The 42,528-nt window shown below is 59.4% G+C and carries 37 protein-coding genes and 1 tRNA gene; 27 read left to right on the top strand and 11 right to left on the bottom strand.

What is annotated here, in order from left to right; genetic code table 11:
- Positions 1–1,055, top strand: a 1,055-nt coding sequence (locus tag H0V78_02330; protein ID MBA2350649.1) for a class I SAM-dependent methyltransferase, incomplete at its 5' end; no start/stop codon positions are given.
- Between the two features lie 70 nt (positions 1,056–1,125).
- Here H0V78_02330 and H0V78_02325 read toward each other — a convergent pair.
- The 4 genes from H0V78_02325 to rplU all read right to left on the bottom strand — a co-directional run bounded on the left by H0V78_02325 (position 1,126) and on the right by rplU (position 4,041).
- A complete protein-coding gene (locus H0V78_02325) occupies positions 1,126–2,280 on the bottom strand; it encodes a glutamate 5-kinase (GenBank protein ID MBA2350648.1) in 1,155 nt (384 codons plus the stop codon).
- On the bottom strand, positions 2,277–3,353 hold the full coding sequence (gene obgE, locus H0V78_02320; GenBank protein MBA2350647.1) for a GTPase ObgE: 1,077 nt from the start codon (positions 3,351–3,353) through the stop codon (positions 2,277–2,279). Before obgE ends, H0V78_02325 begins: the two co-directional genes overlap by 4 nt.
- A gap of 106 nt (positions 3,354–3,459) precedes the next feature.
- Positions 3,460–3,717, bottom strand: coding sequence for a 50S ribosomal protein L27 (gene rpmA / locus H0V78_02315; protein MBA2350646.1), 258 nt, complete (start codon positions 3,715–3,717; stop codon positions 3,460–3,462).
- Positions 3,718–3,720: 3 nt separating this feature from the next.
- Positions 3,721–4,041: a 50S ribosomal protein L21 gene (gene rplU / locus H0V78_02310; GenBank protein MBA2350645.1), complete on the bottom strand. Its 321-nt coding sequence runs from the start codon at positions 4,039–4,041 to the stop codon at positions 3,721–3,723.
- A gap of 134 nt (positions 4,042–4,175) precedes the next feature.
- Between rplU and H0V78_02305 the strand changes: the two genes are divergently transcribed.
- From H0V78_02305 to H0V78_02265, 9 genes are all read left to right on the top strand, one after another.
- Positions 4,176–5,210 carry a polyprenyl synthetase family protein gene (locus tag H0V78_02305; GenBank protein MBA2350644.1) on the top strand — a complete coding sequence of 345 codons (1,035 nt, stop codon included), beginning with the start codon at positions 4,176–4,178 and terminating at the stop codon, positions 5,208–5,210.
- A 130-nt stretch (positions 5,211–5,340) separates the two neighbouring features.
- A tRNA-Pro gene (locus H0V78_02300) sits at positions 5,341–5,417 on the top strand.
- A gap of 65 nt (positions 5,418–5,482) precedes the next feature.
- Positions 5,483–5,704 carry a preprotein translocase subunit YajC gene (locus H0V78_02295; protein MBA2350643.1) on the top strand — a complete coding sequence of 74 codons (222 nt, stop codon included), beginning with the start codon at positions 5,483–5,485 and terminating at the stop codon, positions 5,702–5,704.
- Between the two features lie 55 nt (positions 5,705–5,759).
- Positions 5,760–7,382 (top strand): two-component sensor histidine kinase, encoded by a 1,623-nt coding sequence (locus H0V78_02290; GenBank protein ID MBA2350642.1) that lies wholly within the window; start codon positions 5,760–5,762, stop codon positions 7,380–7,382.
- A gap of 41 nt (positions 7,383–7,423) precedes the next feature.
- Entirely contained in the window at positions 7,424–8,755 is a 1,332-nt protein-coding gene (locus tag H0V78_02285) for a sigma-54-dependent Fis family transcriptional regulator (protein ID MBA2350641.1), read from the top strand.
- Between the two features lie 87 nt (positions 8,756–8,842).
- Positions 8,843–9,397, top strand: a complete 555-nt coding sequence (gene ampD, locus H0V78_02280) for a 1,6-anhydro-N-acetylmuramyl-L-alanine amidase AmpD (GenBank protein ID MBA2350640.1) — start codon at positions 8,843–8,845, stop codon at positions 9,395–9,397.
- Between the two features lie 279 nt (positions 9,398–9,676).
- Entirely contained in the window at positions 9,677–12,553 is a 2,877-nt protein-coding gene (locus tag H0V78_02275; protein MBA2350639.1) for a ribonucleoside-diphosphate reductase subunit alpha, read from the top strand.
- Between the two features lie 320 nt (positions 12,554–12,873).
- Positions 12,874–14,043, top strand: coding sequence for a ribonucleotide-diphosphate reductase subunit beta (locus H0V78_02270; GenBank protein MBA2350638.1), 1,170 nt, complete (start codon positions 12,874–12,876; stop codon positions 14,041–14,043).
- 374 nt (positions 14,044–14,417) lie between these two features.
- Positions 14,418–14,978, top strand: a complete 561-nt coding sequence (locus H0V78_02265; protein ID MBA2350637.1) for a histone H1-like repetitive region-containing protein — start codon at positions 14,418–14,420, stop codon at positions 14,976–14,978.
- Positions 14,979–15,252: 274 nt separating this feature from the next.
- Here the strand turns inward: H0V78_02265 and H0V78_02260 are convergent, their stop codons facing one another.
- From H0V78_02260 to H0V78_02250, 3 genes are all read right to left on the bottom strand, one after another.
- Complete coding sequence (locus H0V78_02260; protein ID MBA2350636.1) at positions 15,253–17,454, bottom strand: EAL domain-containing protein; 2,202 nt, start codon at positions 17,452–17,454, stop codon at positions 15,253–15,255.
- 77 nt (positions 17,455–17,531) lie between these two features.
- Entirely contained in the window at positions 17,532–19,697 is a 2,166-nt protein-coding gene (locus H0V78_02255; protein MBA2350635.1) for an HDOD domain-containing protein, read from the bottom strand.
- 334 nt (positions 19,698–20,031) lie between these two features.
- Positions 20,032–20,565 (bottom strand): Slp family lipoprotein, encoded by a 534-nt coding sequence (locus H0V78_02250; GenBank protein MBA2350634.1) that lies wholly within the window; start codon positions 20,563–20,565, stop codon positions 20,032–20,034.
- 145 nt (positions 20,566–20,710) lie between these two features.
- On the opposite strand from H0V78_02250, the gene H0V78_02245 reads away from it, so the two are divergent.
- The 4 genes from H0V78_02245 to H0V78_02230 all read left to right on the top strand — a co-directional run bounded on the left by H0V78_02245 (position 20,711) and on the right by H0V78_02230 (position 24,512).
- Positions 20,711–21,247 (top strand): DUF4864 domain-containing protein, encoded by a 537-nt coding sequence (locus H0V78_02245; GenBank protein MBA2350633.1) that lies wholly within the window; start codon positions 20,711–20,713, stop codon positions 21,245–21,247.
- A gap of 4 nt (positions 21,248–21,251) precedes the next feature.
- Positions 21,252–21,518 (top strand): hypothetical protein, encoded by a 267-nt coding sequence (locus H0V78_02240; protein MBA2350632.1) that lies wholly within the window; start codon positions 21,252–21,254, stop codon positions 21,516–21,518.
- Between the two features lie 397 nt (positions 21,519–21,915).
- Positions 21,916–23,256, top strand: a complete 1,341-nt coding sequence (gene pmbA, locus H0V78_02235) for a metalloprotease PmbA (protein MBA2350631.1) — start codon at positions 21,916–21,918, stop codon at positions 23,254–23,256.
- A gap of 173 nt (positions 23,257–23,429) precedes the next feature.
- Positions 23,430–24,512: a TRAP transporter substrate-binding protein gene (locus tag H0V78_02230; protein ID MBA2350630.1), complete on the top strand. Its 1,083-nt coding sequence runs from the start codon at positions 23,430–23,432 to the stop codon at positions 24,510–24,512.
- A 48-nt stretch (positions 24,513–24,560) separates the two neighbouring features.
- On the opposite strand, the gene H0V78_02225 is transcribed toward H0V78_02230, so the two are convergent.
- Positions 24,561–25,886, bottom strand: coding sequence for a TRAP transporter large permease subunit (locus H0V78_02225; protein MBA2350629.1), 1,326 nt, complete (start codon positions 25,884–25,886; stop codon positions 24,561–24,563).
- Positions 25,886–26,401 carry a TRAP transporter small permease subunit gene (locus H0V78_02220; GenBank protein MBA2350628.1) on the bottom strand — a complete coding sequence of 172 codons (516 nt, stop codon included), beginning with the start codon at positions 26,399–26,401 and terminating at the stop codon, positions 25,886–25,888. The genes H0V78_02225 and H0V78_02220 overlap by 1 nt, the downstream gene beginning before the upstream one ends.
- 290 nt (positions 26,402–26,691) lie before the next feature.
- Here H0V78_02220 and nrdR point away from each other — a divergent pair, with 290 nt between their 5' ends.
- From nrdR to alaS, 13 genes are all read left to right on the top strand, one after another.
- Positions 26,692–27,162 (top strand): transcriptional repressor NrdR, encoded by a 471-nt coding sequence (gene nrdR / locus H0V78_02215; GenBank protein MBA2350627.1) that lies wholly within the window; start codon positions 26,692–26,694, stop codon positions 27,160–27,162.
- A 117-nt stretch (positions 27,163–27,279) separates the two neighbouring features.
- Complete coding sequence (gene ribD, locus H0V78_02210) at positions 27,280–28,377, top strand: bifunctional diaminohydroxyphosphoribosylaminopyrimidine deaminase/5-amino-6-(5-phosphoribosylamino)uracil reductase RibD (GenBank protein ID MBA2350626.1); 1,098 nt, start codon at positions 27,280–27,282, stop codon at positions 28,375–28,377.
- Between the two features lie 26 nt (positions 28,378–28,403).
- Positions 28,404–29,150 (top strand): class I SAM-dependent methyltransferase, encoded by a 747-nt coding sequence (locus H0V78_02205; protein MBA2350625.1) that lies wholly within the window; start codon positions 28,404–28,406, stop codon positions 29,148–29,150.
- A gap of 75 nt (positions 29,151–29,225) precedes the next feature.
- Positions 29,226–29,834: a riboflavin synthase gene (locus H0V78_02200; protein MBA2350624.1), complete on the top strand. Its 609-nt coding sequence runs from the start codon at positions 29,226–29,228 to the stop codon at positions 29,832–29,834.
- 6 nt (positions 29,835–29,840) lie between these two features.
- Positions 29,841–30,935: a 3,4-dihydroxy-2-butanone-4-phosphate synthase gene (gene ribB / locus H0V78_02195; GenBank protein MBA2350623.1), complete on the top strand. Its 1,095-nt coding sequence runs from the start codon at positions 29,841–29,843 to the stop codon at positions 30,933–30,935.
- A gap of 52 nt (positions 30,936–30,987) precedes the next feature.
- On the top strand, positions 30,988–31,446 hold the full coding sequence (locus H0V78_02190) for a 6,7-dimethyl-8-ribityllumazine synthase (GenBank protein MBA2350622.1): 459 nt from the start codon (positions 30,988–30,990) through the stop codon (positions 31,444–31,446).
- Complete coding sequence (gene nusB, locus H0V78_02185; GenBank protein ID MBA2350621.1) at positions 31,436–31,885, top strand: transcription antitermination factor NusB; 450 nt, start codon at positions 31,436–31,438, stop codon at positions 31,883–31,885. The genes H0V78_02190 and nusB overlap by 11 nt, the downstream gene beginning before the upstream one ends.
- Before the next feature lie 81 nt (positions 31,886–31,966).
- Entirely contained in the window at positions 31,967–32,923 is a 957-nt protein-coding gene (gene thiL, locus H0V78_02180) for a thiamine-phosphate kinase (GenBank protein MBA2350620.1), read from the top strand.
- A 139-nt stretch (positions 32,924–33,062) separates the two neighbouring features.
- Complete coding sequence (locus tag H0V78_02175) at positions 33,063–33,557, top strand: nicotinamide-nucleotide amidohydrolase family protein (GenBank protein MBA2350619.1); 495 nt, start codon at positions 33,063–33,065, stop codon at positions 33,555–33,557.
- 143 nt (positions 33,558–33,700) lie between these two features.
- Positions 33,701–34,717 (top strand): recombinase RecA, encoded by a 1,017-nt coding sequence (gene recA, locus H0V78_02170; protein ID MBA2350618.1) that lies wholly within the window; start codon positions 33,701–33,703, stop codon positions 34,715–34,717.
- Between the two features lie 9 nt (positions 34,718–34,726).
- The gene (gene recX, locus H0V78_02165) at positions 34,727–35,176 is read left to right on the top strand and encodes a recombination regulator RecX (protein MBA2350617.1); all 450 of its coding nucleotides are present in this window, start codon (positions 34,727–34,729) and stop codon (positions 35,174–35,176) included.
- Positions 35,177–35,228: 52 nt separating this feature from the next.
- Positions 35,229–35,555, top strand: coding sequence for a hypothetical protein (locus H0V78_02160; GenBank protein MBA2350616.1), 327 nt, complete (start codon positions 35,229–35,231; stop codon positions 35,553–35,555).
- A 120-nt stretch (positions 35,556–35,675) separates the two neighbouring features.
- Entirely contained in the window at positions 35,676–38,291 is a 2,616-nt protein-coding gene (gene alaS / locus H0V78_02155; protein ID MBA2350615.1) for an alanine--tRNA ligase, read from the top strand.
- A gap of 158 nt (positions 38,292–38,449) precedes the next feature.
- Here alaS and H0V78_02150 read toward each other — a convergent pair whose 3' ends face one another.
- Positions 38,450–39,319, bottom strand: coding sequence for a hypothetical protein (locus H0V78_02150; GenBank protein MBA2350614.1), 870 nt, complete (start codon positions 39,317–39,319; stop codon positions 38,450–38,452).
- A 1,206-nt stretch (positions 39,320–40,525) separates the two neighbouring features.
- Positions 40,526–42,478: a hypothetical protein gene (locus tag H0V78_02145; protein ID MBA2350613.1), complete on the bottom strand. Its 1,953-nt coding sequence runs from the start codon at positions 42,476–42,478 to the stop codon at positions 40,526–40,528.
- Positions 42,479–42,528 lie beyond the last annotated feature (50 nt).

Below are 42,528 nucleotides of genomic sequence, written 5' to 3'. Positions count from 1 at the left end.
ATTTCACGCGCGGCAGGGTCAACGCGGCATGGTGGCGCCATTCGCGCCCCGGCGATCGCGAGGCGATCCAGTATCATTACGATGTCGCCGACGAATTTTACGCGCTATGGCTCGATCGCCAGCGCGTGTATTCGTGCGCTTATTTTCGCCATCCCGACGACAGCCTCGATCAGGCGCAGGCGCAAAAGCTGGCTCATAATTGCAACAAGCTGAATCTGCGGGCGGGCGAACGATTCCTCGATATCGGCTGCGGCTGGGGCGCATTGATCCTGTGGGCTGCGCGGCACTACGGCGTGAAAGCGACCGGCATCACGCTGAGCGAAAACCAGTGTCGCTACGTTCAGCAGCAAATCGCCGAACTCGGCCTGTCAGGGTTGTGCGAAGTGCGGCTGCTCGATTATCGCGATCTGTCTGAGCACGAACGCTTCGACAAGATTGCCAGCGTCGGCATGTTCGAGCACGTCGGGGAAAAGAATCTGCCGCTTTATTTCGGCAAGATTTATCGTCTGCTCGAACCTGGCGGTTTGATCCTGAATCACGGCATCACGCTCAGCTCGACCGATAACGACCGGCTCGGCAGCGGCATTGGCGAATTCATCGACGAATATGTTTTTCCGGGCGGCGAACTCGTCCATGTGTCGAAAGCGATGGCGGCCATGTCGGAGCAGCGGCTGGAATGCTGGGACGTCGAATGCCTGCAGCAGCATTACGCGAAAACCTTGTGGCATTGGGTCGATCGGCTGGAAGCCGGCAAACGCGAGGCGATCGCGCTGGTCGGGGAAAAGAAATTCCGTATCTGGCGCATTTACATGGCGGGTTCGGCGCACGCGTTCGAGCGCGGCTGGATGTCGATCTATCAGGTCCTGGGCGGCAAACCGCTGCCGGATGGCCGCTTCAATTTCCCTCTGACGCGCGAGTATTTATACGAACGTTCACCAGGGACGAGGGATACGGGAGTAGCGTCGGGCGCGGTTTGGATGCCCGCTAATCGATTCGCTTGCCGGCGTGAGCCTCCGGTGTCGTTCCCGCGCAAGCGAGAATCCAGAAGCTATTAGAAACAGATAGTTAAGGGAAACCCTGGATTCCCGCCTGCGCGGGAATGACAACTGATTTTTTTAAGACCTGCTAAAGCAAAACCAGATTGTCCCGATGAATCAACTCCGAATCGTCGATATAACCTAAACGCGCTTCGATTTCCTGGCTCGGGCAGCGCAATATCTGCTTCGTCTCGGCTGAACTGTAGTTGACGAGTCCGCGCGCGATCTCGCTGCCGTCGGCCGCCATGCAGCTGACGGCAGCGCCGCGATCGAATTCTCCATCGCAGGCGATCACGCCGATCGGCAGCAGGCTTTTTCCGTCGGCGCGCAATGCGCGCACCGCGCCGTCGTCGAGCACCAGCTTGCCCCGCACTTGCAGATGATCGGCCAGCCACTGCTTACGCGCGGCCAGGGTCAGGGTCGGCGCCGTCAGCAAGGTCCCGGCGCTCTCGCCACGCATGATGCGCAGTAACACGCCTGGTTCGCGGCCCGAGGCGATGACGGTGTGAGCGCCGCTGCGGGCGGCGCGCTTGGCTGCCAGTATTTTTGTAAGCATGCCGCCGCTGCCGATCGCGCTGCCGACCCCGCCAGCCATTTGTTCGAGTTCGCGGCCGCCGGCCTGGGCCTGGATCACCAGTTTTGCCTGCGGGTTTTTACGCGGATCGCTGTCGTAGAGTCCGCTCTGGTCGGTCAGGATCACGAGGAGATCGGCTTCGATCAGATTCGTCACCAGCGCCGCCAGAGTATCGTTGTCGCCAAAGCGGATTTCATTGGTGACCACCGTGTCGTTCTCGTTGATCACAGGAATCACGTTCAGTTTGAGCAAGGTGCGCAATGTTGACCGCGCATTCAGGTAGCGCTTGCGATTCGCCAGGTCGTCGTGGGTCAGCAAGATCTGCGCGGCGTGCAGCCCATGCTGCCGGAAGCAGGATTCGTAGGCTTGCACCAGACCCATCTGTCCGACCGCTGCTGCCGCCTGGAGATCGTGCACCGCGACCGGCCGCTTTTTCCACTGCAGCCGTTGCATGCCCTCGGCGATCGCGCCGCTCGAAACCAGAATGACTTCCCTTCCCAGGTGTTTCAGCGCGGCGATCTGTTCCGCCCAGCGTGCAATCGCGGCGAGGTCGAGGCCGCGGCCCTCATCGGTGACGAGGCTGCTGCCGACTTTTACGACCAGGCGCCGTACACCGCCCAGAGCCCGGTTGGCGCCGGATTCGGTTGTTGCAATGGAAACGTCGCTCATGGAAGGCTCATCGGGGTCGAGATGGATGCTGCCGCTTCGATGCTGCCCTGGCTTTCGCCCGCGTTTTTCTGCTGCTCGAGATGTTCCATGATAGCGAAAACCAGCTCGCGGCAACCTTCGCCGGTCAATGCGGAAATAATGAAGCTTTTCTGCGCCGAGCCATAGCGCTCGAGGAAATCGTCGACGCGGCGCTGGCGTTCGTCCGCCGCGATAAGATCGACCTTGTTCAGCAGCAGCCAGCGCGCTTTTCGATACAGGGCCTCGTCATACTTACGCAACTCTTCGACGACCGTGTGCGCATCGGCGACCGGGTCCGATTCGTCGAACGGCGCGATATCGACCAGATGCAGCAAGAGCCGCGTGCGGGCGAGATGGCGCAGAAACTGGTGGCCGAGCCCGGCGCCCTCGGCGGCGCCCTCGATCAAACCGGGGATATCGGCAATCACGAAGCTTTTGTCGTAATCGACGCGGACCACGCCGAGGTTTGGATGCAGGGTTGTGAATGGGTAGTCGGCTACCTTGGGACGCGCCGCAGAAACCGCCCTGATAAAGGTCGATTTGCCGGCGTTGGGCAGGCCGAGCAGGCCGACATCGGCCAGTACCTTGAGCTCGAGGCGAAGCATACGCGTTTCGCCGGCCTGCCCGGGCGTGGTTTGGCGCGGCGCGCGATTCGTGCTGGATTTGAAATGCAGATTGCCGAGCCCCTTGGCGCCGCCTTTAGCCAGCAGGGCCTGCTCGCCGTGCTGCGCCAGATCGGCGATCGGTTCGCCGCTGGTGTGATCGGTGATGACCGTGCCGACAGGAAAGCGCAGGACAATGTCATCGCCACTCTTGCCGTAGCAGTCGGCGCCGCGCCCGCGCTCGCCGTTTTTGGCCCGGTGGATTCGCGCGTAACGGTATTCGACCAAGGTATTGATATTGCGATCCGCAATGGCGTAGACGCTGCCGCCCTGGCCGCCATCGCCGCCATCGGGTCCGCCTCTGGGGATATATTTCTCGCGCCTGAAACTCGCCGAGCCATCGCCGCCTTTGCCGGCGATAACTTCGATTACGGCTTCGTCGATAAACTTCATTCAATTACGCCTTGACTGACGCCAACCGAACGCCAGGCAAAAGTGCCGCTACAAACAAAAAAGCCCTGTCGCCGGCGACAGGGCTTGTCGGTGCGGCGACCGGATTTCAGGCCGGCACGATGCTCACGACCTTGCGCTTTTGCCCGCCTTTGACCGAGAACTCGACTTTGCCATCGATTTTCGCGAATAGCGTATGGTCCTTGCCCATGCCAACATTGCCGCCCGCGTGAACCTTGGTCCCGCGCTGGCGAATGATGATGCTGCCTGCGGGGATCAACTCGCCGCCGTAGGCCTTGACGCCGAGCATCTTCGGATTGGAATCGCGGCCGTTGCGCGAACTTCCACCGGCTTTCTTGTGTGCCATGGTTTATCCTTGCTCGGCCGAAATGCTGTCGATCTGGATTTCGGTGTAATTCTGGCGATGCCCTTGCGTCTTGCGATAGTGCTTGCGCCGGCGCATTTTAAAGATTTTTATCTTCTCGCCGCGGCCGTGCGATATAACCGTCGCCTTGATGGTTGCGCCGGAAACCAGCGGATTGCCGAAAGACAGCTTGTCGCCGTCGGCGACCATCAGAATCTGATCGAGCACGATCGCAGCACCGACTTCCTGCGAGATTGTTTCGACCTTCAGTTTTTCACCGGAAACGACGCGGTATTGCTTGCCACCGCTTTTTATCACCGCGTACATGACGACCCCGATCGGACATTTGCAAACCGGGCATTTTATAGGATAAGAATTTTTGCGTCAAAATCGTTGTATCCCGTCGTTATCCCTGTCGAGCATCGACAGGCGTTTCCGTTCGTCGCGACCGGCTGGGTATAATGGTTGCTCTCCCCGGCTCTCGTCGTCCCGTGCCCGAAAACGCCGCAGTTGACATCTTCAGGATAGATTCCCTGCAAGCGATTCGCCGCTTCATAGCGGACGATATGACGGCGGTCGACCGTGTCATCCGGGCGCGCCTGTACTCGGAAGTCGCGCTGATTCGCGAGGTAGCCGAGCACATCGTGGGCAGCGGCGGCAAGCGCCTGCGTCCCGCGCTCGTCATTCTTGCCGCGGGCGCGTTCGGTTATCGGGGCAAATTCCACCACGAACTCGCGGCCGTCGTCGAATTCATACATACCGCGACCTTGCTGCACGACGATGTCGTCGATGCGTCCGAACTCCGCCGCGGCCAGCTTACCGCCAATTCCCTGTTCGGCAATCCGGCCAGCGTGCTGGTCGGCGACTTCCTGTATTCGCGCGCGTTCCAGATGATGCTGGCGGTCGACAATCCGCGCGTCATGCGGGAATTGGCCGATGCGACCAACATCATCGCCGAAGGCGAGGTATTGCAGTTGTTGAATTGCCGGAATGCCTCGATCGACGAGCAAAGCTACCTTCAGGTCATCCGTTTCAAGACCGCGAAGCTGTTCGAAGCCGCGATGCGCCTGGGCGCGATCCTCGGCGCTGCGACACGCGCCGATGAAGATCGCGTGGCGCTGTACGGCATGCATCTCGGCACCGCCTTCCAGTTGATCGACGACGTGCTCGATTACTCGGGCGATCACGTTGAGACGGGCAAAAATCTCGGAGATGATCTCGCCGAGGGTAAGCCTACGCTGCCCTTGATTTACGCGATGCAGAACGGCACGCCGGCGCAGGCCGAATTCGTGCGGCACGCGATAGAAAGCAGCGGGCGCAATGATTTCCAGCAGGTGCTCGAGGCGATTTACGAGACACGGGCGCTCGATTATGCGCGCGCCCAGGCGCTTGTCGAATCGCACATGGCAGCGGCCGCGATCGCCACCCTGCCGCATTCTAATTACAAGGATTGTTTGCTACACTTGGCGGACTTTGCAGTCACGCGGACGCATTGATTCGGAAGCATTTGATTCGAATCGCCCATCCTTTTGAAAGATCCGCTTCATGTCATCCCGCTTTATGTGATTCACTGCATGGGCGGTGCATGTTTCGCCGGCGGCCGGGCTGTCAGTGCGGTTGTTGAAACGGGGTGTAGCTCAGCCTGGTAGAGTACTGCGTTCGGGACGCAGGAGTCGGAGGTTCGAATCCTCTCACCCCGACCAGAGCGATCACTTGTTTCGGTTTTTTCTTTCTTTTCTTCTCATGTTGGCGGAGCAAGCGTAGCGTGATGAAGCTTCTGTTGCTGGTCGCTGGTTTTCTGCTGGTTTACTGGGTGTTGAAAGCCTACGGCAGGGGATTGCGGAAGCCCGATCCGTCGCAATCCGCGCAACAGGTCAGCGGCGAAGACATGGTGCGTTGCAGCCACTGCGGCGTTCACCTTCCGAGAAGCGAAAGCATATCGGCGCAGGGGCAGTCGTTTTGCTCCGAAGAGCACCGGCGCCTGCATTAACGGCTGTTAGCGCAAGCCATTGTCCGATAGCGATCGTTCTTCCCGTAGCGCGCTGATGGCGAAGTCGTCGACGCTGCATCCGCTGGACCTGGCCGCTCCGGCCATTCCGCAAATCGATCCGCAGACCGATTCGTACTGGCGATCGCTCAGTTATTTCAATACCTATCGTCTGCTCGTCGCGGCGCTGTTGTTTCTTGGCGCGGTGATGTTCGACGACGTCGTTTCGTTCGGATCCCGCAACTCGGCGCTGTTTCTATCCGCCAGCATCACTTATCTGATGCTGGGCGTCGCCAGCCTGATCGCGTGCCGCGTGCGCCAACCGCGGCTCGATTTTCAGCTCAGCGTGCTGATCAGCGCCGATATCGCCATCATCGTCACAATGATGTTCGCAAGCGGCGGCATCACCAGCGGGCTGGGACTTTTGCTGCTCGCGTCGCTGGCCGCTGCCGGCTTGATCAGCCGCGGCCGGCTCGCGTTATTTCACGCCGCGCTCGCCAGCCTTGTCGTGCTGTTCGAACATACCTACGAGGTGTGGTTTCTGGACGGCAGCAGTTCCCTTTATATCCAGGCCGGGCTCCTCAGCACCGGCTACTTCGCGACCGCCTGGCTGGCTTACAATCTGGCCAAATACGCGGTTGCCAGCGAGGAGTTGGCGGAACAGCGCGGCATCGATCTGGCGAACATGGCGCAGGTCAATCAACTGGTTATCCAGGACATGCACGACGGCGTGCTGGTTGTCGATGAGCTCGGCGTGATCCGGCAGTTCAACGTTCAGGCTGAACGCTTGCTCGGTTCGGTTGCGAATTTGCGCGGCGCTGCGATGCTCGAAGACTATTCGCCGGCGCTCGCCGAGCGCCTGCAACTCTGGCGCGAAAAGCCCGAGGCCCGGCCTCAGCCCATGCGCACCATGCTGTCGCAAGCGCCGATTTCGGCACGCTTCATTCCGATTGGAAAAAGCCGCCACCAGGGCGCGGTTATTTTTATGGAAGACTTGAGTCGCGTGCAAAGCCAGGCGCAGCAATTGAAGCTGGCGGCGCTCGGACGGCTCACCGCCAATATCGCGCACGAGATTCGTAATCCGCTCAGCGCCATCAATCATGCGACCGAACTGCTGCAGGAGGAGCCGGGCGCCTCGCCCACCCAGGCGCGCTTGCTCTGCATCATTCACGACAACGTGCAGCGGCTCGAGCGCATGGTGCACGAAGTGCTTAAACTGAACTGGCGCGACCGCGCGCACCGCGAAAATTTTCTGGTCGGCGACTACCTGCGCACCTTTGTCGAACAGTTTTGCCAGATCGAAAAAATTGCCGATACGATTTTCAAGCTCGAGCTGGAGACGGGGCTGGTCGTCAACTTCGACCGCAGTCACTTGAATCAGGTGATGTGGAATCTCTGCCGCAACGCGCTGCGTTATTGCGGGCGTCACGACGCCAGCATACGTTTGATCACCCACGCCGCGCGGCGTGATGCGGTAAAATTACACGTTATCGACGACGGCCCCGGGGTTGACGAAGCCTTGCGACACCAGTTGTTCGAACCGTTCTTCACCACTGCCGCAAGCGGCACCGGCCTCGGGCTGTCGATTGCGCGCGAAGTGTGTGAAGCCAACAATGCGACACTCGATTACGTGCCTTCGGACGTCGGCGCGCATTTCATGATTTCTTGCGAGGGAGCGTGATGCAAAAGCGCAAAGAGCGCGGCGGCCGGACCGCAAGCGCTATGACCACCGTGCTGATAGTCGACGACGAAGCCGACATTCTCGAGCTGCTCGAGTTGACGCTGCTGCGCATGGGTCTGGAAGTCGAACGCGCGATGACGCTGCGTGAAGCGATGCAGCTCGTGCAAACGCGGCATTTCGATCTTTGCCTGACCGATATCCGGCTTCCCGATGGCGATGGTCTCGAACTCGTCAAGCACATCGGCGCCCATTGCGCCGATTTGCCGGTCGCCTGCATTACGGCGCACGGCAGCGCCGAAAACGCCGTTGCCGCGCTCAAGGCCGGCGCCTTCGATTATCTCGCCAAGCCGGTCTCGCTCGAACATCTGCGCACGCTGGTCAAATCCGCGTTGAGTCTGCCGCAGGCCAATGTCGCTATCGTCAGTACGGAAAATGCCTTGCTCGGCGAATCGCCGGCGATGAATCAGGTGCGGCAACTGATCGAAAAGCTGTCGCGCAGCGAAGCGCCGGTTTACATCACCGGCGAATCGGGCAGCGGCAAGGAGCGTGCGGCGCGTTTGATCCACCAGAAAAGCGCGCGCCGCGACAAGTCTTTCGTGCCGGTCAATTGCGGCGCGATTCCGGAAAACCTGATGGAGAGCGAATTTTTCGGCTACCGGCGCGGCGCGTTTACCGGCGCCGAGGCCGATCGCGATGGGTTTTTTCAGGCCGCCAGCGGCGGGACGCTGTTCCTCGACGAAGTCGCCGACTTGCCGATCCTGATGCAGGTCAAGCTGTTGCGCGCAATCCAGGAAAAGAAGGTGCGCAAGGTCGGCGCGACGCAGGAAGACAAGGTCGACGTGCGCATCATCAGCGCGACGCACCAGTCGCTGAGCGAATGCGTGGAGACCGGAAAATTCCGCCAGGATCTGTACTACCGGCTGAACGTGATCGAGCTCAAAATGCCTGCGCTGCGCGATATGCGCGAGGACATTTCCCTGATCACGCGTTCAGTTCTGGCACGCATGTCGCGCGCGATCGGCGGCACGCCGTGTGAACTCGACAAGGAAGCGTTGCGCGCGCTGACGCAATACGATTTTCCGGGCAATGTGCGCGAGCTCGAAAATATCCTGGAGCGCGCGCTGGCGCTGTGCTCGGATTCGCGGATCATGACCTGCGACCTGCAGCTTTCGCCGCCGGAATCGATCGTTCAGCAGAGCGCCGCGCCGAATGGCGGCAAGCTGCCGCTACAAGAGTATCTCGATGGCATGGAAAAGCAGGCCATACTCGAGGCGCTCGACAAGACCCGCTTCAACCGCACGGCGGCGGCGAAGCTGCTGGGAATCACGTTCCGGGCGCTGCGCTATCGGATGGAAAGATTGGGGATACAGTAGGTTACGGCTGCGCGATGCCGCGCATCGCCCAGTCGACGAAAACCTTCGAAAAATCCGCAAATATCCGGAAGTTTCCGCGCCGTAGTCGTGAATCAATCGTCGTCCATCGATGTAAATGGCCTTCTTTCCGCAGCCAGTTTCATCGCCTCGCCGAATTTTGATGAGCGTCCAGCGCATTCCAGCGTTCAATTACTCGTCATTCACAACATCAGCCTGCCGCCGGGCGAATTCGGCGGCGACGGCATTATCGAATTATTTACCAACCGTCTCGATCCTGCAGCGCATCCCTATTACCGGTCGATCGCGCATGTGCGCGTATCGGCGCATTTCCTGATTCGCCGCAACGGCGAAATCATCCAGTTCGTCTCCTGCGACAAGCGCGCCTGGCACGCAGGGATTTCCAGTTGGTGCGGGCATGAGCGCTGCAACGATTTTTCCATCGGCGTCGAGCTTGAAGGTTGCGACAGCATACCGTTCACCGATTGCCAATACGAAGGCCTGGCGACACTCACCAGGACGCTGCGCGCGACCTACCCGATTTCCGATATAAAAGGCCATTCCGATATCGCCCCGGGCCGCAAAACCGATCCGGGACCTTGCTTCGACTGGCAGCGTTACCGAGCCGCGCTCGCGGTCTCATAAAAACTTCAGGCGCCGCTTTTTTTGCGCAGGCGGGTTTGCGTGAGGGCCGACCCGCTGTCCATTCCCTTTTCAAATCGGCAGTTCAAGAGGTCCTCCGGGGCGGCAGATTTTTTCTTCGAAAGTTGTTGACTCTGTTGCTGAGAGTACTAGAATTAGTAGCGTCATCACGTAAAACCACAATAGGTTGTGTATGACTCGTTGGATAAGCTGTGTATAAGGTGTAGATATTTTGACTGCGCGGCGTGCGAAAAGCGTCGCCATCTAAAACAGGAGACAGGCATGCAGCTTGCAACACCCGCGATTTCCCCGACCCAGATAACCCGGTTCTCGCTGGACGAACGGTCCGCATCCGATGCGCGCTACGCGCAGTACAAGATCATTCGCCGCAATGGCGCGGTGGTCGGTTTCGAGCCGGCAAAAATTTCGATCGCGCTGACCAAGGCATTCCTCGCCGTCAACGGAGGCCAGGGCGCGGCATCGGCGCGCGTGCGCGAACTCGTCGTAACCCTGACCGAAAACGCGGTCAACGCGCTGATGCGGCGCCAGCCGAACGGCGGCACTTTCCATATCGAAGATATCCAGGATCAGGTCGAGCTGGCGTTGATGCGTTCCGGCGAGCACGACGTCGCGCGCTCGTACGTGCTGTATCGCGAAGAGCGCGCGAAAAGTCGGGCCAAAGAGCGCGAGGCCAAGGCTGGATTGACGCCGCCTGCGATCAATGTAATGGAAGCGGGCCGGCTGGCGCCCCTCGATATTTCGCGTTTGCGAGACCTGCTCGCCGATTGCTCCGCCGGGCTCGGCGATGCGGTCAGGTCCGAGCCTATTCTGCAAGCCACACTGAAAGATATTTATGAAGGCGTGCCGATCGAGGAAGTCCGCAAATCGGCGATATTGTCGGCGCGCTCGCTGATCGAGAAAGAGCCGGCTTATGGCTTCGTCACGGCGCGCCTGCTGCTCAACTCCATACGCCTCGAGGTTCTCGGCCGAGAAACGCCGCAGGCCGAAATGGCCGCGCGTTATCCCGAATATTTCCCCGCCTTCATTCAGCGCGGCATCGACGCCGAGTTGCTCGATCGGCGCTTGCTGAAATTCGATCTGGCGGGCCTGGCCACGGCGCTGAACCCCGAGCGCGATCTGAAATTCGGCTATCTAGGCCTGCAAACCCTGTACGACCGCTATTTCCTGCATGTCGATGACAAACGCATCGAGCTGCCGCAAGCGTTTTTCATGCGCGTCGCCATGGGCCTGGCCTTGAACGAAAAGAATCGCGAGGTGCGCGCGATCGAGTTCTACAACCTGCTGTCGAGCTTCGACTTCATGAGTTCGACGCCGACGCTGTTCAATTCCGGCACGCGGCGCTCGCAGTTGTCGAGTTGCTATCTGACGACGGTCGGCGATGACCTTGACGATATCTACGAAGCGATCAAGGAAAACGCGCTGCTGTCGAAATTCGCCGGCGGGCTCGGCAATGACTGGACGCAAGTCAGGGCAATGGGCTCGCATATCAAGGGCACCAATGGCAAATCGCAAGGGGTCGTGCCGTTCCTGAAAGTCGTCAACGATACGGCGGTTGCCGTCAATCAGGGCGGTAAGCGGAAAGGCGCGGTGTGCGCCTATCTCGAATCCTGGCACATGGATATCGAGGAATTTCTCGAACTGCGCAAGAACACCGGCGACGATCGCCGCCGCACGCACGACATGAATACCGCGAACTGGGTGCCCGATCTGTTCATGAAGCGCGTCATGGAAAATGGCGAGTGGACGCTGTTTTCGCCTTCCGATGTCCTCGATCTGCACGATAAGACCGGCAGCGCATTCGAATCGGCTTACACGGCTTATGAGAAAAAAGCTGCGCAAGGAAAAATCAGGCTGTTCAAGAAAGTTCCGGCGCAGCAGCTATGGCGCAAGATGCTGACCATGCTTTTCGAAACTGGTCATCCGTGGATCACCTTCAAGGATCCGTGCAACATCCGCTCGCCGCAAAGCCATACCGGCGTCGTGCACAGCTCGAACCTGTGCACCGAGATCACGCTGAACACCAACGAGGACGAAATCGCGGTATGCAACCTCGGTTCACTGAATCTGCCGGCGCATTTGAAGCCCGTCCTGAGCGGAGTCGAAGGGGACTTTGAACTCGACCGCGAAAAGCTGCAACGCACCGTGACCACCGCGATGCGCATGCTGGATAACGTGATCGACATCAACTTTTACGCGGTGGCGAAAGCGCGCAACGCCAATCTCAAGCACCGGCCGGTCGGTCTCGGCATCATGGGTTTTCAGGATTGCCTGCACGAGCTGCGCATTCCTTATGCATCGGACGCCGCCGTCGAATTCGCCGATCGCTCGATGGAGGCCGTCTCCTATGCCGCCTGCTGGGCATCGACCGAACTGGCCGAGGAGCGCGGCCGCTATGCAACTTATGAGGGTTCGCTCTGGTCGCGCGGCGTCCTGCCGCAGGATTCGCTGAAACTGCTGGGCGATGAACGCGGCGGCCCCACGACCGGGCTCGGGACAAGGTATCTAGAAGTCGACCAATCGAGCACGCTAGATTGGGATGCGCTGCGCGCCCGCATCGCCAGGCATGGCATGCGCAACTCGAACTGCCTCGCTATCGCGCCGACCGCGACCATCGCCAACATCATCGGCGTTTCGGCCAGCATAGAACCGACGTATCAGAACCTGTACGTGAAATCGAATCTGTCGGGCGAATTCACCGTGACCAACCAGTATCTGGTCAACGATCTCAAAAAGCTCGATATGTGGGACGAGGTGATGATCGCCGATCTCAAATATTTCGACGGCAGCCTGGCGAAAATCGACCGCGTTCCAGCCGAAATCCGCAAGCTGTATGCGACCGCGTTCGAGGTCGAGCCGACGTGGCTGATCGAAGCCGGCTCGCGTCGCCAGAAATGGATCGACCAGGCGCAGTCGCTGAACATCTATATGTCAGGCGCCTCAGGCAAGAAGCTCGACGAGACTTACAAACTGGCGTGGCTGCGGGGGTTGAAGACGACGTATTACTTGCGCACGCTAGGCGCGAGTCACGCCGAGAAATCGACCGGCAAGGGCGGCGAGCTGAATGCGGTGTCGTCCGGGCAGGCGCGGGGCGAACAGTTTTGTTCGATATCGAGTCCGGAGTGCGAGGTTTGTCAGTAAATTTACAACTCCCGCTCGGTCTGTGTCTGCCAAACCTCAGCGGCGCAGAAGGCGTTTGGCGTATAGCGCCAAAGACAAATTGGAAGCCGGTTTTTTTGGACAAACGGCGAGGGACTTGAATTGAAACGAGCATTGCGATTTGTGAATCGATATGACGGACTTTCGCGGATTCATCTGGCGTATATCAGGAGCCAGTACAAAGAGCAGGCGAGCCCGATAGCGGCGTCTGCCAAACCAACTTCCGACTGCTGGAAGTCAGAACACCTTTGGGCCGGGAACAAAATGTCCCGCCAACGAAAAATACCAGGAGAGAGAAAATCATGTTGAGCTTTGAAAGCGGGCACGGCGGCGAAAACGAAGCGCAAGGTTTTGCCGGCAGTCAGACGCGCGCGGTATTGAGCGAGCAGAAAATCGTCGAGCCAGCGGCAGACCGGCGAGCAAGCGACGAGCGCTACACCGCGGGCAACGCGACGCGCCGCGTGACAGTCGAGGACAAGCAGATCATCAACTGCCGCGCCGACGTAAATCAGCTCGTCCCTTTCAAATACAAATGGGCATGGGACAAATACCTGGCCGGCTGCGCGAATCACTGGATGCCGCAGGAAATCAACATGAGCCGCGACATCGCGACGTGGAAAGATCCGAACGGCCTGACCGACGACGAGCGGCTGATCGTCAAGCGCAACCTCGGTTTTTTCGTGACTGCCGATTCGCTCGCCGCCAACAACATTGTGCTTGGCACATATCGCCACATCACCAATCCCGAATGCCGCCAGTATTTGCTGCGGCAGGCGTTTGAGGAGGCGATCCATACGCACGCCTATCAGTACATCGTCGAATCTCTCGGCCTCGATCAGGGAGAGGTGTTCAACATGTATCACGAGGTCGGCAGTATTCGCGACAAGGATGAATTTCTGCTCCCGTTCATCGAAACGCTGACCAATCCCGAATTCAGAACCGGCACACCGGAAACCGATCAGCAGTTGCTGAAAAGCCTGATCGTATTCGCGTGCATCATGGAAGGAATGTTCTTTTATGTTGGATTTACGCAAATACTTGCGCTCGGAAGGCAAAATAAAATGACTGGATCGGCAGAACAGTATCAATACATCTTGCGCGATGAATCGATGCATTGTAATTTCGGCATTGACGTGATCAACCAGATAAAAATGGAAAACCCGCATCTGTGGACGAGCGAATTCCGCGAAGAAATTCGCGGCTTGATTCAGCGCGGTGTTGAACTCGAGTATCGCTACGCGGAAGATACGATGCCGCGCGGCGTGCTCGGTTTGAATGCGCCGATGTTCAAGGAATATCTGCGCTTCATCGCGAATCGCCGCTGCCAGCAGATCGGACTTGATGTCCTGTTCGTCGGCGCTACCAATCCGTTTCCGTGGATGTCGGAAATGGTCGATCTGAAGAAGGAGAAGAATTTCTTCGAAACGCGCGTTACCGAATATCAGACGGGAGGCGCACTGAATTGGGATTGACCTTCGCTGCCCGTCGCGGATCACTGTCATAAACGGGACCCGCCGAAATCAACCTTAACGTCTACGGAAGCATTCCTCGCCGACCAGGAGCCAGGGTTGCCGGATGTTTCGAAACGGACGAGCAGATCAACAAGCGAGGATAAAGGAACGCGGACTGGAAACGGGGCACTGTTAAATCGCACTTTTTCGAGAGAAGCTTTTGGCGAGCGCAGGGCTTTGGCGACCATTCTGCTTCGTGGATCATCGCTGTTGTAGCAGTAATAGCCAATGCAAGAAGGCTGGACGCGTGCGTCCAGCCTTTGCCATATGCACGCGGCTATTGGTAGCGTTGCGGTTGAAACGGACGTTCCTATAACTTGAACAGGAGGTTGGACATGGCAACAAAACCGAAAGCAAGTGCAGCGAAAAAGCCGGCGGCCAAGAAATCGGCGGCCAAGAAACCTGCTAAGAAAGCGGCGGCGAAGAAGCCGGCTGCTAAAAAAACGGCAGCGAAAAAGCCCGCAGCCAAAGCGAAACCTGCCGCTAAAAAGGTAGCGGCCAAGAAAACCGCTGCGAATAAACCTGCCGCTAAAAAGGTAGCGGCGAAGAAACCAGCGGCCAGGAAACCTGCCGCTAAAAAGGCAGCGGCCAAAAAGCCATCCGCGAGCAAGACGGCGGCGAAGAAACCCGCCGCTAAAAAAGCCGCCACCAAAGCTGCTAAACCTGCCGCTGCGAAAAAACCGGTCGCCAGAAAGGTTGCGCCGAAAACAGCAGCGCCCAGAAAAGCGGCGGCAATACCAGCTGCGAGAAAGCCGGCCGCAATGCCGGCAGCCAAACCAGTGGTCAAGCCAACCGGATCGGTAACCTCAACGCCGAGCGAAGCATCGGAATCGGAAAAACCAGCTCCTGTTCCAGGCGCCTGGCCTTTTCCGATGTCTGGCAATCGGCCAAACTAAAGGCTGCAGGAAGGCCAGCGGCAGCACCGATACTTTCGTCGCGCTGCCGTCTGGTCTACAGATGTCCAAGCGGTTATGTCGGCCGCTTTTGTCAAGCCGGTTTCCGCGCGGTGGGCGCCAGCCTTCATGTTCCGCTATCCGTAAACCACCCGATAACCCTTTGCAAATTTGTCGATGGTCTTAAAGCCGGTAAATTCTGGACGCACAGCGCCGTCCGCCTAGCATTTCGTCCCGCGAGAACAAAGCGCGGGCATGATTTAGGTGTGAATAGGCCCTAATGTTCGGAAACGTCGTTCCGATGATTGAGAGGCAGAAAGAGTTCTTGCTGATTGGCAAGTATTCTTGTCGCGTCCGCGGGCGACAATGGGGCGCTGAACAGAAAGCCCTGCATTTCAACGCAGTGCAGCGCACGTATCACTTCGAGCTGGCGCAATGTTTCCACGCCTTCCGCAATCAAATTCAGCCTAAAGCCTTTCGCGATGGCCACGATGGCGGTAATGATCGGCGCATCACTCGCGTCGGAGGTGATGTCCTGCACGAACGATTGATCGATCTTAATGGTGTGGATTGGAAACTTCTTCAGGTAGTTGAGCGACGCATAGTGGATACCGAAGTCGTCGATCGCAATCTTCACACCGAGCGCGCCTAGCCGGCTCAATTTGGTCATTGTGTTTTCGATGTCGCGCATCATGACGTTCTCGGTGATTTCGATTTCAAGCGCGTTGGCTTCGAAATAATTGTCCTGCAGCACACCCAGCACTTTCTCGACGAAGCGCGACTGCTCGATATCCTGGGGTGAGAGATTGACCGCGACGCGTACTGGCGGCAAGCCGGCTTCGCGCCACGACCGCAACTGCGCACATGCGTGTCGCAAAACCCAGTCGCTGATCCTTGGCATCAGGCCTGTTTCTACGGCAAGTGGCATAAATTCAGCCGGACTGACCAGCCCGCGGGTCGGATGCTGCCAGCGGATCAAGGCCTCCATGCCGATTATTTTGCGGCTTACGATATTGACTTGCGGCTGGTAGTGGAGCACGAACTCGTCGCGATCGAGCGCCTTGCGCAATTCGCTTTCGCCCGCCAGCCGCTGCTGGAACACGACGTTCATGGCTTTGCTATAGAACTGATAGTTGTTCTTGCCTTCCCATTTGCCGTGGTACATCGCCATGTCGGCATTCTTGATCAGATCGTCGATGCCGTCGCCATCGTCCGGGAATACGGCGATGCCGATGCTGACCGTCGAGAAAATGTCCTGCTCCTCGATCAGGAATGGACGCCGCAGCTCATCGAGTACTTTCTGGGCGATCAAAGCCGCATCGTCCCGGCTGTTAATTTCCGGCAGCAGCAACGTGAATTCGTCGCCGCCGACGCGCGCCAGCGTGTCGCCCTTGCGCAAGGTATTTTTGAGACGCTGCGCGACAGCTTGCAGTAATTCGTCGCCCTTCACGTGACCCAGGGTGTCGTTCACCAGCTTGAAGCGATCAAGGTCGAGAAACATCATCGCGAGCAGGTGGCCGCTGCGCTGGGCGTGGGTTATCGCGAGGCCGAGTCTGTCTTTGAACAATGCCCGATTCGGCAAGTCAGTCAGCATGTCGTGGTAAGCCTGATAGCTGATCGTATCTTCGGCCTTCTTGCGCTCGCTGATGTCGCGCGCGACGCCATGCGTGCCGGCGAACAGCATCGGCTGGACGCCGCCGCCGTTTTTGTATACGCCCATTGCATTCAGCACGACGGTGATGTAATTCGTCGCAAACAGACGATATCGCTCGGAACCCTGTTTGCATTTGAGCCGCAGTTCGACGTTGCGTGCGCCGCGCTCGCCGGTTCGGCGCTCGTTGAACACGTAGGCCGCGCGATCGCAATCCTCATCATGAATAATCGCCGTGTAGTGCTTGCCCAGCAGTTCATCCCTGGCGAAGCCGAGCAGGCTCTCGATGCGGTCATTGAGGAAGCTGAAGTTGCCCTGCTGATTCAGCGTGTAGATGATATCGGGTGAACTGTCGACCAGATAGCGATAGGAGCGCTCTGAATGTTCGAGCTTGACGCTGATGCGGCGATTTATTTTTTCGAGGTAACGTTTGCGCAGCGCATTATCGATCGCTTTCAGGAGCTCTTCAGGCTCGTACGGTTTGCGGATGAAATCGTAGGCGCCGCGGCGCAAGGTCCCGATTGCGGAATTGATGGACGTATCGCCACTGACGACGATCACCGTGGTATCCAGTCGTTTACCGCTGATGAATTCCATGACGTCGAGCCCGGTCATGTCGGGCAACACAAGATCGAGCAAAATTAGATCGAAGCGGGCGCGTTGCAGATTGGCAATCGCTTCGCTGCCGCTGCCGCACAGGTCCAGCGCGTAGCCGTGCGGAGCGATCAGCCGTCTGAGACTGGTGCGCAGCCGCGGTTCGTCGTCAACAATCAGTATTTTTGAAGAGGACGCCCGGTACTCGGGGACCGGGTATTCGATAGCGCTGATTCTCTTCTCCCTGTCGTCGCCTGAACCGTCAAAACGTTTTGAGCGAGTTTAGGCGCGCTAATTTCGAATGTAAATTATCAGGCGATCGATCCAGAGGGTTTTTTTGGCAGCAGTATTTCGAATGAAACCCCTCTTTGTGTGTTTCGGCACGTAATGAAGCCTCGCAATTCCTTGACGATGTTTTTGGCGATGGCCAGACCCAATCCGGCGTGGCCATTGCCTTTGCTGCTGTTGCCCGGCTCGAACAGATGGGACATAACATAAGGCGGGATACCCGGGCCGGTGTCGCTGATGGTTATTGCCACGTAGTCTTCGCCGTCGCGGTTGACGCTGTCTGCCGTCGAAAGAGACAGCGTGCCACCGTCAACCATCGCTTCCGCTGCATTTTTCACCAGATTTAGCAAAATCTGTTTGACGCCGTTCTTGTTGGTAGCAACGGTCTCCATCGATTGATCAAGATCGAGTTTCAGGCTTATCCGGTTCGGTGCAAACAGCGATTTCCGGCACAGCTCGACGACTTCCGAGACGATCAGGTTGGGATCGGCCTCCGCGGTCATATCGACAGCAGGCGTGTGCGGATCGGACAAGCTGCGAATGATGCCGACGATGCGATCGATCTCCTCGTTCAGCACCTCGAGATCTTGCCGGCTGGGATCGTCAGGGCCAAGCTTCATACCTAATATGCTGATGTAGTTTTTTATGATCGACAGCGGATTGCTGACCTCGTGCACGATCTTGCGCAAGTGACCCGCGGTTTCAGCTTCCCGATTGGCTTCGATGAGCCTCTCGTAAGCCTCACGGCTTCTGAACGCGTCCAGACTGCTCGCGGCAAGATTCGCGAATGCCCTGATGAAATGCATGTTCTCGCTCAGCGCTGCCGCGGTTTCGGCGTTGACGCCGAACACAATCGCCCCCAGCGTCTTCTCGCCGATGATCAGCGGCAGGCACAAAATCCCCGCGCTTTGGGTCGCGCGGATCACCTGTTGGTCGATGATGGCAAGCTCGGCGTTGCGGCTGAATGAGTTGAGCGGCGCATCGCCGCGCACGGCTTGCGCGATCAAGCTATCTCCCGAATCGTATGGAATGACGATCTGGTCGCTGATCTGGTCGTTTGATGCCGCATCGCCGGACGCGCGTCTGACGAGCAGCAGGTTACTGCCCGGTTCATAGATGAAGAAAGTCGCATCGACGCCAAACAGGATTTGTGCGCTTTTCCGGATCGCGGCGAGCACCGCCGGTTCTCCGGCAGCCGCGGCAATCGCCTGCCGGACCCCGTTCAACAGCATGATGCTGCGGATTTCTTCGGCGAGCTCTGCATCAATCGGATTGTCATCATCGCTCAACTCGATTTCGACCGGCTTTCTGCGCTTCGCGGTGTCTTGTGCTATCGACTCGACGCCTTTTTCGATATTCAGCGCGAGATAGTCAGCGTCCTGCCGCACCTCTTTGCGGGCGTGTTCGACGACGGCAAGAATTTCGTTCGCGGGCAACTTGAATAGCCGCTCGGCCAGTTCGATTCCGCCCGCAACCTGTGCGGCGATGTCTGACGATAACGCGTGCGCCGCACTGACGATCCTGACCAATAAGTGCGCGTCGACTATCCGTTCTGTGGGCTCGTGATGATAGAGGACCGCGTCGCCGATGATGGAACGCAGTTGGTAGTGGCCCATCAACCAAAAGCCCACTTGCGCGTGATCGGCGCCGAATTGCTGGCGCTCGATATCGATTTGCCGAAGTTCATCCGGCTCTGCCAGGACTTGCGCGTACTGCTCCGGAAACGCGGCGGCCAGCACGAGCTGGCCGACGTCGTGCAGCAGGCCGGCCAGATGCGCTTCTTCGGGATGCATGTACTGCGTGAGCTCAGCCAGCCTTTTTGCGATGGCAGCCGCGTGCGCGGCATGCCGCCACAGACGTTTCGCTTCGGCTCGCCGAATTGGCGATTGCGGTTTGAATACCTCGGCGATCGCGGCGCTGATTGCAATCGTCCGGACGGTGTCGAGCCCAAGTGCCACGATGCTCTGTTCGAGCGAAACGATTTGAGCAGGCTTCTGGTTGCTCAAGGGGTTGGCCAGTGCAACGATTCTGTTGCGCAGCGCAACGTCGAGATTGATCAAACGGCTCAGGTCAGCGATATTAACCCGCTCGCTATTGAAAGTCCGCAGCACCTTCAACAAGACGTGCGGGAGCGACGGCAGTGTTGTGCCTGCTATCCGTTCCCGTAGTTTCTGTGGAAGCTCGCTCATCTTTTCTTGTTGAATGGGGCGAGACGGCAAACGCATCGACGTGAAGCGGCCGATGGGTCATTTGCTTTGCTGCTGCTGAGTCTGCCGATCGAGATCTTCGGTTGCGCGACCCCTCGGCTTTCGTCTCCCTATGACCGTACTGTCAGCAACTCACATGCCATGCCAGGAAAAGTCCTTTACATCGCATTGAAAATTTATTCGAATCAGGTACCTTCCCCGTACCTGCGGTTGCTGGTGTTGCGCGCGCCTGGCCAACTGATTCTAACAGTCTTGATGACTTCCCGGCACCTCAAGCCGAGACTCCATGTTTAGCTCGGGTTTTCGAGCATAAGCCCTAATGCCAGCCTCTGCCGAAGAAGAAATGGGTAGAAAACCCCGGGTTATGCGGGTACCCATACGGGTAGCCATAAGGATGCGCGTAAAACGGCGCGTAGAACGGATCGTAATAAGGGCTGCCATGATAGCGGGCCGGATAATCCGCAGCAGATTCCCGTTTCAGGATCGAGCCAGCGATAATCGGCTGCTCCCAGACTTCTGCCCCGATGCGCCGCGGAACCGCCTCGCCGAGATTGCCGGTGACCCGCAAAATCTGGCCCGGCGCGAAGCGGTCCTGATCGAACGGACCGGGATTGCAAGCGATAAAGCGGGCGACCTCGCGCGGGCCTCGCGACCGGTACGGGTCAGCCAGGCGCTCGAGCAGGAAACAGGTATCCCCGTCATCCTCGATGCGGGCGACGATCGCACCTTGCCACTCGACGCGCGGTCCCTGGAAATCGCGATCGAGCGTGCGTTCGCGGTCACGCACCGCTTCGGCGGTAAACGAATTCAGCGTCAGGCAAGCGAATAGCGCTGGATGGATAATTTTCATTGGGTTTGTCCTGTTACCTTGGGTATGACCGCAGCGCTTTACCGAGGTTTACGGGCGATGCCGGGTCGTTCCTTGAAATGCAGATGAGCAGCCGCAAGCCGGATGACCTGGGTTCCGGGTGATCGATCGGAGTACCATATCGACCATGAAGTTGACCAAGAAGCGGCTCCTGTTCCTGTGGATGACCTGCTTTGGCTTGACCGCCGGCCTGCCAGCCGCGGCTCAGCAATCGGCGATGAGCGAGGATGACTGGATCGCGATCCGCGCCGTCATTAACGCGCAAATCGACGCACTTCTGGAGGATGATGCGGAAACCGCGTTTTCGTACGCGTCGCCGGCATTGCGGAAACTGTTTCAGACGCCGCGCCAATTCATCTCTATGATCAGGCAGAATTACGCAGCCGTTTATCGGCCGCGCGCGTTCACCTTTCTGCCGCCCTCAATCGTCGATGACGTACCGGTGCAGCCCGGGCAGGTGCTTGCGCCGGACGGCAATGTTGTGGTCGCGCTTTATTCGATGCAGCGCGAGGGAGCGGCCGGTAGCGCCGAATGGAAGATAAACGGCTGCCAGCTTGTCCCGCTCAATGCGTTTTATGCGGCTCTTCGGGTCGGGCGCGACGATCCGGTCGCCGGCCCAGTTCAAAGCCCGATTGCGGGCGCCTTTCATTTCGATAGAGGATAAGACCATGGCTGAATCGTCCGCTCCCGGCGATATGTTCGAGTTCATGCAAAAGATGTGGAACCCGATGTCGTTACCGTTCCCCGGCATGCTGACGCCTACCATCAACCCCGATGAGCTCGAGAAAAAGATTTCGGAGTTGAAGTCCGTCGAAAACTGGCTGGCGATGAATCTCGGCTTGCTGCAAATGACGATCAAGACCATGGAGATGCAGAAAGCCGCCTTGGTCGCCTTGATGCCCGACCCCGACCCCAAATCCAGGCCCAAGCCTTAGCCTGTTAGAGCTTGTCCGTGAATAATTCAGCCCTGCGTTGGCGCCCCAAAGCGATGGATGCAAGTCGCGAGTCGCAGCCCGAATGTCATGCATTGGGCAAGGCTCGCAACGCGGCAGACGCGCTTTCGGGCGCCAACCCTTCGGGCCGGGATCAATGTGAGCGCATCCCTTTGTCGCAAGGAGGCCTGCGACCCGTTACCGCAAAACGGCCGTTTGCGGGAGCAGGCCTCGCGGGCGCTACCCGCAAACGGGCGGGGTCGCCGCCAACGTGTCCGCGCCCGCCTGGTTGTGGCCGACACAACGGCGCGTCTTGCTTCGCGGCCTGCGCTCAAATTGATCCCGGCGCAGGACTGAATTATTTACGGACAAGCTCTTAGTCTATCCCGCACGCCACTTCATGTCCGACCATCGTTTTTATCACAGCGCCGATACCTTCAAACAAATGGTGCGCGATCTGCTGGCGCGCGCGCTCGAACGCGGCGCCAGCGATTGCGAAGCCGAAGTGCACGAAAGCTTCGGCCAGAACGTCACTGTGCGGCGGAATGAAGTCGAGACCATCGAGTATAACCGCGACAAAGCGATCGGCGTCACCGTTTATGCCGGCCACAAGCGCGGCCATGCGACGAGCTCGGTTTTCACGCCGCAGGCCTTGCGCGATACCGTCGATGCCGCTTTATCGATCGCCCGCTTTACGGGGTCGGACGATTGCGCCGGGCTCGCCGATAAAGAAAACCTCGCGACCGAATTCCCCGACCTCGATTTATATCATCCCTGGCATCTGCCGATCGAGGACGCCATCGAACTCGCGAAATCGTGCGAGGCCGCCGCTTTCAGCATCGACGAGCGCATCAACAATTCCGAAGGCGCGTCAGTCGGCGTCCATGAATCGCAGTTCATCTACGGCAATTCACGCGGTTTCCTGGGCGGTTACCCGACGTCCCGCCACAGCATTGGTTGTGCGGTCATTGCCGGCCATGATGACGGCATGCAGCGCGACGATTGGTACACGACGGCGCGGGCCGAGCAGGATCTGGAGGCGGCTGCGCGCGTCGGCGCGATCGCCGGCAAGCGCACGGTCCGGCGCCTCGATTCGCGCCAGATAAAAACCGGACGATCGCCCGTACTGTTCGAAGCGCCGGTCGCAGCAACCCTGATCGGCCATCTCGTCGCTGGGGCAAGCGGCGGCAGCCTTTACCGCAAATCGTCGTTCTTGCTGGATGCGCTGGGCACCCGGATTTTTTCGCCGATCGTGCAGATCAGCGATCTGCCGTTTTTGAAGCGCGGCCTCGCGAGCAGCGCTTTCGATGACGAAGGGGTTGCCACGAGATCGCGGGATATCGTCAAGGACGGCGTGCTGTGCGGTTATTTTCTTGGCAGCTACTCGGCGCGCAAGCTCGGCATGCAAACGACGGGCAACGCCGGCGGCAATCATAATCTGGTGATCGCAAAAGGGGCGCTCGATCTCGACGGCTTGATGAAGAAAATGGATCGCGGTCTGCTTGTCACGGAAGTCCTCGGCCAGGGCGTGAATCTCGTGACCGGTGATTATTCGCGCGGCGTCGCCGGTTTCTGGATCGAGCACGGCGAGGTTGTGCACGCAGTCGATGAAATCACCATCGCCGGCAATCTGAAGGACATGTTTCGCAGCATTACCGAGATCGGTTCAGACGTACTGGCACGCGGCTCCAAACATTGCCCGTCGATCCTGATCGACAATATGACGATCGCCGGCAATTGACCATCGCGCAGGCGCCACTGCAGTCTGCCGTTTCTCGCCTGAGCATTCGCGTCGATGGCAGCAGTTCTGGCCGCATCGCGTCCGTCCAATGAACTTCCAAAAACTGGCCGCAAAGTCCGGACGCCAAAGATGCGTCACAACCTGAGAGATCAGGTTAACCAGGAGGAATAAAGATGCAAAGACGCTCGTTCCTGAAACGTTTGAGCGCAGGGGCCGCGGTCGGCGCACTTGCGGCGCCCGCCATCGCGCACGATCTGCCCGCAATTCGCTGGCGCATGGCGACGAGCTGGCCGAAAAGCCTCGATACCTTGTTTGGCGGCTGCGAAATGGTTGCGCGGCGCGTTGCCATGCTCACCGATGGCAAATTTCAGATCAGGGCGTTCGCCGCCGGCGAATTGGTGCCCGGCCTGCAGGTGCTCGATGCTGTGCAGCAGGGCACCGTCGAATGCGGCCATACCGCGGCTTACTACTACATCGGCAAAAATCTCGCGCTTGCATTCGACACGACGCTGCCCTTCGGATTGACGGCGCGCCAGCAGAATTCGTGGTTCTACTACGGCGGCGGCCTGCAGCTGATGCGCGAATTGTTCGCGCAGTACAACACTGTCAACTTTCCGTGCGGCAACACCGGCGCCCAGATGGGGGGGTGGTTTCGGCGGCCAGTGACATCGCTTGCCGACTTCCGGGGTTTAAAGATGCGGATTCCGGGTTTGGGCGGACGCATCCTGGCGGCGCTCGGCGCGGTGCCGCAGACGATTGCCGGCGCCGATGTGTATCCCTCGCTGGAGCGCGGCGCGATCGACGCCACCGAATGGGTCGGCCCTTACGACGACGAAAAGCTCGGCTTTTACAAGATCGCGAAAAACTACTACGCGCCGGGTTGGTGGGAACCGGGCGCCACCGTGAGCCTGATCGTCAATGCCGAGCAGTGGAAAAAACTTCCGCCGCCCTACCAGGAAGTCCTCGCGACGGTGTGCAAGGAAGTCAATCTCGACATGACTGCCGGGTACGACGCCAAAAACACGGCGGCTCTGCAGCGCCTGATCAAATCCGGTGTCGCGCTGCAAAGCTTTCCCGACGATCTCATGAAAGCCGCCCAGAAAACCGCGTTCGAAATCTACGCCGAAGAAGCCGGCAAGAATCCGGCATTCAAAAAAATCTACGACAACTGGAAGAAATTCCGCGACGAGCAGTATCAGTGGTTCGCTGCGAATGAGGCTGCGTTCGAGCGGTTTGTGTACGCCAATAAGGTTTAGCCAAGGTTCCGGATTTCCGCGCCTGCCCGCGATGGGAAATACACGGACTTATCGCGAGACGAAGCTCGTTACCATTGCCGGAAACGCGATGACCAGCGCTACCATGATGATCTGAATGATCACAAACGGGACCGCGCCCCAATAGATATCGCTGGTCTTGATCGACGCCGGCGCGACGCTGCGCAGATAGAAAAGCGCGAAGCCGAACGGCGGGTGCAGGAATGACGTCTGCATATTGATGCCGAGCAGCACGCCGAACCAGACCAGGTCGATGCCGAGCTTTTGCGCGATCGGCGCGAACAGCGGCACCAGGATGAAGGCGATCTCGAAGAATTCCAGAAAAAACGCGAGCAGGAAAACGACGACGTTGGCGAAGATCAGAAAACCGAGCGCGCCGCCCGGCAGCGCGGTCATCAGGCTTTCTATCCATAGATCACCGTCGACGCCGCGAAATACCAGCGTGAAAATCGTCGATCCGATCAGCACGAAAATCACGAAGCTGGTGAGGCGCGCGGTCTGGTCCATCGCTTCGCGCAGCAGCTTCCAGTTGAGCTTGCGCCTGGCGAGCGCCATTGCCAGCGTCGCCGCGGCGCCCATGGCGGCGCCTTCGGTTGGCGTTGCCAGACCGAGAAAAATTGTGATCAGCACGAGAAAAATCAGCGCGAGCGGCGGCAGCATAGTGGATACCACGCGCCGCGCCAGCGCGCTCCCTCGCAAAACGCGCGCTTCGGCGGGCAGCGGCGGCGCGGCTTTCGGATTGATCAGCGTGACGAGGAAGACGTAGCCGAAATAGAGTCCGCTCAACACCAGACTTGGAACCAGCGCGCCGGCGTACAAATCGCCGACCGAAACCGCCATCTGATCAGCCAGCACGACCAGCACGATGCTGGGCGGGATGATCTGCGCCAAGGTGCCGGACGCGGCGATGGTTCCGGTCGCGAGCCGAACGTCGTAGCCATAGCGCAGCATGATCGGCAGCGAAATCAATCCCATGGCGATCACCACCGCGGCCACCACGCCGGCGGGCCCGCCGAGGAGGGCCCCGACAAAAATCACCGAGTAGGCGAGGCCGCCGGGCAAGCGGCCGAACAACTGACCCATGGTGTCGAGCAGATCTTCGGCCAGACCGCTGCGTTCCAGCAGCACGCCCATGAACGTGAAAAACGGAATCGCGAGCAAGGTCTGATTCGACATAATGCCGAATATGCGATCGGGCAAGGCCTGCAGCAGGCTGACCTGAAACAAATCGAGCTTGATGCCGATCGCCGCGAACAGCAGCCCGACCGCGGCAAGCGAGAAAGCGATCGGATAGCCGAGCAGCAGAAAAACGACGAGCCCGACGAACATCAACGGCCCCATCAGCTCGAAGATCATTACGGCGCTGAGCCCGTGGCCGTAATGGTGGCGGCTTTCTTGATGATCTCGGCGATCGCCTGCAGCGTGAGCAGGGCGAAACCAAGTGGAATCATCAGCTTGACAGGCCAGCGCAAAAGACCGCCCGGATCGGGCGAACCCTCATTGATTTGAAACGACGACGCGGCCATCGGCCACGACAACCAGAGGATGGCGATCGCCATCGGCAACAGAAACAGCAATCCACCGAAAATGTCGATCCATGCCCGTGTCCGTTTCGAGCATCGGCTGTAGAAGACATCGACGCGCACGTGGCCATCGTGTCGGTGCGTATAGCCGGCAGCGAGCAGAAAGATCGCGGCGAACAGATACCACTGAATCTCGAGAAACGCATTTGAGCTCATGCCGAACGTGTAGCGCGAAACCGCGTTGCCGCTTGAAACGAGAACGGCAATCAGCACCAGCCAGGCGCACGCGCGGCCGATGCGCTCGTTCAGCGCATCGATGAAGGCGGCTATGCGGAGAAGGAAGTACAAGACGGCAAATGTTCGAGGTTTTTTGGTACGCGCAGGGTTTTGCGCAGGTTTTGACTCCGCGTCATTGTAACGCCAGGGATATCACGTGGTTTCGATCAAGAGATCCGAATCTGGACGGCAATGCGCTTTAAAGCCCGCCATCGATGAACTCGATTCAGAGACATGGCGGCCGCTAAATGATCTGCTGGAGTCTTGCCGCCATCAAGTAACGCGTCGCGCCGGGAAATGAGTTGCGTCGAACAGATGCCAGCCGTTTACGGTAAAATTCGCGGCTCGCCAAACGGATTGCCATGAAATGTCCTTTTTGTAACGCTGCCGACACGCAGGTCGTCGATTCCCGCGTCAACGAGGAGGGCGACAGCATACGCCGACGCCGCCGCTGCGCGATTTGCGAAAAGCGTTTTACGACGTACGAAACAGTCGAATTGCGCATGCCGCAGGTCGTGAAGCAGGACGGCACGCGCACCGAATTCGACGCCGAACGGTTACGTACCGGCTTTTCGCGGGCGTTGCACAAGCGGCCGGTCGCAGCCGAAACCGTGGATAAAGCAATGCACGGCATCACGCAGAAACTGCTGGCGCTTGGCGAGCGTGAAGTGGCATCACGTCAAATAGGCGAGATGGTGATGCAGGAACTTTACAAGCTCGATAAAGTTGCCTATATACGCTTCGCCTCGGTGTATAAAAGCTTCCAGGACGTCGGTGACTTTCACGACGCCATCAAGGAAGTGCAAAATCCGCCAAAAAGGAGGCGCCGCTAGCACGGGGGAACCAGCACGAATGCCAAGGACGCCCGGCCCGTTCGTCTGCTTTTATTCAGAAATCGCAACCGACAATACGACGACCCACTTATGCCGCAGCCTGATGACTACGCCATGATGGCGCGCGCCCTGCAACTCGCGGAGCGCGGCCTGTACACCGCAAGCCCGAATCCGCGCGTCGGCTGCGTGATCGCACGCGACGGCCGCATCGTCGGCGAGGGCTTTCATGAAAAAGCCGGCGAAGCGCATGCCGAAGTCGCCGCGCTCAAAGCGGCTGGCGCCCAGGCCGCAGGCACGACCGTGTATACGACTCTGGAGCCGTGCAGTCACCAGGGGCGCACGCCGCCGTGCATCGATGCCTTGATCGAAGCAAAGGTCAGGCGCGTGGTCGCAGCCATGCAGGATCCGAATCCGAAAGTCGCGGGCAGCGGTTTCGAACGATTGAAGAGAGCCGGGATCGAGGTCGAGTCGGGCGTGCTCGAGCACGAAGCGCGCGAGATGAACATCGGTTTCGTTTCGCGCATGACGCGCGGCCGCCCGTGGATCCGGCTGAAAATCGCCGCCAGCCTCGACGGCAAGACGGCTCTCAACAACGGCGCAAGCCGCTGGATCACCGACGCCAGCGCCCGGCGCGATGGCCACCACTGGCGCGCGCGTTCGTGCGCTGTGCTGACCGGCATGGGCACCGTGCGCAAGGACGATCCGGAATTGAACGTGCGCGAAGTCGAAACGACGCGCCAGCCGCTGCGCGTGATCATCGACAGCAAGTTGCAAATTCCGCTGACTTCGCGGGTGCTGAAAGGCGGCGGCGTGCTGGTCGCGTCGGCTCTACATTTTCCTGGGCTCGTCAAACGCCTGGAAAAAACCGGCGCGCAGGTTGCGTTGGTGCCCGGCGATTCCGGCAAGGTAGGACTGCCGCAACTGATGCAGGAACTCGCGCAGCGCGAGATCAACGAAGTGCTGGTCGAAGCCGGCATGGAGCTTAACGGTGCGCTGCTGAAAGCCGGGCTCGTCGACGAACTCCTGCTGTATTTCGCGCCGCAATTGTTCGGCGATACCGCGCGCGGCATGTTCGATTTGCCCGAGCTCACCGATCTGTCGGGCAGACGGGAGCTCAATATCACCGACCTGCGCAAAGTCGGCGGCGCTATCCGCATCGTCGCACGCCTGATCGAGCAATCGGCAGATGGCGCTCCCGCCCTGGCTGGTCGCTGACAGCTCTGGTCTCTCGCGCCTCGCGCATGGCATTCAAGGATCATTTTTCCGGGCACGCCGGCGAGTACGCCAGATATCGCCCGCGTTACCCAGCCGAGCTGTTCACGAAGCTTGTCGAAAGCGCGCCGGCGCGCGAGTTGGCGTGGGATTGCGCGACTGGCAGTGGCCAGGCCGCGGTCGCCCTCGCAAAATTGTTTGCGCGCGTGATTGCCAGCGACGCCAGTGCGGAGCAAATCGGGAACGCGGCGCGGCTCCCGAATATAGAATATAAAGTCGAAACAGCCGAGCAATCTTCGCAAGGCTCCGCAAGTGTCGATCTGATCACAGTCGGCCAGGCTTTGCACTGGTTCGATCTGGTAAAGTTTTACGCCGAGGCGCGGCGCGTGCTGAAGCCGAATGGCATCATCGCCGCGTGGTGTTACGGGGAGCGCATGATTGCGCCGGACATCGACCGCGTATTCACTCGCTATTATCGCGATGTCGTCGGCCCTTACTGGCCGCCGGAACGCGCGCTGGTCGAGGACGGTTATCGCAGCCTGCCGTTTCCGTTCGAGCGCATCGGCATTGGCGAATTCGAGATGACAGTCGAATGGGATTTGGCTGAGCTGCTCGGCTACCTCGGTACATGGTCTGCGAGCCGGCGTTACCTCGCTGCAACCGGCCGCGATCCGCGCACCGAAATCGACAGCGAACTGCGCGCCGCGTGGGGGCCGGAAACCATGAAGCGCGTGATTGCGTGGCCGCTGCATCTGCTGGCTGGCACAAAGAATTGAGCTAGGCGCCCGTTTCCGTCTGCAATTTGCCACGAGGCGCATTCAGCGGCCGACAGAATCCATCGAGGTTCGCAATTGTTTACCGGCATCATCGAAACCACAGGAAAAATCGCGGCCATAGCGCCTTGCCGGGCCGGTTATCGCGCCGCCATCGCGTCACCGCTGGATTTGCGAGACAGCAAGGTGGGCGACAGCATTGCCGTCAATGGCGTCTGTCTGACTGTGGTTGCGATCGAGCAGAATGTTTTCAGTGTCGATGTGTCGGCGGAAACCATAAGCTGCACGAGTGGGTTTCGGCAGGACGATAGCGTCAACCTGGAAAAGGCGTTGCGCGCGTCCGATCGGCTCGGCGGACACTGGGTCAGCGGCCACGTCGATGGCGTCGGCGATGTCGCGGAATTCGAACCGGCTGGCGACAATGCGTTGCTGCGGATCGCCGCGCCGCACGCGCTGATGAAATACATCGCGCGCAAAGGATCGATCACCGTGAACGGCGTCAGCTTGACGGTGAACGCGGTCAATGCAGACAGCTTCAGCATCAACCTGATTCCGCAAACCTTGCAGGCCACGAATCTGCACGCACTGCGGCGCGGCAGCAAGGTCAATCTTGAAATCGATATGCTCGCGCGCTATGTGGAACGGCTCGCGCAATTCGGCGCGGTATCGATATCGACCGCGCAATGAGAAACGATGGCGCTTAACTCGACGGCTGAAATCCTCGCCGAAATCAAAGCCGGCAAAATGACGATCCTCGTTGACGACGAAGAGCGCGAGAACGAAGGCGACCTCGTACTCGGCGCCGAATTCGCGACCGCCGGCCACATCAATTTCATGGCCACGCACGGCCGCGGTCTGATTTGTCTGACCTTGACTGAAACGCACTGCCGGCAACTGAATCTGCCGCTGATGGTGGCGCGCAATCGCTCGTCGCCGGGAACCAATTTCACGGTATCGATCGAAGCTTCGCGCGGCGTGACGACAGGCATCTCGGCCGCCGATCGCGCGCGCACGATTCAAGCCGCGGTTGCGTGCGATGCGACGCCTGACGACATCGTGCAGCCAGGCCATATTTTTCCGCTGATGGCGCAAAAAGGCGGCGTCCTGTCGCGCGCCGGGCACACCGAAGCCGGCTGCGATCTGGCCCAGCTCGCTGGATTGACGGCAGCGGCCGTGATCTGCGAAATCATGAACGACAATGGTGAGATGGCGCGCCTGCCCGATCTCGTTGAATTCGCCGAGCGCCACGATTTGAAAATCGGTTCGATCGCCGATCTGATCCATTACCGCAGCCAGACCGAATCGCTGGTTACGCGCGTCGCCGAGCGGCCGATACAGACGCTGCACGGCGAATTTACGCTGGTCGTCTATAACGATCAGACCACGCAGGCGACGCATCTGGCTCTGGTCAAAGGCGAAATTGCCGCGGCCGAGGAAACGCTGGTGCGCGTGCATGAGCCCTTATCGGTGATGGATTTGCTCGATGCCGGCGACCGCCGCCACTCTTGGAATCTGAACGATACGCTGCAGACGATCGCGCATGCGAAACGCGGCGTCATCGTGTTGTTGCACAAGCCGGAAACCGCCGCCGAACTGCTCGATCGTGCGCGCGGTACAGCGCCAGTCAACACCGATCAATCGCGCATCGATCTGCGCAATTACGGCATCGGCGCACAAATTCTGCGCGACCTGAATGTGCGCAAAATGCGGCTCTTGGCTGCGCCGCGCAAAATGCCGAGCATGGCCGGCTTCGGGCTCGAAGTGACCGGCCACGAGCTGCCCGATTAATTTCGGGGTTCAACGAGCCGATCGCCGGAACGGCAAACAAGCGACAGCGACCATGAAAGAGATCGAGAACACTTTAAACGGAGCCGGACTGCGCGTCGGCATCGTGATGAGCCGATTCAATCAGGCCATCGGCGAAATTTTGCTGGGCGCCTGTCATGCGGCGCTGAAGGAGCGCGGCGTCGCCGAAAACGATATCACGCTGGTCACGGTCCCCGGCGCGCTCGAAGTGCCGCTGGCCTTACAGAGGCTGGCGACGCGCGGCGATTTCGATGCACTCATCGCGCTCGGTGCGGTCATCCGCGGCGACACTTATCATTTCGAAATTGTCGCCAATGAATCGGCGAGCGGCTTGATGGCTGTCCAACTCGACAACGGACTACCGATCGCTAACGGCATACTGACGACTGACACCGAGGATCAGGCACTGCACCGCGCGCGCGAAAAGGGCGCCGACGCCGCCGCAGCTGCGATCGAAATGGCGCGGCTGCTGGAACGGCTTGATGACGAATGACAAGAGCGATCGAGCCGGCGGCGGCAAAACCAGCCGGCGGCGCTCACGCGAATTCGCCGCGCAGGGCCTCTATCAATGGCTGCTCTCGGCCGAAACGCCCGATCGCATCATCGCCCATCTTGCCGAGCGCGAAGATTTTGCGCGCGCCGATGCCGAGCACTGTTCGGCGCTGATCAGGGGCGTCATCCGCGAGGACGAAACCTTGCGTACCGCCTTGGCGCCGCATCTCGATCGCCCGATCAACGCGCTGAGCCCAGTCGAGCACGCGATTCTGCTGTTGGCGACGTATGAGTTGACGCATTATCTCGAAATTCCACGCCGCGTCGTAATCAACGAAGCCATCGAAATCGCCAAACGCTACGGCGGCACTGACGGTCACAAATATGTGAACGGCGTTCTGGATCATGTTGCGAAAATCGCGCGCACAGGCGAACAATAGCCATCGCAAAGCCATTGCGCCGTAGCTGGCGGCAGCTGGCTTCGCCCGTTTGTGCGACGACGGGATGGCGTAAAATCCGGCATGCTTTCCGAATTCGACATCATTGCGCGCTATTTCACGCAGCCGTGCCGGCGAACGCTGCTCGGCGTCGGCGACGACGCGGCGCTTGTACAGCCGGCACCCGGAATGACGCTCGCCGCGGCGACCGATATGCTGGTCGCGGGCAGGCATTTTTTTGCCGATGCCAATCCGCGTCAGCTCGGACACAAAGCCTTGGCAGTGAATCTGTCCGATATGGCGGCGATGGGCGCAACGCCTCGCTGGGCGATGCTGGCACTGGCGCTTCCCGAAATCAACGAGGGCTGGCTCGCCGAATTTGCTGACGGTTTCATGGCGCTTGCCCGCCGCCATGAGGTCGACCTGGTTGGCGGCGATACGACGCAGGGTCCGTTGAATCTGTGCGTGCACATCATCGGCGAGGTTCCGGTCGGCTGCGCATTGCGCCGTGATGGCGCAAAACCCGGCGATCAGATCTGGATATCCGGGCGACTCGGCGATGCGGCACTCGCGCTCGCGCATCTGCAGCATCGCATCACGCTTGAGATCGAAGCGCTCGATGCTTTTCTGCAGGCGCTGCATATGCCGAAACCGCGGATCGCGCTAGGCCAGGCTTTGCGCGGCATTGCGTCGGCGGCGATCGATATCTCCGACGGTCTGGTGGCCGACCTCGGCCATATTCTCGAACGCTCGGGAGTCGGCGCGTCTATCGATTTTGCCGCGATCCCGAAAACGGCGATCCTCGGTCGTCACGCTGCCAACCCGGTTGCGCGTGAAGCAGCGCTGGCCGGGGGCGACGATTACGAATTGTGTTTTACCGCCCCGCTGAGCGAAAAAGCCCGCATAGGGCGAATCGCGCAGGAACTCGAATTGCCGCTGACCCGGATCGGTCACATCGACGCCGGCGACAAACTGGTCGTGCGCGATGAAACCGGGAAAGCCATGAACATCGAACGCCGGGGGTACGACCATTTCGCCTGAAGCATCGCTAGCGGCAGCCTCGCCGCGCGGCACGTGGAATTTCGTCAAAGCAGCCGCCCACCTGCTCGCATGCGGTTTCGGCGTCGGCAACGCTGCTTTTGCCCGGCATTGATCAAAGTCATCTGAACGCAAAAGCCGTATGACGGACGATCGCCTTTTCGTACTTGCGCAAGGACTGGGCGCGGCGCTTTGCAGCAGAAAATGGATGCTGGCGACGGCCGAATCCTGTACCGGCGGCTGGGTCGCGCAGGAAATCACCGCCGTTGCCGGAAGCTCGCAATGGTTCGAGCGCGGTTTCGTCACTTACAGCAACGCGGCGAAATACGAAATGCTGTCAGTCGATCTTCGAACGCTCGAACAACACGGCGCCGTATCCCAACAGACCGCGATCGAAATGGCGAGCGGCGCGCTGGCTCATAGCCGGGCGGATGTAGCGCTCGCTGTCAGCGGCATCGCAGGCCCGGATGGCGGCACGCCGCAGAAGCCGGTTGGCACTGTTTGTCTTGCCTGGGCTGTTAAAGGCCGAAATCCGGTCAGCGAAACGCAGCGCTTCGACGGCGGCCGGGAAGCGATACGACGGCAGGCAGTCGCTCGCGCCTTGCGCGTTGCGCTCGATCTGATCGCGGCAGCCTAGAAACCGCTCCGGCGCGTGCTTCCGGCGGCCGCCGACTTTATGCAATAATCGGGCGCTATTGATCGCCTATGCGGAACCGTCTTCTCAATCCGCGCCAGCGCTGATCCATCTCTTCGCAAGCTTCTCCAACACAAGGAATTTCCATGGATGACAACAAAAGCAAGGCGCTTGCCGCCGCCTTGTCGCAGATCGAAAAACAGTTTGGCAAGGGCTCGATCATGCGCCTTGGCGAAAACGAGGTTGCGCGCGATATCGACGTCGTCTCGACCGGTTCTCTCGGGCTCGATATCGCGCTCGGCGTCGGCGGTTTGCCGCGCGGCCGCGTGGTGGAAATCTATGGTCCGGAATCGTCGGGCAAGACGACCCTGACTTTGCAGGTGATCGCCGAAATGCAAAAGATCGGCGGCACTGCGGCCTTCATCGACGCCGAGCACGCGCTCGATCCGCAATACGCGCAAAAGCTCGGCGTAAAAGTCGGCGACCTGCTGATTTCGCAGCCCGACAATGGCGAGCAGGCGCTAGAAATCGCCGACATGCTGGTCAGATCCGGATCGATCGATTGCATCGTCGTCGATTCCGTTGCCGCGCTCACGCCGCGTGCCGAGATCGAGGGCGAGATGGGCGAACCGCAAATGGGTCTGCAGGCGCGCCTGATGTCGCAGGCATTGCGCAAGCTGGCGGCGAACATCAAGCGCTCAAACACGCTGGTGATTTTTATTAACCAGATACGCATGAAAATCGGCGTGATGTTCGGCAATCCGGAAACCACCACAGGCGGCAATGCGCTGAAGTTCTACGCGTCGGTGCGCATCGATATTCGCCGCACCGGTTCGATCAAAAAAGGCGACGAAGTGATCGGCAATGAGACGCGCTGCAAAGTCGTCAAGAACAAGGTCGCGCCGCCCTTCAAGCAGGCCGAGTTCGACATCCTGTATGGCGAAGGCATTTCGCGCGAAGGTGAAATCATCGAGCTTGGCGTGCTGCACAAGCTGATCGAAAAAGCTGGCGCATGGTACTCGTATCGTGGCGAAAAAATCGGCCAGGGCAAGGACAACGTCCGCGAGTTTTTACGCGATCATCAGGAGATCGCGGCCGATATCGAAGCACGCATCCGCGAAAACGTCGGCGTCGCGGCAATGCGCGTTGCCGCTACTGCCTGATCGGGTAATTTGAGTCAGGCGCCAAGCCTGCGTGCTCGCGCTTTGCGCTATCTGGCGCGCCGCGAACACACGCGAGCCGAGCTTGAAAACAAGTTGTCCGGTCAAACTGAAGACGAAAGCGAGCTTGCCGCCGTGCTCGATGATCTGGCGCGCAGCGGATTTTTATCCGATCAGCGCGCGCTCGAAAACATGATCAACGCCCACCGCGGAAAGCGCGGCGCCGCGCGCATCGTCCATAACCTGCGCAACAAAGGCGTCGGCGAAGAATTGATAACGGCTGCACTGCCGGGGTTGAAAGCGGGCGAAACCGACGCCGCGCGCAACGTTTGGCAGCGAAAATTCGGCGCGCTGCCGCACAATGCCAGCGAACGCGCCAGGCAAATGCGATTCCTGCAAAACCGCGGCTTCGATTTTGAAACCATCAGGATCGTATTGCGCGACGCCGAAGCGAAGCGATAGTGACCTCACCCGACAACGGAGCATCGACATCAAGCCCGCGCTATTCGTCGTGATGACTGCCTTGCTCCTTGCCGGCTGCGACACAATGCCATTCGGCTACACGCCGATCGCCGAGATCGCCGCCGCGCCGACCCGGTTCGAAGGCAAGGAAGTCAAGATCAAAGGCAGGGTCGTGAACACGACGCAAATCCCGCTGCTCGAAGTAAACCTTTTCCTGCTGGAAGGCGATGGCGCGGAAATCGCCGTGGTCACATCCGCCAAGCTTCCCGCGCTGAATGAGGAAATTCGCGTGCGCGGCGTCGTGCAAAGCGGCGCCATCATCGGCGGTCGATCGATCGCGCTGCGCGTTACCGAAACGGAACGTCTGCCACGTTTCTGAATCAACCAGGTTTAAGCGGCTCGCAAAGCCCGGATGCACAGCTTCTGCCTTGCCGCGCTCGTTGCCGGGTTGTAACATCCCAAAAACCCCACAGATTCACGCCAAGGCATTGCCATCCTTATGAATTCCAGCGAAATCCGCCAGAAGTTTCTCGATTATTTCGAGAGCGAAGGTCATCGGATTGTGCCTTCGAGCCCGCTCGTCCCGGCCACTGACCTGACTCTGCTTTTCACCAATGCCGGCATGGTGCAATTCAAGGACGTATTTCTCGGCCGCGAAAAACGCGATTATGTTCGCGCGACGAGTTCGCAGCGCTGCGTACGCGCCGGCGGCAAGCATAACGATCTCGAAAATGTCGGCTACACGGCGCGCCATCATACGTTCTTCGAGATGCTCGGCAACTTCAGCTTCGGCGATTATTTCAAGCGCGACGGCATACGCTACGCGTGGGAATTTTTGACCGAAGTGCTGCATCTGCCCGCCGACAAACTCTGGATCACGGTTTACGCAGACGACAATGTCGCCGCCGATATCTGGCTCAATGACATCGGCATTGCTGCCGAACGGCTAACGCGCATCGCGACCGCCGACAATTTCTGGCAAATGGGTGATACCGGCCCGTGCGGTCCGTGCAGCGAAATTTTCTATGACCATGGCCCGCTGGTGCAGGGCGGCCCCCCGGGCAGCGCCGACGCCGACGGTGACCGCTATATCGAAATCTGGAATCTGGTGTTCATGCAGTACAACCGCGACGAGCACGGCGTGCTGCATGTGTTGCCCAAGCCATCGGTCGATACCGGCATGGGACTGGAGCGCATCGCCGCGGTTATGCAGGGCGTGCACAGCAATTACGAGATCGATCTGTTTCAGCATTTGATAGCGGCTGCCGCTCGAATCACGAATACCGACGACCCCGGCAACAACTCGCTGAAAGTCATCACCGACCATATTCGCGCATGCAGCTTTCTGATCGTCGATGGCGTGATTCCGGGCAACGAGGGGCGCGGCTACGTGCTGCGCAGGATCATCCGTCGCGCCATCCGGCATGGCTACAAGCTTGGCGTGAAGAAAGCGTTTTTCTATCTGCTGGTCGCCGAGCTTGATCACGTCATGGGCGATGCTTATCCTGAACTGCGCGAGGCCAAAGAGCGTGTCGCCGCGGTAATGAAACAGGAAGAAGAGCGTTTTGCCGAAACCCTGGAGAACGGCATGCAGGTGCTCGAATCCGCCATGCATACCGAAGACCGCATGCTGTCGGGCGAAACGGTGTTCAGGCTTTACGACACCTTTGGTTTCCCGCTCGACCTGACCACCGACATTGCGCGCGAGCGCGGCATCAATGTCGATTTCGCCGGCTTCGAGGAAGCGATGCAGCGACAGCGCAGCCGGGCCAAAGCGGCATCGAAATTCGGCGCCCGGCAGAGCGTGGCCTACAGCGGCGCGACAACACGCTTCCACGGCTACGAGGTTCTGCAGTACAGCGCGCAAATTCTCGCGATTTATTCCGGCGGCGTGTCGGTCGATGCGATCGAAGCCGGTGATGCTACCGTCATAGTTCTGGACGAGACGCCGTTCTACGCGGAATCCGGCGGCCAGGTCGGCGATACCGGGATGTTGCTTGCCGGCCACGGCACGTTCCGCGTCGACGACACGCAGAAAATCCAGGCCGACGTGTTCGGGCACAAGGGCATGCTGCAAATGGGGCGGCTCGCGGTTGGTGATGCGGTCGATGCCGAAGTCGATTGCGCGGCGCGCGCGGCCACCATGTACAACCATTCGGCGACGCATCTGATGCACGCAGCGCTGCGCCAGGTACTGGGAACGCACGTCACCCAGAAAGGCTCGTTGGTCGATCGCCACCGCACGCGTTTCGATTTTTCACACCCGTCTCCTGTCACGCCCGAGCAGCTGCGCGAAATTGAAGCGCTGGTCAACCGCGAAATCCGCCGCAATCACCCGGTCGAACCGCGCTTGATGAAATACGACGACGCGATCAAGACCGGCGCGATGGCGCTGTTCGGCGAAAAATACGGCAATGAAGTCCGCGTGATCGGCATGGGCGATTTTTCGACCGAGCTGTGCGGCGGCACGCACGTCAAGCGCAGTGGCGACATCGGGTTTTTCAAGATCGTATCGGAGTCGGGCGTCGCCGCCGGAATTCGCCGCGTCGAAGCAGTAACGGCGGATGGCGCATTGAATTACGTGCAGCAACAGCAGCAAACCATGCAGGAAATCGCCGGATCGCTGAAAGCGCAGCCGAACGAAGTCGGCCAGAAAATCGGCCAGGTGCTCGATAACGTGCGCGCGCTCGAAAAGGAACTGGCGCGGTTGAAAGCGAAGTTGGCCAACACGTCGGGCGGCGATCTCGTGAGCCAGGCGATCGACGTCGAAGGCGTCAAAGTGCTTGCTGCCGCGCTCGAAAATACCGACGCAAAATCGCTGCGCGAAGCGGTCGACAAGCTCAAGGACAAACTGAAATCGTGCGTTATCGTACTTGCCTCGCACGATGGCGCGAAGGTCACGCTGATTGCCGGCGTCTCCTCCGACTTGACCGGTCGCATCAAAGCCGGTGAGCTGGCCAACTTCGTCGCGCAGCAGGTAGGTGGCAAGGGTGGAGGCCGGGAGGATATGGCGCAGGCCGGTGGCAATCTTCCTGAGGAGTTGCCGGCTGCCCTGGCTGGCGTTCCCGAGTGGTCAAGGCAGAAGCTGCTCAGCGAGCAGGCGGCCACGACGTAAAGCTGCCGAACTTCTGATCAAGCGCCGTTCGTCCCTTCGGTTAAAGGTCCGGCGGCAGGCCCAGATCGGCTCGATTTCTGAATCACTTCGGGTTGCACCCTCCCCATTTGCTGGGGGGCTGGGGTGGGATTCGCTGGCCGCGCGATTTTCCGCGTCCGCTAACTTCTTTTTTCCGTGATCGCCCTTCGTATGGCCGCCAACGGCGCGTCTTCGTTGAACGTTACCGTTGCGCCGCTTCGCTCGACGCCAAGCCGCGCCCACAGTTCGTCGAGTTCGACTTCGGATGGCGCGGCCTTCATGCGGTCATAGGTTTCCCGCAGAACCGGAACGCCGGTCGCTTCATCGCCGATCTGGAGAACGCGTGAAATCGGCCAACTTTTTTCGATGTTGCCGCCAGCTCGATTGATCGCACGCAGCGCATCCTGCAGGCCGCGCTTGTTTGCCGTGCGTTGACGAATCTCGATATCCGCCAGTAGACAAAACAAGGCGCCGCCCCAGTAGGTTCGACCCCAGGTCGGCGTGTGATCGAGCCCGTGGTCGCCTGCCTGCGGCAAACCATTCGGAAGCCCGTCTACCATGCTCGCCCAAACCTGTGCCGCGCTCAACTGCCCGGCTTGCGCGCGCGCGATCGGTTCGACATAAGTTGCGATACCCTCTTCCAGCCAATGTTGCGACGAGCGCAACCCGGGCAGCGCCAGATGCACCATCTCGTGGGTCATCACCCAATCGCGCGCGAAATGCCGTTCAGTGCTCGCGCTGCCAACCGGTACCTTGATGGCCGCGCCGCCGTAGCCATACGAAGTCCCGCCACGCACCCCTGCCCCCGTCACAGGCATCACGAGAATCTGCACGTCCTTGACCGGAAATTGGCCGTAGTAAGCCGCCGTCGCCCGCGCCGATTGCGTAATCCAGTGGATGATCGCGACGCGCGGAACATGCTGCGCACTCGGCGCAAAGGCGACTTCCAGCCGAGCACCCGCGATCTCGAGCCTTTCCGAAGGTAGCGCGGAAAACGCCGCATACGGCATTCCTGCAGTCTCGAAGTTGCCGATAGCAAGCGTTTCAGTCACGAGAACTGCGGACAAAACCGCTGCCGCCAGGCATTTGCTCGAACTTCGTCTGCGCATACGATTTATCGACGTTCCCAGCGAACCGTTCACTATCCCCCGCTTTTCCACCGCTCGGCAATCCGGATTTTCCGTTCATGAAATAGGCGCAAAGAGAGTAAATATTTTCCCGAAAATTCCGTCACAAAGTGCCGCAATTTAAGCTTTGCTTTGAGCCTCCTTTCTAACGTGTTTACAGAGCCTTACATCGATCTCGGTGATTCGTTTCTGGTTAAGCAGCCGGAGTCAAGCGCCGGATTTTTTGTACAAGTGATACTTTATGTTTACCAGGCAAACATATGAAATGGCACGGTGTTTGCGATATACCCATCATGTTTGACCGCTAGTGTTTTGCTGCAGGTCCCTGCGGCGTGGCGCGATCTACTGCTTTCGACAAAAAAAGTCGTGGGGAGAAGCAGTCGGGTTGCGTCTAGCCTCCCGCTCGCGGGAACGGACAGGCAGTTTTGGGAGGGGGTTCCCCTCCCCTTTTTAGCGCTCTTTTGGAAAAGAGATCGATAAAAAGGCCGCAAAGACGCAATACGCGGACTGGAGGGAGCCATCAACACGTTCCGGCAGTTCCTCTAAAATAATACATCACCTCCCAGCCAGCGGCCGCTCAACAGCGGGTTTCCGCTGCATCGCAACCATCTAAGCAGTCCTGTCTCCGCGAGCATGATCGCGCCGGAGTACGCGAAGTAAAGCATCGCGCCATGCCGGTACTTGTTGCGAATCCAGTTTCATCCCTTTGATTTCCTCGTCCGGCCCGAGCGAAAGTTCGGAAAGTACAGGACGCCTGGTTCAGGGTTTTCTTGAATCGATACATCGGACACCAGGAATGGCGTCCGCATCGAAACGCATCGCGCGGTGGCGCGATTATGCGCACCCAAGGTCTCGGTTGCGATCCCGCACAAACAGGCTTTCCTACAGCGTTCCCGCTGCGTTAAGTCGCAGACACATCGCCGAGTGCGACGCGAAACTGGCGCAGTACTTGCCATGTTGGCATCGCCGAACGTGCTGCCGGCGAAGGTTGTGTTGGGATCTTTGAACATTCGTGGACGCTTGGTGCTGACGAGGCGCGGGGTTTCCCGCTTCGGCACCGTCATAAGCGCAAGCTCGATGCGTTGCGACCTACTCGATCCGGATGCGGAACATCAGCGTGAAGTTCGAGCCGGCATTGAAGACGCCTTTGGGATTGATACGGACGTGGGTCACTGCGGGATCAACTCCATTGATATCGGGCGCCGGGGTATAAGTAAATGTCGCGCCGCCGTTGTTCGAGAAGCCCACGTCGTCCGCGCCGCTCGCAAGCGAGGTAAATGTGTAGCCAAGTCCGCTTGCCGGCGCGCCATCCGTGAACGCCACAGACCCCGAACCTGCGGCCCCGAAATCGCCGACGAACAAATCGGTATTCGCGGGAATCGCGTCGATGACGAACACCGTGTCAACGTCTACGGCGCCGGGCCCTGGGTTGGTGACGACGATCGTATAGCCTATGAAAGCGCCGGGGATGGCTTTTGGATTGGTTGCGCTATTGAGCGGATCGGAAAAAGTCTGTGTGCTTTTGACCACGGTCAGCGAAGCGGTGACTGTCAGCGTGTCGCTCGCCGCCGCAGTACTCACTCCTGCATTGGTCGAAGTGAGCGCACCGGCTGCGATCGTGTTGGTGTGCGCTCCGGTTGTGCTACTCGTCACGTTGACCGTCACGGTACACGAGCCGCCTGCGGGTATCGTGCCGCCCGAGAGCGATACACTGCCGCCACCGGAAGCCGCGGTCACGCTGCCGCCGCACGTGGTAGAGCCGCTTGGGGTCGCGCTATTCGTAATCTGCGCGGGATAGGTATCGGTAAATGCGGCTCCGGTGATTGCCGTGCCTGCGTTCGGATTGGTGAGCGTGACGGTCAGCACGCTGGCCCCACCTGTCACCATTGGATCAGGCGCGAAGTTTTTGGAGGCGACCGGCCGATTGAGCACAACCAATGCGGCGCTCGCGGTGTTGCCGGTTCCGCTGTTGGTGGAGGCGACGGCGCCGGATGTGTTGTTGTAGGTCGCCGCCGACGCGCTGGTAACAGTCACCGAGATCGTGCAGGTGCTGGTGCCGGTGGCGATCGTTCCTGCGCTTAACGCGATCGAGCCGGCGCCTGCGTTCGCCGTCACGGTCCCCCCGCAAGTATTCGTGACCGAAGGGCTTGCCGCATTGACGAGTCCGACGGGATACGTATCTGAGAAAGCAGCACCGGTCAGCGATGTCGCCGGATTCGGGTTGGTAATAGTAAAGGTCAGTACCGAATTGTTATTGACGCCGATCGTGTTCGGGTTGAACACCTTCGTAATCGTCGGCGGCGCTGGCTTTAGCGCAACCGCACCGATTGCCCATGGCCCGTTGAGCAAGCCATTTTGCGTCCAGCTCATGGTCACAGTCGCCGCCCCAGGTTCGGTGCTTCCCGCACCGATCATGCCGCCGCCCAGGATCGTGGCCGTATTGATGTTGTAGCGTTGCGTTTGACCCGCGCCGGGCGCGATGCTGTTGCCGAGCAGCGCGCCGCCCACTGCAACAACGTCTACAACGAGATCGTTGGCCGCGCTCGAAACATTCACCGTCGGCGTGCCGCTGCCGCCGGTCGCGGCTGCGAAGCTTCCTAGCGGCGTCGTCTGGTCCACGCCGAAATACGAAACCGCTCCCGCGACATATTTTATGTTGTTGATGCTGGGCGTGACGACGACGTTCGCAGTGCCGACCGCGGGATTGACCAGGCGCCACAACGAAATTCGCATGGTGTTGCTGGATCCCGCCGTGTTGCCGATATTGGTCAACGTCGTTCCGCCGTAAGTGACGCTGCTGATCACATTGACCATGGTTGTCCGATCGATCGAGATGCCGACAATCAAAACCCTGTTGGAGCCGGCGCCAACGGTATGCGAGAAAGAAAGGGCGCCACCGCCCGAGTCGCCGAAGCTCGTATTGCCGATCGTGATCGCAGCGAAGGCAGTTTGCGCGTAAAGCAGGTAAAGCAAGCTCGCGCTTACCACGAAGCATAACGCGCGCAACTTCTTCAATATATGCCGCATCACCTGCTCGCTCATTGCGCGGCTCCGCTGGATTCGCGAGCAGTGTTTCTTGCGTCTCTCGCCTG

The organism is Burkholderiales bacterium (assembly GCA_013695435.1).
Taxonomy (GTDB): Bacteria; Pseudomonadota; Gammaproteobacteria; order Burkholderiales; family JACMKV01; genus JACMKV01.
This window is presented reverse-complemented; position numbering and strand designations above follow the sequence as displayed.

Coding starts and splice junctions, on each gene's coding strand:
- H0V78_02325 (MBA2350648.1), bottom strand. CDS start 2,280: ATGAGCGACGTTTCCATTGCAACAACCGAATCCGGCGCCAACCGGGCT.
- obgE (MBA2350647.1), bottom strand. CDS start 3,353: ATGAAGTTTATCGACGAAGCCGTAATCGAAGTTATCGCCGGCAAAGGC.
- rpmA (MBA2350646.1), bottom strand. CDS start 3,717: ATGGCACACAAGAAAGCCGGTGGAAGTTCGCGCAACGGCCGCGATTCC.
- rplU (MBA2350645.1), bottom strand. CDS start 4,041: ATGTACGCGGTGATAAAAAGCGGTGGCAAGCAATACCGCGTCGTTTCC.
- H0V78_02305 (MBA2350644.1), top strand. CDS start 4,176: ATGGTTGCTCTCCCCGGCTCTCGTCGTCCCGTGCCCGAAAACGCCGCA.
- H0V78_02295 (MBA2350643.1), top strand. CDS start 5,483: ATGAAGCTTCTGTTGCTGGTCGCTGGTTTTCTGCTGGTTTACTGGGTG.
- H0V78_02290 (MBA2350642.1), top strand. CDS start 5,760: ATGGCGAAGTCGTCGACGCTGCATCCGCTGGACCTGGCCGCTCCGGCC.
- H0V78_02285 (MBA2350641.1), top strand. CDS start 7,424: ATGACCACCGTGCTGATAGTCGACGACGAAGCCGACATTCTCGAGCTG.
- H0V78_02275 (MBA2350639.1), top strand. CDS start 9,677: ATGCAGCTTGCAACACCCGCGATTTCCCCGACCCAGATAACCCGGTTC.
- H0V78_02270 (MBA2350638.1), top strand. CDS start 12,874: ATGTTGAGCTTTGAAAGCGGGCACGGCGGCGAAAACGAAGCGCAAGGT.
- H0V78_02265 (MBA2350637.1), top strand. CDS start 14,418: ATGGCAACAAAACCGAAAGCAAGTGCAGCGAAAAAGCCGGCGGCCAAG.
- H0V78_02255 (MBA2350635.1), bottom strand. CDS start 19,697: ATGAGCGAGCTTCCACAGAAACTACGGGAACGGATAGCAGGCACAACA.
- H0V78_02250 (MBA2350634.1), bottom strand. CDS start 20,565: ATGAAAATTATCCATCCAGCGCTATTCGCTTGCCTGACGCTGAATTCG.
- H0V78_02245 (MBA2350633.1), top strand. CDS start 20,711: ATGAAGTTGACCAAGAAGCGGCTCCTGTTCCTGTGGATGACCTGCTTT.
- H0V78_02240 (MBA2350632.1), top strand. CDS start 21,252: ATGGCTGAATCGTCCGCTCCCGGCGATATGTTCGAGTTCATGCAAAAG.
- pmbA (MBA2350631.1), top strand. CDS start 21,916: ATGTCCGACCATCGTTTTTATCACAGCGCCGATACCTTCAAACAAATG.
- H0V78_02230 (MBA2350630.1), top strand. CDS start 23,430: ATGCAAAGACGCTCGTTCCTGAAACGTTTGAGCGCAGGGGCCGCGGTC.
- H0V78_02225 (MBA2350629.1), bottom strand. CDS start 25,886: ATGATCTTCGAGCTGATGGGGCCGTTGATGTTCGTCGGGCTCGTCGTT.
- nrdR (MBA2350627.1), top strand. CDS start 26,692: ATGAAATGTCCTTTTTGTAACGCTGCCGACACGCAGGTCGTCGATTCC.
- ribD (MBA2350626.1), top strand. CDS start 27,280: ATGGCGCGCGCCCTGCAACTCGCGGAGCGCGGCCTGTACACCGCAAGC.
- H0V78_02205 (MBA2350625.1), top strand. CDS start 28,404: ATGGCATTCAAGGATCATTTTTCCGGGCACGCCGGCGAGTACGCCAGA.
- ribB (MBA2350623.1), top strand. CDS start 29,841: ATGGCGCTTAACTCGACGGCTGAAATCCTCGCCGAAATCAAAGCCGGC.
- H0V78_02190 (MBA2350622.1), top strand. CDS start 30,988: ATGAAAGAGATCGAGAACACTTTAAACGGAGCCGGACTGCGCGTCGGC.
- nusB (MBA2350621.1), top strand. CDS start 31,436: ATGACGAATGACAAGAGCGATCGAGCCGGCGGCGGCAAAACCAGCCGG.
- thiL (MBA2350620.1), top strand. CDS start 31,967: ATGCTTTCCGAATTCGACATCATTGCGCGCTATTTCACGCAGCCGTGC.
- H0V78_02175 (MBA2350619.1), top strand. CDS start 33,063: ATGACGGACGATCGCCTTTTCGTACTTGCGCAAGGACTGGGCGCGGCG.
- recA (MBA2350618.1), top strand. CDS start 33,701: ATGGATGACAACAAAAGCAAGGCGCTTGCCGCCGCCTTGTCGCAGATC.
- H0V78_02160 (MBA2350616.1), top strand. CDS start 35,229: ATGACTGCCTTGCTCCTTGCCGGCTGCGACACAATGCCATTCGGCTAC.
- alaS (MBA2350615.1), top strand. CDS start 35,676: ATGAATTCCAGCGAAATCCGCCAGAAGTTTCTCGATTATTTCGAGAGC.
- H0V78_02150 (MBA2350614.1), bottom strand. CDS start 39,319: ATGCCGTATGCGGCGTTTTCCGCGCTACCTTCGGAAAGGCTCGAGATC.
- H0V78_02145 (MBA2350613.1), bottom strand. CDS start 42,478: ATGAGCGAGCAGGTGATGCGGCATATATTGAAGAAGTTGCGCGCGTTA.